Below are 57671 nucleotides of genomic sequence, written 5' to 3'. Positions count from 1 at the left end.
CACATACTGGAACGAGGCAAAGAAGCCACGTTGGCCGCGCAGGGCTACTTCACTCATGTAAGTTGCGGTGGTGCCATATTCGCCGCCCACTGACAGACCCTGAAATAAGCGCGCGAGCAACAACAACGCTGGGGCCCAGGCGCCAATCGAGGCGTACGTCGGCAAACAGGCAATAACCAGGGACCCGGCGCACATCATCAGCACCGAGATCATCATCGAATTCTTGCGACCATGACGATCAGCGACCCGGCCAAACAGCCAGCCACCAATGGGTCGCATCAGAAAGCCGGCAGCAAACACCCCGGCGGTATTGAGCAGTTGCACCGTCGGATCGTCAGAAGGGAAAAAGGCCGGGGCAAAGTAGATGGCACAGAAGGCGTAGACGTAGAAGTCGAACCACTCCACCAGGTTGCCCGAGGAAGCACCGACGATGGCGAAGATGCGCTTACTGCGTTCCTCACCGGTGTAATAAGCTGAAGTCATGACTGTTCACTCTTGGAGGGTTACTGGAGTCTAGACACAACCAGTAACACTCTCGTTCCACAAACAATCACCCTGATCACACGGCCCTGCGTGGGGGCCGCCTGACCAGGGTCATTGATTTACACTCGCTCGATAGCCAGGGCCAGGCCCTGCCCTACCCCAACGCACATGGTCGCCAGGCCCTTGCGACCGCCGGACTTTTCCAGCTGATGCAAGGCCGTAAGGATCAGGCGCGCACCACTCATGCCCAGTGGATGACCGAGGGCAATGGCGCCACCATTGGGATTGACCTGCGGCGCATCATCGGCCAGACCCAGTTCTCGCAGCACGGCCAGGCCTTGGCTGGCGAACGCTTCGTTGAGTTCGATGACATCAAAATCGCTGACCGCCACACCCAGGCGCTCGGTCAATTTGCGCACCGCCGGTACCGGACCAATGCCCATCACCCGTGGCGCCACACCGGCGCTGGCCATGCCGAGAACGCGGGCGCGTGGGGTCAGGCCGTGTTTTTTCACCGCCTCAGCTGAGGCCAGGATCAACGCCGCAGCACCATCGTTGACGCCCGAGGCATTACCGGCGGTGACCGTCTTGTCCGGGCCGTTGACCGGTTTCAGACGAGTCAGGGCTTCGAGGGTGGTGTCGGCCCGTGGGTGCTCATCCTGCTCGACGATGGTTTCGCCTTTTTTGTGGACGATACGCACTGGCACGATCTCTTCGGCGAAGAAGCCTGCCGCCTGAGCCGCGGCGGTGCGTTGCTGACTGCGCAGCGCGAAGGCGTCTTGATCAGCGCGTGAGACCTGATAGTCGTCGGCGACATTGTCGGCCGTTTGCGGCATTGCATCGACACCGTACTGGGCCTTCATCAACGGGTTGATGAAGCGCCAGCCGATGGTGGTGTCTTCGAGCTTCATGTTGCGCGAATAGGCGTTGTCAGCTTTGCCCATAACAAAGGGAGCACGCGACATCGACTCGACGCCGCCGGCAACCGCCAACTCCATCTCGCCGCTGGCAATGGCGCGGAACGCCGTACCGACCGCGTCCATGCCCGAGGCGCAGAGACGGTTGAGAGTGACACCCGGCACGCTGTCCGGCAGGCCTGCCAGCAGCAGTGCCATGCGCGCAACGTTACGGTTGTCTTCGCCGGCCTGGTTGGCGCAACCAAGAAATACTTCGTCCAGCAGGTCCCATTGCACCTGTGGGTTGCGCTCGATCAACGCCTTGATCGGCACTGCGGCCAGATCATCGGCGCGCACGCCGGCCAAGGCGCCGCCGAAGCGGCCGATGGGGGTGCGAATGGCATCGCAGATAAAGACGTCACGCATCACGCTTCTCCTGGCGCTTGGCCGTGGGCAGCAGCCGTACGTGCTTCCAGATCACGCAAGGCGGTCAGTTCGACGTCGCTTGGCTCGACGGTGGTTTGCACGTCATCGGCAAAACGAATTGCCCAACCGGTGGCGGCAATGATCTGCTCGCGGGTCACACCTGGGTGGATCGAAGTAACGACGAACTCATGGGTGCCAGCTTCAGGCTCCATGATGCACAGGTCGGTGATGATACCGACCGGCCCTTCGCCAGGCAGGCCCAGGCGTTTACGCGAGTCACCGCCTTCGCCGTGGCCGACCGAGGTGATGAAGTCGAGTTTATCGACAAAGGCACGGTTGGATTGCTTGAGGATAATCAGCACCTGCTTGGCAGAACCGGCAATTTCCGGTGCGCCACCGGCGCCTGGCAGGCGCACTTTCGGTTGATGATAGTCGCCAACCACGGTGGTGTTGATGTTGCCGAAACGGTCAACCTGGGCGGCACCGAGGAAGCCCACATCAATACGACCACCCTGCAGCCAGTAGCGGAAAATCTCGCCGGTGGGGACCACGGTGTCAGCGGTTTCAGCCAGCTCGCCGTCACCGATCGACAATGGCAGCACGCTCGGCTTGGCGCCGATCGGGCCGGACTCATAGATCAACACCACGTCTGGCGAGGAGGTCAGGCGCGCCAGGTTGGCGGCCTTGGAAGGCAGGCCGATACCGACGAAGCACACGGCACCATTACGCAGACGACGGGCGGCGGCGACGGTCATCATTTCATTGGTGGAGTAGCTCATTGTGCAGCCTCCGAAGCGCTGGCCAGTTTTGCCTTGAATTCAGTGAAGTCGGCGGTGCCGCGAATGTATTCGTCGATCCACGCGCTGAACGCTTCGCGACTGCGGGAAATCGGGTCCCAGGCCTGGTAGAAGCGGTTGTCACGCTCGTAGTAACCATGGGCGTAGGACGGGTGTGCGCCGCCCGGTACCAGGCACACTGCCGACAAAGCCCAGGTCGGCAGCACGCAGGCGTTCATCGGTGCGTTGAGGTCGTCGACAATTTCCTCGACAGTGACAATGCAGCGCTTGGCCGCCAAAGCTGCTTCTTTCTGCACGCCGAGAATGCCCCAAAGCAGTACGTTGCCCTTGCGGTCAGCCTTTTGCGCGTGGATCACGGTCACATCCGGACGCACCGAAGGCACGGCGGCGAGGACTTCACCGGTGAACGGACAGGTAACGCTCTTGATCAGTGGATTGACCTTGGGCAGGTCCGAACCGGCGTAAGCGCGAAGCACCGCGAACGGCAGGCCCGAGGCACCAGCGACATAAGCGTTGGCCAAGTCAGCGTGGCTGTGTTCTTCGATGTCCATCGGCTGCGGCCACTGCTTTTCCACGGCATCGCGCAAACGGTGCAGCGAACCTACACCAGGGTTTCCGCCCCAGGAAAAAATCAGTTTGCGGGCACACCCGGCACCGATCAGCTGATCGTAGATCAAGTCTGGCGTCATACGGACCAGGGTCAGCTCTTTCTTGCCCTGACGAATGATTTCATGCCCGGCGGCAGTTGGAATCAGGTGCGTGAAACCTTCGAGGGCGACGCTGTCACCGTCGTGGACGAACTGCTTCACGGCGTCGTGGAGCGAGAGTATTTCAGCCATTGCAGACTCCTGGATATGCTGAGTCGAGGTCGGTGTGCAAGGCGCCTGGGGTGGCGCCGGTATGGGTTCAGATTAAGACGGGGTTTGGAGCGGTACAATCCGATAATCGACTAACCGTTCGATTATCGAACCGATTGTTGTCCTGCTATGTATTAGCTGTAGGAGCGGGCATGCTGCTTTATTGGGGGAGCCAGCCTTGCTAGCGATGAGGTCGGCGCGATGTCAGCTATTGCGCGGTGTCTGCATCGCTGGCAAGGCCAGCACCCACAAATAATCAGGCAAGGAAATGCCCCGTCAGGTCGCATCGGCGTGGCTGACCATGCCCTTGATGACCACTGCTACCGTGGCCAGGCCGGCCGGGATCACCAGCGCGGTCAGCACCTGCTCGAAGTTCCAACCCAGCCCCAGCAAAGTAGCGCCCATCCAGGCCCCGAGGATGGCGCCGAAACGGCCGATACCGAGCATCCACGAGACGCCGGTGGCCCGCCCCTGAGTCGGGTAGAAGCGTGCAGCCAGTGACGGCATGGCCGATTGCGCGCCGTTCACGCACATGCCAGCAATCAGCACCAGGGTTGCCAGTAAGGTGATATTGCCCAGGCTCTGTCCTACTGCGTAGGCAAACACCCCGGCCAGCAGATAGAACGTGCCAATCACCTTGTGCGGGTTGTAACGGTCCATCGCCCACCCCACGGCCACGGCACTGAGCACGCCACCGAACTGGAACAAGGCACCGATGAACGCCGCCTGCTCCATGCTCGCACCGCTGTCACGCATCAGGGTCGGCAACCAACTGGTCAGCAGGTAGACAATGACCAGGCCCATAAAATAGGTCAGCCACAACAGCAATGTACCGACGCTGTAGGTGCCGGAGAAGATCACCGCAAACACATTGCGGGCCTTGACGGTTTTCTGCTCCGGCACACTGAAGCTTGCCGCCTGCCCGACTAACGCCGGGTCGATGGGGGCCAGCGTCTTGCGGATCTTGTCGGTACCGCGATTGCGTACCACCAGGTAACGGGCCGATTCCGGCAACCACACCAGCAGCACCACAGCCAGAATCAGCGGCAATACACCGCCGATCAGCAGCAGGCTGTGCCAGCCGAACGCCGGGATCAGCTTGGCGGAGATAAAACCGCCTCCGGCCATGCCCAGGTTGAAACCGCAGAACATGCTGGTGACCAGCAGTGACTTGTGCCGCTCAGGGGTGTACTCAGAGAGCAGCGTGGTGGCATTGGGCATACCGGCGCCCAGGCCCAGACCGGTCAGAAAGCGCAGTACCAGCAACTGGTCGACGTTGTTGCTGTAGGCCGAGGCCAGGCTGAATGCACCAAACACCACCACCGCGCCCACCAACACCACCTTGCGGCCAAAGCGGTCAGCCAACGGCCCTGAGCCCAGCGCGCCGAAAACCATACCTATCAGCGCCGCACTCATCACCGGGCCCAGACTAGCGCGGTCGATCCCCCAGTCCTGAGACAGCGCCGGGGCAATAAAGCCCATGGCTGCGGTGTCCAGGCCATCAAGGAAAACAATCAGAAAACACAGGATCACCACTCGCCATTGGTAGCGCGATAGCGGTTGAGTATTGATGAAGGACTGCACATCAAGGCAGTTTCCAACAGCAGCAGCTTGGGGACTGTTCATTATTTTTATCCAGTAGGAGCGCGCGGCTGTGCGGGTGCGCGCGTGACGGCACAGACGATCAGAATCGGTAGGACAGGCTGACCGGTGCGCTGGACATTAATGAGACGTCAGAAACGGCGCAATTCGATAAACGCATCTGTGTGCGTTTATCGAACGGGAAAGTGCGGATCAGGCAAAAAGCTGGGTGCTCAGGTCACGACTGGCTGCCAGCATAATGGGCAAAAAACGTTGTTCAAGTTCGGTACGGCTTACTCGCCCGGCATGGGTACTGACATTCAGCGCCGCCAGTACCTGACCGGAGGCATCGTAGACCGGTACGGCAATCGAACGCAGGCCCTGCTCCAGTTCCTGGTCAACCACACACCACCCCTGTTGGCGAACCTGTTGCAGGCACTCAAGCAGTGCTACCGGATCATGAATAGTACGGCTGGTCTTGGCCTGCAGGTCAGCATGCTCCAGGTACTCGTGCAGGGTTGCATCGTCCAGCGCCGCCAGCAGGATTCGCCCCATTGACGTGCAATAGGCGGGCAGCCGACCTCCGACAGAAAGGTCCACCGAAATCAGCCGCTGTACCGTGGCTGAGCGCGCGATATAAAGAATGTCGTCGCCTTCCAGGGTGGCCATGTTGCAGGCCTCATGCAACTGATCGCTCATACGGTCCAGGTACGGCTGCGCCGACACTGCCAGTGGCGTCGAAGACAAATAGGCATGGCCCAGCGTCAGTACCTTGGGTAATAACGAATAGGTCCGCCCGTCGGTAGTGGCATATCCGAGCTTGATCAAGGTATGCAGGCAGCGACGCACCGCCGCCCGAGGAATTTCCGTGCGGTGGCTGATTTGCGCAATGGTCAGGTGCCGCTTGCGCTCCTGAAATGCCTGTACCACTGCCAGGCCACGGGCCAGCGAGGTCATGAAGTCAGGATCACCGGTGAAGGCCTGGATACGCCTGGCCGGTGAAGCAACGATGGGCGGCGCCAGCGACGCAAACGAGCTGCGCACCTGATCGTTCAGTCCGGGCCCTTTGGGCGATGTTTCTTCTGTCATGGTCCACCTCGACTTCACGGTCACTGGGGCGATTATCGAACCAACGACCGATAATCGCAATTGACCGCTACCCTCAATTGCTTATACCTTTCTACTGCCGCTATGTGGCTTCTTGGAGAGACTGGTCAGGTACCCACCGTAGAAGTCCCAGGCACGGCCTTGCCCATGAAGCGAGGCCGTTTTTTCCTTCCTCGTGTATTGCTAACTCCCGCAGTCAATCTGACGCACTTTTCCATGTGTACATTTCAACGCCGTAACAAAATCGTGCCTTTGTTGTCACTACTGAAACAACAGAGTGGATACGCTGTTGCAACTTGCTTGCTATAATCAAGTTCCGTCCCCGCACTCTTGGCAGGCCTTCGTCGGATCCAATCGACACTTGCCTAGCGTCGTCAGGAACGGGTAACTGAAGCAAGTACCAGGCGCGTAACCCGCTGTTATTGGTATCGACTTGCCTATTTACAACCTACTGTTGCTGCGACAGTAACTGCGCTCTGGCAGCGTAGCCACGTGAACGTTGCGCTCACTGCGCCACGCTCACGCGTTAACGCCAGAGTTTATTCACAACCAACAGGTAGCACTGTGACGAAAGATGAACTGCGCGCGGAACTTGAGCGCCAGGAACAACGTTACAAGGAAGTTTACGGCGGTGAAGTCACCACCTACGCCGCCCAACCCGACCCGGAGCGCAAGCCTTGGCGCAAACGCGCAAGCGTGCTTGACCAGGCCTTTGCCCAGGAACTGCAAAAGATCGAGAAAGAACTCAAGAGCGACGAGCCCTAGCCTGGTGATCGCTGGCGGATGACCGGTACTTGAGAAAATACTGCGGGGCTGATCGTTACAGCCCCCAGAGCAGATCGTAATGGAATCTCACAAATTTCATACAGTTGTTTGAATCTTTAATGTATGCCGCGATTTGCTGTAAACCTTTATATTTTCTCGATTTTTACCGATTTTAGCCGACATTTCCTCGGCCATTCCCGACACGTCCTGTCTCAGGAAAGCGCGTGAATAACCAGAACCGGTCAGCAGTGGGTGCATCGATTAACAGGGATTTCTGGCATAATCGCGCCCCCTTATGACCGGGTCAGAAAACCTTCATGATCGATTTATTCAGCGGACTTGATGCCTGGGTACTGGTGAGCTTGCTGCTCGCTTTGACCTTCGTACTCGCCTTCGAGTTCATCAATGGCTTTCATGACACCGCTAACGCGGTAGCTACAGTCATTTATACCAAAGCCATGCCCCCACACCTGGCGGTGTTCTTTTCCGGGGTGTTCAATTTCCTTGGCGTTCTGCTCGGCGGTGTCGGGGTGGCCTATGCCATCGTTCACCTGTTGCCGGTAGAGATGCTGATCAATGTGAACACCGGTCATGGATTGGCCATGGTCTTCTCCTTGCTCGCCGCCGCCATTGCCTGGAACCTTGGCACCTGGTACTTCGGTATCCCGGCTTCCAGCTCCCACACCTTGATCGGCTCGATCCTTGGTGTCGGCCTGGCCAACGCACTGATCAGCGATATTCCACTGGGCGACGGGGTCAACTGGCAGAAAGCTATCGACATCGGCATGTCCCTGGTGCTCTCGCCCATGGCCGGCTTTGCCGTAGCTGCGCTGGTGCTGTTGGGGCTGAAATGGTGGCGCCCGCTGTCGAAAATGCACAAGACGCCCGAACAGCGTCGCAAGCTCGACGACAAGAAGCACCCACCGTTCTGGAATCGCCTGGTGCTGGTAATGTCGGCGATGGGTGTGAGCTTCGTACACGGCTCCAACGATGGTCAGAAAGGTATTGGCCTGATCATGCTGGTGCTGATCGGTATCGTTCCGGCACAGTTCGTTCTTGACCTGAACAGCACCACTTATCAGATCGAGCGAACCCGTGACGCTACCCTGCACCTGAACCAGTTCTACCAGCGTAACGAAGCGACCCTGGGTGAGTTCCTGGCCCTGGGCAAAGCCAAAGATGGCGACCTGCCAGAGCAGTTCAGTTGCAACCCGCAGCAAACCGAGCCCACCATCAATGCCTTGCTCGACTCGCTCAAGGGCGTGACCGAGTACCGCTCACTGACGCCGGAAAAACGCGTTGAAGTGCGTCGTTACCTGCTGTGTCTGGACGACACCGCCAAGAAGGTAGGCAAGCTGCCAGGCCTGCAACCCCGCGAGAAGGCTGACCTGGACAAACTGCGCAAAGACCTGACCGCTACGACCGAGTACGCCCCATTCTGGGTGATCCTCGCTGTTGCCCTGGCCTTGGGCCTGGGTACCATGGTTGGCTGGAAGCGTGTGGTACTGACCATCGGTGAGAAAATCGGCAAGCAGGGCATGACCTACGCCCAAGGCATGTCGGCTCAGATCACTGCGGCGTGCGCCATCGGCATGGCCAATATCTTTAGCCTGCCGGTATCGACCACCCACGTACTGTCGTCGGGTGTTGCCGGTACCATGGTGGCGAACAAGAGCGGCCTGCAAGGCGGTACCGTCAAGACAATCTTGCTGGCCTGGGTCCTGACCCTGCCTGCAACCGTGGCCCTGTCGGCCGGGTTGTTCTGGTTGGCGACCAAGTTCATCGTTTGAACTGATTTGCATTAAAAAGGCGCCTTCGGGCGCCTTTTTTGTCCCTGGCTACAGTGCCTGACGAGGCACAAGGCTGCGATCGACTGCTCGGCAGTCGCACCTCAGGCACCTCGCTGGGCCCGAAAAATCGCGACGGCCACGGCTTGTGGGCGTTTCACGCCTGATCGCAGCCTCCTGGCAGCGGTTACCGACGTTTGCTGCCACCCAGTAGCGAACCCATCAAACCACGCACCAACTGGCGCCCGAACTGATTGGCTGCCTGACGCATCGCCGACTTGATCGCCTGCCCCGCCGCACTCTGGAGAAACGCCCCGGCCTGGTCGGCAAAACTCTCTTCGGCTGCAGCAGGCGCCTGCTCGGGCGCCACTTCTGGAGCGCCACCTTTGCGCGCAGTCAGCATTTCATAGGCCGACTCGCGATCCACCGGCTTGTCGTAGCGCCCGGCCAACGGTGAGCCCGCAATCAACGCCGTGCGCTCAGCCTCGCTCAATGGCCCGATGCGCGACTGCGGTGGGGCGATCAACACCCGTTGAACCATGCCCGGTGTGCCTTTCTCTTGCAGGGTCCCGACCAACGCCTCACCAATACCCAGCTCAGTGAGCACACTCAAGGTGTCAAAGTCAGGGTTGGGGCGAAATCCATCAGCCACCGCCTTCAACGACTTCTGTTCCTTGGCCGTGAACGCCCGCAGGCCATGCTGAATACGCAAACCCAGTTGCGCCAGGACATCATCAGGCAGATCGCTCGGCGACTGGGTCACGAAATACACCCCGACGCCCTTGGAGCGAATCAGCCTTACCACTTGTTCCAGGCGATCCTGCAAGGCCTTGGGCGTGCCATTGAACAACAGATGCGCCTCATCAAAGAACAAGGCCAGCAATGGTTTATCAGCATCGCCGCGCTCGGGTAATTGCTCGAACAGTTCGGCCAGCAACCACAGCAGGAAGGTCGCATAGACCTTGGGCGCCTCATGCACCAGGCGGCTGGCGTCGAGCAGATGAATGCGTCCGCGCCCATCAGAATCAGGGCGCAGTAAATCCTCCAATTGCAGCGCCGGCTCACCGAACAACGCTTCGGCCCCCTGCTGCTCCAGGGTTGCCAGACGCCGCAACAGGGCCTGACTGGAACCTGTGGTCATCAGCGCACTGTCTTCACCCAGCAGTTGTGGGTTGTCCTTGAGGTGGGCAAGCAGCGCCTTGAGGTCCTTGATATCAAGCAGCAACAGGCCCTCGCGATCAGCCACCTTGAAGGCGGCATACAGCGCTGCCTGCTGGCTGTCGGTCAGCTCCAGCAGGTTACCCAGCAACAACGGCCCCATTTCACTCAGGGTGGTGCGCAACGGATGGCCGGATTGCCCGTGAATATCCCACAGGTTGACCGGGTATGCCTGCGGCCGATGTGCAAGCCAAGGCATGCTGGCGATGCGCTCGGCGACTTTGCCCTGAGGGTTACCCACCGCGCCCAGGCCACACAGATCGCCTTTGACGTCGGCGGCAAATACGGCCACTCCCGCATCACTGAAGGCTTCGGCCATGTGCTGCAAGGTCACGGTCTTGCCGGTACCCGTGGCACCAGCCACCAGGCCGTGACGGTTGGCCAGGCGCAGGGCCTGAGCAACCGGTTGAGCGGCCAGATCAGCGCCGAGAATGAACTGCAAAGAGTCAGGCATGTTTTTGCACCCTCTATTTAAGCTTTGGCTCGAATCGGCCGATATCTCATTAGCGATAGACCACCAGAAAGACAGGATATGCCCGACAAGGAAGGGGACCTGCACTGCTTTCAAACTGTTCTTTGTGCGAACGACCCGGATAATAAAACCTTAGCGGACCGACACGTTATGAACAAAAGCCTCCGATTCAGCCACAAGATCCTTCTGGCCGCTTCTCTGATCGTCATGATCGCTTTCACACTCTTTACTTTGTACAACGATTTCTTGCAGCGCAATGCGATTCGTGAAGATCTGGAAAGTTATCTGGCGGAAATGGGCGATACCACATCGACCAATATCAAAAACCTGTTTGATGGGCGCATTCTGCTGGTACAGAACGTGGCGCAGAACATTGCCGCGTTTCCCCAGGCCGAAAACATCGGCACCCTGTTGGGCCAACAAGCGCTGGTATCGAGTTTTCTGACTATCTATCTGGGTGACGTAAACGGTGGGTTTACCATTCGTCCGCAGACCAAGATGCCGGACGGCTACGATCCACGCGTTCGACCTTGGTACAAAGACGGCATGGCCGCCAATGGCCCGATCCTGACCGAACCCTATATTGACGTCAGCACCGGCAAAATGGTGATTTCAGTCGTTGCCACTGCCGCGCGCAACATCGGTGTAGTGGGCGGCGACCTGGCCCTGGACGGCCTGACCGAGATCATCAACTCGCTGAATTTCGGCGGCATGGGCTATGCCTTCCTGGTCAACGACCAAGGCAAGATCCTCGTGCATCCAGACAAAAACCTGGTGATGAAGTCGCTGTCGGACCTGTTCCCGCAGAACACACCACGTTTGACAAAAGACCTGAGCGAAGTACAACTCAACGGCGAAACCCGCCTGCTGACCTTCGCCCCGGTCAAGGGCCTGCCTTCGGCCAACTGGTACATCGGCCTGTCCGTCGACAAAGACAAAGCCTACGCCATGCTGAGCAAGTTCCGTACCTCAGCAGTGATTGCCACCCTGGTTGCCGTGGTGATCATCATTGCCCTGCTCGGCTTATTGATCCGTGTGCTGCTGCAACCATTGCACACCATGACCCGGGCTATGGAAGACATTGCCGAAGGTGAAGGCGACCTGACCAAACGCCTGACCATTCACAGCCAGGACGAGTTTGGCATCCTGGGCACTGCCTTCAACCGTTTCGTCGAACGTATCCACACCTCGATCCGCGAAGTGTCCTCGGCCACCGAGCAGGTCAACGAAGTGGCCCTGCGCGTGGTCAGTGCCTCCAACTCCTCGATGGTCAACTCCGACGAGCAATCCAACCGTACCAACAGCGTTGCTGCGGCCATCAACCAGCTCGGCGCTGCCGCTCAGGAGATTGCCCATAACGCCGCCCAGGCCTCGCAACAGGCAAGCTCGGCACGTCACCTGGCCGAAGAAGGCCAGCAGGTGGTTGATCGCAACATTGCCGCAATGAACCGCTTATCGGACCTTATCTGCACCTCCAGCTCGCACATTGAGACGCTCAACAGCAAGACCGTGAACATCGGTCAGATCCTCGAAGTGATCACCAGCATCTCGCAGCAGACCAACCTGCTGGCCCTCAATGCTGCGATCGAAGCTGCGCGGGCCGGTGAAGCCGGGCGTGGTTTCGCCGTGGTTGCCGATGAAGTGCGCAACCTCGCGCACCGTACCCAAGAGTCAGCGCAGCAGGTGCAAAAAATGATCGAGGAGCTACAGGTCGGTGCCCGCGAGTCGGTCGACACCATGGGCCAAAGCCAGCGCCACAGCCAGGACAGTGTCGAAATCGCTAACCAGGCGGGTGAGCGCCTGGGCAGTGTGACCTTGCGTATCGGCGAGATCGACGGCATGAACCAGTCGGTGGCCACCGCCACCGAAGAACAGACTGCCGTGGTCGACTCGATCAACATGGACATCAACGAAATCAACATGCTCAACCAGGAAGGGGTCGAGAACCTGCAATCGACCTTGCGCGCCTGCGCCGACCTTGAGCAACAGGCCAGCCGCCTGAAACAGCTGGTCGGCAGCTTCCGTATCTGAGTGGGAATCACGAGCTGTAAGTTTGAAGCTGCAAGAAGAAGCGAAACCGTGCACGAACTGCTTTCTCTTGCAGCTTGCAACGCTGTGCATCCCAATCGAACAAACTATCCTTCATAGAGGTCAACCTTAGGGCGCGTCTCCTGCGGCAAAATGCCGTCCGGTGACACACTCTGAAGACGATCTCGGAGGGATGCTGATCGTGCACATCGCTGACATCACCATGTTCTACGCACCTGCCAGCGGCGGCGTGCGTACCTATCTTGATGCCAAACACCGCCGCTTGGGGCTCACCCCCGGTGTCCGCCACAGTCTGTTGATCCCTGGGGCCAGCCCCCACCACGCCAATGGCATCTATCAGGTGCCAGCACCGGCCCTGCCGTTTGGTAATGGCTACCGCTTTCCCCTGCGCCTTGCCCCCTGGCGCAACGTGTTACAAGACCTGCAACCGGATCTGATCGAAGTCGGCGACCCGTACCTGACCGCCTGGGCGGCCCTGGATGCCCGACGTCAACTCGATGTGCCGGTCATCGGCTTCTATCACTCTGATCTGCCGCTGCTGGTCAGCAACCGCATGGGCAATTGGTTCACCCCCAATGTCGAGGCCTATGTCAGCAAGCTGTATGGCAACTTCGACCGGGTCCTGGCTCCGAGCCTGGTGATGGCCCACAAACTGCGTGGCCTGGGGATCGGCAATGTGCATGTTCAGCGCCTTGGCGTTGACCTTGAGACCTTTCACCCGCAACACCGCGACGCAGACCTGCGTCGGCAGTTGCACATCGCTGACAGCACGCACCTGTTGGTGTTTGCTGGCCGGGGCTCGCGTGAGAAAAACCTACCCGTGCTGCTCGATTGCATGCAACGCCTGGGTAAGCACTACCACCTGTTACTGGTGGGCTCGCACATGCCTTCCAACGTGCCAGCCAACGTCAGCGTCATCGATCATTTCTGCCCAGCCCACGAAGTCGCCCGCCTGCTGGCCAGTGCCGATGCCTTGGTGCATGCCGGCGATCAAGAGACCTTTGGACTGGTCATCCTGGAAGCCATGGCCAGCGCCATCCCGGTGATTGCCGTAGCGGCCGGCGCATTCGAGGAAATCGTCAACAACCGCTTCGGCCGTCTGTGCCAACCCAATGACGGGCAGGCCATGGCCCGCGCCGTGCGCGAAGTCTTCGAACAAGGGGCGACACAACTGGGTCAGGAGGCACGCCGGCAGGCGGAGCAGCACTATGCCTGGGACAGCGTGGTCAACGGGTTGCTGGCCCACTACCGAGCAGTGCTCGGTCATGAACTGCCGGTGCGCGTCCATGCCTGATTCAACCCCTGAAACATCAGCCGAGCGCAGTCTGTTGCTGGTGCTGCATGACGTGGCCCCGCACACCTGGTCGGACTACCAACCCTTCGTCGAAGCGGTCGATGCCCTTGGCAACATCCCCATCACCTGGCTAGTGGTGCCGGACTTTCACAAACGTGATTCACTGGCATTCGCCCCCGGCCTGCGAAGCATGCTCGACCGACGTTTACAGCGCGGTGATGAACTGGTCCTGCACGGTTACTACCATGCTGATGACAGCCCACCGCCGCGCTCAGTGCGTGATTACTTCATGCGTCGCATCTACACCCATGAAGGCGAGTTCTACAGCCTCGACCAAGGCGTTGCCCTGGAGCGCCTGCACGCCGGGATAACATTGTTCCAGCGCTTCGACTGGCCGTTGGCCGGTTTCGTCGCCCCTGCCTGGTTGATGAGCGAAGGCACCCGCCAGGCATTGCGCAGCCTGCCGCTGAAGTACACCAGTGATCCGCAGTACCTCTACCAACTACCGCAGTTCACTCCCATCAGCGCTCCCGGGCTGGTCTGTAGCGCTCGCAGTGCGTGGCGCCGGGGTTTGTCTCGGCTGGCCTGCGAGCTACAGGCCGCGCGCCTGTCCCAGGCCCCGGTCATTCGCCTGGGATTACACCCGGTGGACATGCGCCATGGCTTTACCCGGCGCTATTGGATGCGCACCTTGCAGCAGCTATTGGCTCAAGGTCGCACGCCGATGACCAAGTCCGCCTGGCTGAGCACCAGGCAAGCCGGGTGAACCGTCTGCTCTGGCTGCCCTTGGCGCTGATCCTGGCGTTGTTGGTCCCTGTCCTGCTCGGCGGCAGCGATTTGCTGGCACGACTACGCGCCTTTGACCCCGGCTTAATGCTTGGATTGCTCGGTATGATTGTGCTGTGCTGGGTCATCAACACCATCCGTCTGCGCTTGCTGCTGGGCAACCATAGAACCCGACTGGGACGGTTGCGCAGCCTTGGGGTGATCATGGCAACCGAGTTCGCCATCTGTACCACCCCAGGTGGCAGTGGGGGCCCGCTGACCTTGATGGCCTTGCTGGCCCGCGACCGCATCGGCCCGGCACACAGCGGGGCAGTATTCGCCGCCGACCAGATCAACGACCTGCTGTTCTTTCTCTGCGCCCTGCTGGGGATCGCCGGCTACACCCTGTTCCACACCCTTAACCGCAGCTTGGAAGGCCTACTACTGAGCAGTGCCCTGCTGATGTTCGGGGTGTTGATCGGCGGGGTAGCCCTGGTCACTTATCGACAGGTACTGCTGCGTCTGACCGGGAGCTTGTTGCGTAGGTTGAAAGTGTCTACCGCCAAGCGTCGGCGCTGGACGCGTAAAGTGCTGCATTTCTTTCGCGCGCTGGCCGAAACCTGGCGCCTGCCCAAGCGCACCCTGGCCCTGGTGTTTGCCTTGACCTGCCTGCATTGGAGTTTGCGTTACAGCGTGTTGTACCTGGCTTTGCTCGGGCTGGGCGTGAACCTGCAATGGATTCTCAGCTTTCTGGTACAGATGCTGTCGTTGAGCGCCGGCCAATTCAGCCTGTTGCCAGGTGGTGCCGGTGCCGCCGAACTGACCTCAGCTACCCTGCTGACGCCCATGGTGGGGAAATCCACAGCGGCGGCGGCCATCGTTATCTGGCGAGCGGTGACTTATTACTTCTACCTGATAGTCGGTGGCCCGGTGTTTCTCTGCCTGCTCGGCCGACCGCTTTTGGAACGCTTGCGCCTCAGGTTGGCGCGGGCTCGTCGCTAGTCGGGCGCACCTGCTCCCAGAGTTCGGCTGCACCGGGAAAATCGGTGCCATCTTCGCTGTCCAAAGCATCCGGATCATAACGGCTCAAGCAGCCCTCGCCCAGGGTTGGCGGGGCTTTGGAGGTTGCCTTGTCGAGGGGATCGGCCATGCTGCAACCTCCGTACTTGCGGGGTTAGTTGAACACCACCGTCTTGTTGCCATGTACCAGCACCCGGTCTTCCAGGTGATAGCGCAGACCACGCGCCAGAACCATCTTCTCGACATCACGGCCAAAGCGGACCATGTCTTCGATACTGTCGCTATGGCTGACGCGCACCACATCCTGCTCGATGATCGGGCCGGCATCCAGCTCTTCAGTTACATAATGGCAGGTCGCACCGATCAACTTCACCCCACGCAACGAGGCCTGGTGGTACGGCTTGGCACCGACGAACGAGGGCAGGAAACTGTGGTGAATGTTGATCACTTGCTGGGCATATTCCTGGCACAGTTGCGGTGGCAGGATCTGCATGTAGCGCGCCAGAACCACGACATCGGCCCCGTGTTCCTTGACCAGACGCGAGACTTCAGCAAACGCCGGTTGTTTGTCCTGCGGGTCGACGGGTACGTGGAAGAACGGAATGCCGTGCCACTCGACCATACTGCGCAGGTCGTTGTGGTTGGAGATCACGCAAGGGATATCACAATCGAGTTCTTTGGCGTGCCAGCGGTGCAACAAGTCAGCCAGGCAGTGGGATTCACGGCTGGCCATCAATACCACGCGTTTTTTCTGGTCGGTGTCGGTAATCCGCCAGACCATGGAAAACTCTTCGGCAATCGGTGCAAATGCTTCGCGGAATGCCTCGATGCCAAATGGCAGAGTTTGCGCGCGAATTTCGTGACGCATGAAGAACCAACCGCTTTGCTCATCGGAATGATGGCTCGCTTCATTGATCCAGCCGTTATAGGACGCCAGGAAATTACTGACTTTGGCGACGATGCCAACGCGGTCGGGGCAAGCAATCACCAGCCGGTAGGTGCGCATGAATAGGACTCCAGATACTTCGCAAAGGCGCACATTCTAACCAGTGCTCGGAAAAACTGCAGTAGCCAATACGTACGTCCTGTCGCCTGCACCGGCTGCGCCTGAATACAGGCTGGGGCCACGGAAGCTGCGGCGTAGCGACAAGTTAGCTGTTAATGACGCGCCTTAGTTTGTAAATTTTTTTTAATAAAATTTATCGATACGATTTAAGCATTGATCCAATTATTACCAAGTTTAATGTTTACTTGGCAGTACGCTCTGACTATTATTGCCCCACTGTCTACCTGATTTCCCCATTTCCAAGGATTATCCAATGTCGCTGATCAACGAATACCGCGCCACAGAAGAAGCCATCAAAGAACTGCAGGCCCGTCTGGCCAACCTGTCGAATGACGACAAGCTGAAGAAAGAGCTGGAGTTCGAAGGCAAACTGCGCAACCTGATGGGCGAATATCAGAAGTCGCTGCGCGATATCATTGCACTGCTCGACCCAGAAGCAAAATCGAGCAAAGCACCGCGTGGCGCAGTTAAAACCACTGGTACCAAGCGCGCGCGCAAGGTCAAGCAATACAAAAACCCACACAACGGTGAAGTCATCGAAACCAAAGGTGGCAACCACAAAACGCTGAAAGAGTGGAAAGCCAAGTGGGGTGGTGACGTGGTGGAAGGCTGGGCAACCCTGCTGGGTTAATTACCGGTCATTGCAACCTCGTTTGCACTGATAAAAAAACGCCAGCTTGCTGGCGTTTTTTTTTGACGCCTGTTTAGAGCCCCAATTGCAACTTCAAGGCGTGCACATGCGTCTGCCACTGCCCGAGCAATTCCCGCTGCGCGGTATCAGCCTGATCCCAGCGTTCCAGCACGGCCTGCTCGAAATCACCAATGGTATTTGGCGCGCCCATGCTCGGATCACTCAAACGCTGCCGACAAAACAGCTGCCAGCGCTGGTGCTCCTGATCATTCAGTGTTTCGATAAAATTACGCGCACGATAGCGAAACAGTAACTCGGGTAAACGTTCATCATCGAACATCCAATGCCCCTGACCCAATTGCTGCGGATCGACACTGCGCACCTGCTCACACAAGCGTCTATCGCGATCACCGATAAAACCGTCATAGAGTTGCTGCTCGGGATCTTCACTTGGAGCAAAGGCTTCCTCGGCATAGAGGCGCTGTACTTTATCCTGCCAGACCGATTGAGCCGCTATCAGGCTCGCTGCCCGCGCTTGCAACAACGTCATATCCAGGTTCAGTCGTTGCTGGTCTTGCTCACGTAGTACATTGAGCGGCGCTACAACCGGACAGCGATTGATGTGCACCAACTTCAACGGCACGGGTAATTGTCCGTCAGCCATTTCCTCGCGGCGCGTGTATAAGCGTTGACGTAAAGACTCGCCGTCCTCCTGCAACAAAGGTTGAGGATCCATACCTAAGTCACAAACAATCAAGGCATTACGGTTGCGCGGATGCCACGCCAACGGCAGGACCACCCCCAGATAATTGCGCGCAGCAGAGAAACGTCCGGAAATATGTACCAACGGTTGCAGCAATCGGATCTGGTCCAGCACTTTCTGTTTACTTCGTAATTGAAACAACCAGTCATATAGCTTCGGTTGTTTTCCCCGGATCAGCCGTGCGAGCGCAATCGTGGCTCGCACATCGCTGAGGGCTTCATGGGCCTGGCCATGGTCAATACCGTTGGCTGCGGTCAGTAACTCCAGGCGCAAGCTGACGCGCCCTTCCTGTTCGGGCCAGACGATACCCTCCGGGCGCAGCGCATACGCCGTACGCACCACATCAATCAAGTCCCAGCGGCTGTTGCCACCTTGCCATTCGCGGGCATAAGGGTCGAAAAAGTTGCGGTACAGGCTATAGCGGGTGACTTCATCATCAAAGCGCAGGCTGTTGTATCCAGCGCCACAGGTCCCTGGGCGAGCCAGTTCGGCATGCACCCGGGTCATGAACTCGGCTTCGCGCAAACCCTGGCTGGCCAACTGGGCCGGGGTGATACCGGTGACCAAGCAAGCAGCCGGGTGTGGCAGGATGTCGTCACTGGGTTGGCAGTAGAAATTGATCGGGGCTTCGATCTCGTTGAGATCAAGATCGGTGCGCACACCGGCGACCTGCAAGGGCCGGTCATTTCGCGGATTGATACCGGTGGTTTCGTAGTCGTGCCAGAAAATGCTGGTGCTCACGGGGTCGTCCTGAACATAAGGTCGACCAGAGTCTAGGGCTACTGGCCCGCTACGGCCAGCCTCAGGCCGAGGCGCCCAGTGGATAAAAACTGAAATAGCGACGCAACGCCCGCACCAGTTGCGCGTATTCGTACGGTGCCTGCAGCAGCATGAAGCCGGAGTCGTAGTGCCCCGGCGTCTCATCTTCATGGCACCACAGGCAACTGGCGGTCAGGTTGATCTGATGCAGACCGCCACTGCGGCCAAGCACTTTCAGTTGCAACTCAAAATCCGGGCCGACCAGCATCGGTAGCTGGCTGATCAGCATCAGGCCGTCTTCAGACACGTTACCCAGGTAGCCAATTGGCTGATCAGTAAAACGGTTGAAGACTTTGAGGAAGTAAGGGAGCTGATGACGCTCGATGCGGCGTTCGTCAAGCATGATCGGAATCGCTGTCGAAGCCCCTTTAGCAGGGACGCGCTAGTGCAACTCAATGACGGGTGTTTCAACCATAAGATTAGCCCACCCCTACCCCTTTCGTTGCAGGCGATCCCGAATACTTTGGCATTAACGCCAAGGCGTGGTGGTGCTCGGCCGGGCAATGGCTGGCTCGCCGCTACGGTAATGCCCCAGCTGCTCCAGGGTCTGCAGGCGAGCGCGAGCGCGGTAGGCGTATTCGTTCTGCGGGTAGCGTGCGATCAGGTACTGGTAGGTCTGGGCAGCGTCGACATAAAGCTTCTGGCGCTCCAGGCACTGCCCCCGCAGCATCGCCACCTCGGGATGGATGAACGGCCGGGCGCGGCTGGTGCGGTCAACCTGCGACAGCTCGAGCATGACCTTGTCGCATTGGCCGCGATCATAGGCACGATAAGCATTGTTCAGATGATGGTCCATCGACCAGCGGGTACAGCCGACGACACTGGTCGCCAGGGCTAGAACGATCAAGGCTCGCATGGTGAATCTCCTCTATTGAGCGGTTTATCGGCGTACTGCGCAAAATCTGTAGACCGCTATCGGCTCACACAGAATCTGCGCAATACAACAACCCCCACCGTTCATATGCCCGCCTGCTCACCACCAAGGTAGTGCAAAGGAACAATGACTACAGCCAAATTCCAGAGTAGCCTTTCGCTGCGCTTCACTATAGGAGTCTGTGCATGACCATCCGCCGTACCAAAATCGTCGCCACCCTTGGCCCCGCCAGCAACTCGCCGGAAGTTATCGAACAACTGATTCTTGCCGGCCTGGATGTTGCTCGCCTGAACTTCTCCCACGGCACGCCCGACGAGCACAAAGCTCGCGCCCGTCTGATCCGTGAGATTGCAGCACGCCTGGGTCGCCATGTAGCACTGCTCGGCGACCTGCAGGGTCCAAAGATTCGTATCGCCAAATTCACCAACAAGCGTATTGAGCTCAAAGTCGGTGATCGCTTCACGTTCTCTACTGCCCACCCGCTGACCGATGGCACCCAGGATATTGTCGGCATCGACTATCCGGACCTGGTCAAAGACTGCGGTGTTGGTGACGAGCTGCTGCTCGATGACGGCCGCGTGGTAATGCGCGTCGAAACCGCCACCAGCGATGCCCTGCACTGCTCGGTACTGATCGGCGGCCCGCTGTCCGACCACAAAGGCATCAACCGCAAAGGCGGCGGCCTGACCGCTCCGGCCCTGACCGAAAAAGACAAGGCCGACATCAAGCTGGCCGCCGAGATGGACCTGGACTACCTGGCCGTGTCCTTCCCGCGCGACGCCAGTGACATGGAATACGCCCGTCGCCTGCGCGACGAAGCGGGCGGCAGCGCCTGGCTGGTGGCCAAGATCGAACGCGCGGAAGCCGTCGCCGACGACGAAACCCTCGATGGCCTGATCGCCGCCAGTGACGCAGTGATGGTTGCCCGGGGTGACCTGGGTGTGGAAATCGGCGATGCCGAGCTGATCGCCATCCAGAAGAAAATCATCCAGCACGCCCGCCGCAACAACAAAGCGGTGATCGTGGCGACCCAGATGATGGAGTCGATGATCCAGAACCCGATGCCGACCCGTGCCGAAGTGTCCGACGTGGCGAACGCTGTGCTCGACAACACTGACGCGGTGATGCTGTCGGCTGAGAGCGCCGCCGGCGCCTATCCGATCGAAGCCGTACAGGCCATGGCGCGCATCTGCCAGGGTGCGGAAAAGCATCCGACCAACCAGAAGTCCAGCCACCGTCTGCACACCCGCTTCGAACGCTGCGACGAAAGCATCGCCTTGGCGGCGATGTACACCGCCAACCACTTCCCTGGCGTCAAGGCGATCATCGCCCTCACCGAAAGTGGCTACACCCCGCTAATCATGTCGCGCCTGCGCTCGCACGTGCCGATCTTCGCCCTGTCGCCGCACCGCGCTACTCAGGCCCGTGCCTCGATGTTCCGCGGCGTCTACCCGATTGCATTCGACCCGGCTGCCCTGGCACCGGAAAAAGTCAGTCAGGCGGCGGTCGACGAGCTGCTCAAGCGTGGCTTGGTAGAACCGGGTGACTGGGTGATCCTGACCAAAGGCGACAGCTACCACACCACCGGTGGCACCAACGGCATGAAGATCCTGCATGTCGGTGATTCGCTGGTCTGATCTCAATCGGAACAGATAAAGCCCCGTGAGATTGCTCACGGGGTTTTTTTATGCAAAAAAATGGATCGTCCCTGACCTATCATTTTTGCCAGTATCGGTCGACTGCTTGCTTCACAAATACTGTTGACTCTGTTTATTGAACGGGGTGACCAACATGAATACGAAAAACGCGCTACTCGATCCATCGTTCGCAGAGGGGGGAAAAGTCCTTCTGCCTAACACCATCACTAGTGTCCAATCATCGCTGAAAACTGCAAAAGGAAGGGTATGCATTGGCACCGCTCATGTCGACGGCACCTCGGCCTACGTAGTCTTTCGATTAGACGACGAGGCAAGACTGGACCCAGCATTTGGCCGCGAAGGACTAACGACCGGAACATTCAGACCGGAAAACAGCTCTCGAGGGCATAGCGTTCTGGTCTTGGATGATGGCCGTTACCTGATAATCGGCACTACTACCGATGGTAGTTACTTTGGCTCTCGGCCGGCCTTGGCACGCTTTCACGACAATGGTTCGCTGGATACCAGCTTCGCCAACGGAGGACATTTGGTCATCGAACAACCAGCCGTTCCCATCGATCTAAAAGGAGCACAGAGCTCAAAAGTATGTCCGCTGACACCTACTGCAAAAGGCATCCCACAGTCACCGCAAGCAGAGCATGAGTTGCAGAATTGGCAGGTACAGCACGCTGTTGACGGTATTTACGTGCTTTACACCCCGAATGGCTGGGATTCAATGCTGCTGAAGTACGATAGCAACGGAGAGCTTGACCAGTCTTTCAACAACACTGGGTACAAATACTTATCTCTTAATTTCACAACATGGACGGCTGCCACCACCCTGCAAGTCAGTGAGAAGTACATCGTGGTAGGAGGAACTATTTCTGGACCGGAGGGGTACCACCGATGCTGCGCAATTCGCCTGCATCATTCAGGAGAATATGATCAGTTCTTTGGCGAGGGCGGCTTTGGCTATTTCACACCCTCGTTGAGGATATTCAAGGGCCTTACGCTGTTACCTGACGGACGTATTGTCAGCTGCGGTTTAGAGCAAGACCTCGGCAGCCTACTCGCTGCTCTGGATGCAGATGGCAACATCGATACCAGCTTTGACTCTACCCCCATTCATCTCGAGGACGGCGCTTCTGTAACGTGGGAGCACGTTGATGTGATTGAATCAGCGCCGAGCAAGATCATAGCCACGGGCGTTGCGTCAACACAGTCCAATGAATGGCCGATGCTGATTGGTCGCTTCAACAGTAATGGCAAACTTGATACTACGTTCGCCGACAACGGCACGGGACGGATCGCGTTGGGACAGTTAACCCTTCCACACAGCGGTGAAGTTGATACCGAGGGCAGAACGCTGGTACATGGAGCGACAACGCTTCCCGGTCCCTCGAAAGGTTTTATTCTGCGGTGCCTTACCAACTCGGGAGGATGAACTTAGCCCGAACGGCTGCAATCCTGCAATCCGAATGAGCATCCGGCGCTTTAGGTGCCGGCTTCCCCTCGATTGAGTCTGCACTCACAACGCAGATACCTCAGGCATGCCCGGTGAATACATCGGCAAACAATTGATTGCGCGGCAACCCTGCAATGAACAAGCGCCGCGCGAACTGCTCGACACTCTCAGGGGCGCCACATACCAACGCCACTGTCTGCCTTGATGGCAGTCGCAACGCGGCCAATGCCTGCGCCGACTGATCGAAGAGCACCAACTCAACGCTCAAACCATAGTGTTTATTGACCATGTCCTTCAACGGATTTGCCAGATAATGCCCTTCGCTGTCACGGGCTACATGCATCACCTTGATTTCCCTTTGATGCCCCTGGCGCAATGCCTCGCGCAGAATGCCCCATAACGGCGCCAGCCCAGTTCCTGCCGCCAACAGCCACAACGGTCGATCCTGCCAATCCAGGTCGTAGTGCAAGGCACCACCACGCAACTCACCCAAGCGCAGTTCATCTCCCAACTGCAAGGTTCGGGCGCTATCGCAGAACGCACCCGAATGTCGGCAATCCAGGTGGAATTCGAGAAAGCCATCCTCCTCCGGGAGGCTCGCCAAAGAGTACGGGCGCGCCACCCCACCCAGCCACAACACAAGATGTTGCCCGGCCTGGTAACGCAAGGGACGTTCCGGTTGCAGGCGCAGGCGCAACACCTCAGCACCCAGCCAATCCAGGCCACATACGTGAGCTGGCAATCCGTCGCGTCGTGGGTCGAAAACTGCCACCTGCAAGTCATCCACCACCTGGCATTGGCAAGCCAGGCGCCAGCCCTGCTCGCGCTTGTCCGCACTCAACGCGTCAGGTAACGCATCTGCTGGTTGCCCGTCCAGGCAACGCACCAGACAGGCATGGCAACTGCCAGCGCGACAACTGTAGGGCACCGAACAGCCACCCGCATTGAGCGCATCAAGCAGGTTGCTGCCCGTTGGCACCGCCCAACAGCGCTCGCCCACACAGAGTTCAGGCATTCATCATCTCCAGCTCATAAACACTATGGCCAGCCGCCACTTTAGGGCTAAAGGCCGACGCAGGCACGCAAAAAGGGTGCCCGTCGGCAGGCGACCTTGGTCCAGACCACTCGCAGGTGTGCCGGGCACCGATGCGCGCTATACTGCCGCGCCTTTTTTGCGTCGGCCCGAGCAGGTCGGCGCGCCGTGAAAGGTCGTTTCGACACCTCGGCCTGTCCGCGTCGGAATACCTTATTGAATGTTCCCGTCTTTAAGAGGAGCGCGCTGCATGACCGTGATCAAGCAAGACGACCTGATTCAGAGCGTTGCCGACGCCCTGCAATTCATTTCGTACTACCACCCCGTTGACTTCATCCAGGCCATGCATGAGGCCTATCTGCGTGAAGAGTCGCCTGCTGCGCGTGACTCCATCGCCCAGATTTTGATCAACTCGCGCATGTGCGCCACTGGCCACCGCCCGATCTGCCAGGACACCGGTATCGTTACCGTGTTCGTGCGCGTCGGTATGGACGTGCGCTGGGACGGCGCGACCATGAGCTTGGACGACATGATCAACGAAGGCGTGCGCCGCGCCTACAATCTGCCGGAAAACGTCCTGCGTGCCTCGATCCTGGCCGACCCGGCAGGTGCGCGTAAAAACACCAAGGACAACACCCCAGCAGTCATCCACTACTCCATCGTCCCGGGCAACACCGTGGAAGTGGACGTGGCGGCCAAAGGCGGCGGCTCCGAGAACAAGTCGAAAATGGCCATGCTCAACCCGTCCGACTCGATCGTTGACTGGGTGCTCAAGACCGTTCCGACCATGGGCGCAGGCTGGTGCCCGCCAGGCATGCTCGGCATCGGCATCGGCGGTACTGCCGAGAAGGCTGCGGTAATGGCCAAGGAAGTGTTGATGGAATCCATCGACATCCATGAGCTCAAGGCCCGTGGCCCGCAGAACCGCATCGAAGAGATCCGTCTGGAACTGTTCGAGAAGGTCAACCAGCTGGGCATCGGTGCTCAGGGTTTGGGCGGCTTGACCACCGTGCTCGACGTCAAGATCATGGACTATCCGACCCACGCCGCATCCCTGCCGGTGTGCATGATTCCGAACTGCGCCGCTACCCGTCACGCGCACTTCGTGCTCGACGGTTCCGGCCCTGCCGATCTGGAAGCGCCATCGCTGGATGCCTACCCGGAAATCGTCTGGGAAGCAGGCCCATCGGCCCGCCGTGTCAACCTCGACACCCTGACCCCGGAAGACGTGCAGAGCTGGAAGCCGGGCGAGACCATCCTGCTCAACGGCAAGATGCTCACCGGCCGCGACGCTGCGCACAAGCGCATGGTCGAAATGCTCAACCGTGGCGAAGAGCTGCCGGTGGACCTCAAAGGCCGCTTCATCTACTACGTCGGCCCGGTTGATCCGGTACGCGAAGAAGTGGTTGGCCCTGCCGGCCCGACCACCGCTACGCGGATGGACAAGTTCACGCGTCAGATTCTTGAGCAAACCGGCCTGCTGGGCATGATCGGCAAGTCTGAACGTGGCCCGACCGCGATCGAAGCGATCAAGGACAACAAGGCGGTATACTTGATGGCCGTCGGCGGCGCTGCCTACCTGGTGGCCCAGGCGATCAAGAAGTCCAAGGTCCTGGCATTTGCTGAACTGGGCATGGAAGCGATCTACGAGTTCGAAGTCAAAGACATGCCGGTCACCGTAGCGGTCGACAGCAATGGCGAATCGGTGCACATCACCGGCCCGGCGTTGTGGCAGAGCAAGATCGCTGAAAGCTTGGCGGTAGAAGTGAAGTAAGCCACTAAAGCTTGCTGAAACAAAAAGCGGCAGGGGTCAGCCCCTGCCGCTTTTTTATTGTCCCGCGAACATCACAAAGTAATGCGGGTACCCAACAGCTGCAGAAAACTCGCCAACCATGCCGGATGCGCCGGCCAGGCTGGGGCCGAAGCAAGGTTACCTTGCACATGGGCCTGATCGACGCCGATCTCGACAAACTTTCCACCGGCTAGCCGTACTTCCGGCGCACACGCCGGGTAAGCGCTGCACTCACGCCCTTCCAACACCCCGGCGGCCGCAAGCAATTGCGCCCCATGGCACACGGCCGCAATCGGCTTGCCGGCCTTATCAATGGCCTTGACCAATGCCAGTACCCGCTCATCGAGACGCAGGTATTCCGGCGCACGGCCACCCGGGATGACCAGTGCGTCGTAACCTTCGGCCCGGACCTGCTCAAAATCGAAGTTGAGGGCAAAGTTGTGCCCAGGCTTTTCGCTGTAGGTCTGGTCACCTTCAAAGTCATGAATCGCCGTACGCACCGTTTGCCCGGCCGCTTTGCCCGGGCACACCGCGTGAACGGTATGCCCCACCATCTGCAGGGCCTGGAAGGGCACCATCACTTCGTAGTCTTCGACGTAATCGCCCACCAGCATCAAAATCTTCTTCGCGGCCATGTCAGCAACTCCTCAGAGGCAATGAAAGACACCAGACACAATAGACCGTCCTGCCCGCCATGCAGCTCAGTCGCGCCGATCCAGCATGTTGACCACCAACCGGTCCAGCCAGCCCCACAGCCGCTGCTGCACACGCTTCCACAACGGCCGGGCATGCCAATGGTCAAGATCGATACACAGGCTCTGGGCGAAATCGCGCTCAAAGCTCGCCGCTACGGCAGCGGTCAACGGAGGATCAAGTGCCTCAACGTTAGCCTCAAGGTTGAACCGCAAGTTCCAGTGGTCAAAGTTGCACGAGCCGATGCTCACCCAGTCGTCCACCAGCACCATCTTCAGATGCAGGAAGCACGGCTGGTACTCATAGATCTTCACCCCGGCACGCATCAGGCGCGGGTAATAACGATGGCCGGCATAACGCACCGAAGGATGATCGGTGCGTGGCCCCGTCAGCAGCAGGCGCACATCGATACCATTGGCTGCCGCCCGGCGCAGAGAGCGGCGAACTTTCCAGGTGGGTAAAAAGTACGGGGTGGCCAGCCAGATGCGGCGTTGACCGCTGTTCAATGCACGCACCAGCGATTGCAGGATGTCCCGATGCTGACGGGCATCGGCATAGGCTACCCGGCCCATGCCCTGGCCGCTATCGGGTACATGAGGCAAGCGTGGCAGGCCAAAATGCGTCGGTGGTCGCCAGGCAGTACGGCGCAAGTTGGCGCGCCACTGGCGATCGAAGAGCATCTGCCAGTCGGCGACCAGCGGCCCCTGCATTTCGACCATTACTTCATGCCATTCACTGACGTCTTCGTTCGGCACCCAAAATTCATCGGTAACACCTGTGCCGCCGACCACCGCCCATGATTGGTCGACCAGCAACAGCTTGCGGTGATCCCGATACAGGTTGCGCAGGCCACGGCGCCAGCGCAGGCGGTTGTACCAGCGCAATTCGACCCCGGCGGCAAGCAGACGCTGGCGCAGGCTCAAGGTGAAGGCCAGCGCGCCATAATCGTCGAACAGACAGCGTACCTGCACGCCCCGTTCGGCAGCCTGCACCAGGGCCTGGACCATGGCCTCGGCGCAGGCGCCCGCCTCCACCAAGTACAGTTCCAGATCCACCTGATGCTCGGCACGCCCGATCGCGGTGAGCATACGCGGGAAAAATCTGGGGCCGTCGATCAATAACTCGAACCGGTTGCCATCTCGCCAGGGGAAGACCGGTCCGGCCATATCAGCGCGCCGTGAAGATCAGCACCGCACTTACCGGCACCGACGGGCTGATGGACTTGAGTCCGGCCAGTTTGCGCAGGGCCTCCAGGCCCGGCACCAGCTCGAAATCTTCGGCACGCAGCATCAACGGCTCCAGGGTTACTACCTGGAAGCGGCGCTCATCCAGGCGCGTAGCCAACAGCAAAGCACTGTAGCTGTGCTCCTTGCCGCGTAGTTTGACCGTCACCGGCAAACGCAGCTCAACCTGGGCGCCATTGGCCAGGTCGTTGATCGGGCCCAGGTCGATCTGGGCCGTAACATGAGCTTCCGGGAAGCGAGCAAAGTCGAACAACTCCTTGCGCATGCGCTCGTCACGCAACGGCACACCGCTGTTGTTGGAGTCCATCTCGATCATCAGCTCGGCCGCACCCTTGCGGTCGACCTTGCCGTGCAGCACGAGAAATCGATGCACTTCGGCGGTGTCGCCATTTTTGCTGGAGATAAAGGACAGGCGTGAAGACTCGCCATCCAGGTGCCAATTGGCCTGGGCCGAGAAGCTCACCAGGGCGAGCACGACGAGCAGAAGACGGGGCAAAGAGAACATGAGAAATCCTGTAACACTGAGGCCGTCAACCTTACCCGGCTGCCCTCACGGCAGCAAGCCACAGCCCTCATGTGCACCCTGCCAACGCGCACGGCGTTCAATGCCAAACCCCACAGCGGTAACCTGCCGGTTCTGTGTAGTTTCCTCAAGGCGGCTCAGGGGTAGGTACTGACCTACATAGGCCTGGCAATACGGCACATCGAATTCCATGACGAAACGGCAAGAGCAGTACTCCTTGGCTGAGTATGCGCTAAGAATGCCCGGAAAATCCGCCAAGGCCTGACGTTCATGCCAGCTCCAGACGCCCACCAGCAGCAACAGCAACAGCAGCAAACGCTTCATGGACGCCCTCCGGACTGCGCCGCCAGCACGCGTTTTAGCAGCTCATTGTGCTGAAACTGGCCATCGCGGTCATCGGCGTAACGCACCACAATCAACTGCTCATCAGGCACTACATACAATGCCTGGCCCCAATGCCCCAAAGCAGCAAAGGTGCCGGCCGGTGCATCGGGCCAGGGCCGCTCGCCGCCGGGTAATGGCTGGTTGAGCCACCAGTGCCCACCGGGGTTGGCCTCCCCAGGCTCCGCGACAGCCTTGGTAAACAACGTGCGATTGAACACCACCCAGTCCTTGGCGAGTAACTGCTGCGACTGCCAGCGACCGTCACGCAGCATCAGCAGGCCAATACGTGCCAGGTCGCGGGCGCTCATGTATAGATAGGAGGAGCCCACCAAGGTGCCGCTGGCATCACGCTCCCAGACCGCAGAAGTGATACCCAAAGGGGTGAACAGAGCATCCCAGGGATACTGCCGATAGCGCTCGGGCCCGACCATTGTGCGCAACGCCGCCGCCAGCACGTTGCTGTCGCCGCTGGAGTAGAGGAAGCGCTGTCCCGGCTCAGCCGCTGGCGGCCGGGCGGCGGTATAGGCGGCCATGTCCTCACGTCCTCGGGTGTAGAGCATGGCCACCACCGAGGAATGCAGCGGTGCGTATTCGTATGCTTCTTGCCAGTCCAGACCACTGGCCCAGTGCAGCAGGTCTTGCAGTCGTACCGCTGGATGCGCCTGCATGGGGGGATAGAAGCGCGCGACCGGATCCTCGAGCGCAAAGCGAACTTCCTGGCGCGCCACCCCCAGCAGTGTGGCCAACACACTCTTGCTGATCGACCAGGTCAGGTGTGGAGTCTGGGCGCTGGTCGGCGCCGCGTAATGCTCGTAGACAACCTGTCCCTGCTTGATGACCAACAGTGCGTCGGTGCGCACGCCTTCACGGTTGCGGTCATCGCGGGGTGCAAACGCATAGGCCTGTACCTGGCACCAGGCTAAGCGGTTGATCTCTGCGGCCTGCGGCCAGTCCGGCTGCGGCCAGGTCTCCTGGCTCAACGCCCAGGTGCTGAGCAAAGTCAGGCTGAGCAACACTGCCAACAACGCTTTGTTCATGCCAGTCGCTCAAGGCCAGGATTGCCCCAGCCTGACAGCGTTTCATGACAATCCAGCGTTCGCCCAGGCCTTGGCCAGACGCTTGGCCCGCGCCGCGCTGGCGATCTCCAGCAGGCCCTGATCGCGCTGCCAAAGCGTTGCCCAGTCACCCGGCGTGGTGCTCAACACCTGATTGATCTCGTCTTTGAGCGCAGCAAATTGGGCAAACAAGCCGCCCAGCAACAAATGACAGGCGATGGCGTCGGCACATTGCCGACTGCCCTCGGCGCAACCACCGAGCAAAGCAATCAGGCGTAACTGCAAGGCCTGCGGCCAAGCGTTGTCCTGACCAACACCGTACAGCCAGGCGCACAGGGCGCTGAGCACATACAGGTCTTCCAGAGAGCGGAAAGGTTTGACATAGGCATCCCAGCCATCGCCAGCCAAGCGTTCGCACAGTGCCTGGTCCAGGTGCAGGCGAGCGTGCCCGACTTCCGGCATCAATGGCAGTGCGGGCAGCGGCTCAAGTCGCACCCCCGGCTCGCCGGGATAGACCACTGCCAGGCTCAATTGAACAGCCTCGCCCGCGGCTTCGCTGCGCGCCGCCACCAACAGCCAGTCGGCATCCAGCCCGGCGGTGACGAAGTCCTTGCTACCACTGAGGCGCAAATCTGTCAGGCGCACCTGCATGTCGGCCGGACGCACGCTACGTCGCTCACTGGCGCACAAGGCGCCAAGGCTTGCCGGGGCACTGGGCCAGAGCACGCGCAAGGCGGCCTGATACCCCACCAGAAAGGCCAGCCCAGGGGTCGGCATGGCTCGCGCGCCGAGCACGGCCAACTCGAACGGGCTGACGGGGTCCAAACGCGCCAATAGACGGCTGTAAGTCTCGGCCAGATTGTCTGCCAGCGGATGCCGTTGGGGGTCGTTGAGTCGTTGTAACCAGGCCATCGGAGTGCTCCTTGAGGGCTGTCACACAAGCATCACCAAAGGGTCATGGGGGTGACACCGCATCTACCTAGGCTGAGCTTGCACAACAAAGCCGACCGGCCGCAACCCCATGGCTGGCTTATGGAGACTCGCAATGACTCGGATCGCTCGCTCTGGCGACAACAGCACTGAACGCCGTCTGCAAGCCGAACGCCTGGTCGGGCCAACGGCCTTGCAGGAAGCCCAGGCCCTTCGGTTCAGCGTGTTCAGCGGTGAGTTCAAGGCCAAGCTCAAGGGCGCCGAACTGGGCCTGGACATGGATGACTACGACATTCATTGCCGCCACATCGGTGTGCGCGACCTCCGCAGCGGGCGCCTGGTGGCCACCACACGCCTGCTCGACCACCAGGCCGCCAACAGCTTGGGGCGTTTTTACAGCGAAGAAGAGTTCAGCCTGCATGGCCTGGGCGGTCTCCAGGGGCCGATCCTGGAACTGGGCCGCACCTGCGTCGACCCGGCCTACCGCAATGGCGGCACCATCGCCGTGCTCTGGGCAGAACTGGCCGAAGTACTCAACGAAGGGCGCTACAGCTACCTCATGGGTTGTGCCAGCATTCCCATGCAGGATGGCGGCGTTCAGGCCCACGCGATCATGCAGCGCCTGCGCGAACGCTACCTGTGCACCGAACACCTGCGCGCCGAGCCGAAGAAGCCGCTGCCTAACCTGGCCCTGCCAGGCAACGTCATCGCCGAAATGCCTCCCTTGCTCAAGGCCTACATGCGACTGGGCGCGAAAATCTGCGGCGAACCTTGCTGGGATGAAGACTTCCAGGTCGCCGATGTGTTCATTCTGCTCAAACGCGATGAACTCTGCCCGCGCTATGCCCGCCACTTCAAGGCGGCAGTCTGATGCAGCGCCTGCGCGTCTTCGCACGCGTCCTGCGGGTGGTACTGGTGGTGCTGTTTGGCTTGGGAATGGCGGCGCTGTTCACCCTCTATGAGGCGCTGCGCATCCCGGCCTCGGCTGAGCGCCGTCAGCGCTGGTCGCAGCTGTTCATGCGCACGTTGAGCAATGCCCTGCCGTTCAAGGTCCGCGTCATTGGGCAGTTGCCGCAGCAGCCAATGCTGTGGGTCAGCAATCATGTGTCCTGGACCGACATCCCCCTGCTGGGCATGCTCGCGCCCTTGTCGTTCCTGTCCAAGGCCGAAGTGCGAACGTGGCCGGTGGCCGGCTGGCTGGCACTAAAGGCCGGCACATTGTTTATCCGTCGGGGTGGTAGCGACAGCCAACTACTGCGCAAACAAATCAGCCAGCACCTGCAACAGGCTTGCCCCTTGTTGATCTTCCCTGAGGGTACTACCACCGATGGCCGTAGCTTGCGCACCTTTCACGGCCGCTTGCTGGCTGGCGCCATCGACACGCACGTCGCGCTGCAGCCGGTCGCCTTACGTTACCTACGCGACGGTCAGATCGACACGATTGCGCCCTTTGTCGGTGACGACGACCTGCTCTCGCACCTGATGCGGCTGTTTGCCCACGATTGTGGCGAAGTGCAGATCCAGTTGCTGGCACCGATCTCCAGCACCGGAGAAGAACGTGCAGCCTTGGCATTCAAGGCACAGCAAGCCGTGCAAGACGCATTATTCGGCGTCGACGCAAGCGCAGTGCAACCACTGCGCCGGGTGAAAGCGGCCTAGGCAGAACTCAGGGATCTGTTGGCGAAAGCCTGCAACTCGGGATAAAAGGCGCGAAAGTCTTCCAGCAATGGCGCGTACAGTGCATCGACAAGTTCCAGGGCGCCGTCCATCCCTTCCGGGCGTGACAAGCGCCGGGCGATGCCACGAAACACTTGATCCAGCACGGCAAATTCACGGTATGCCCCCAACCAGTCATCGGCCGCCATGTACGGTGCGATCTGTGCCAGCCGCCCGGGCAGCGCCTCCTGCGCTGCCAGCACCTGATAGACCCTACCGGTAAACTGTGCAAGCGGCTGATCAGCGTAGTCCTGCCAATGCAACGCCAGGCAATGATCGAAGAACACATCGAGAATAATCCCGGCATAGCGCCGCCGCGCTTTGGGAAAGCGCCCGAGCGACTGCAGCACCAACGGGTGGCTGTCAGTGAACACATCGATCTGGCGGTGCAAGCGGATTGCAGCTTCGAGCGCGAGTGGATAACGCCCGCCAAGTGGCCCTTTGACGAAGTCGCCATAGAGGCTGCCGAGCAGTTGTTCGGGTTGTTGGCCGCCCAAGTGAAGGTGTGCGAGATAGTTCATGAACGCAGTCTAGCACCAGCGCCACTCATATCGTTATAACCCGATATAGCGATTTACGCTGAGCTAAGAACCTCTTCATATTTGTATATCGCGAAATACCGATTTATATTTCGCCCCATCGCGATATACCGCTACATAACCATGAGCCCAACCATGCCTCTCGATCTCGACGAAATAATAAAAGCCCTGGCCCACCCAGTACGGCGAGAAATCCTCAACTGGCTGAAAGACCCCGACGTGCAATTCCCCGACCAGCACCACAGCACCGAACACGGTGTCTGCGCCGGGCAAATCGACCAACGCTGTGGCCTGTCGCAGTCAACGGTCTCGGCCCACCTGGCCACCTTGCAACGCGCGGGTCTGATCAGCAGCCAGAAGATCGGCCAATGGCATTTTTTCAAGCGCAATGAGGAAACCATCCAGGCCTTCCTCAAGCAGATGAGCCAAGAGCTCTGACAAGGACCTTGCAATGCCCCTTTCATTATTGATCCTGGCGCTCAGCGCCTTCGCCATCGGCACCACCGAGTTCGTCATCATGGGCCTGTTGCCCGATGTTGCGGCGGACCTCGGCGTGTCCATCCCCGGCGCCGGCTGGCTGGTGACCGGTTACGCCCTGGGCGTGGCCATTGGCGCACCGTTCATGGCCCTGGCCACCTCGAAGCTGCCACGCAAGGCTGCCCTGATCGCGCTGATGGGCGTGTTCATCATCGGTAACCTGCTATGTGCGGTAGCCAGCGACTACAACCTGTTGATGCTGGCACGGGTGGTCACTGCGCTGTGTCACGGCGCCTTCTTTGGTATCGGCTCGGTGGTTGCCGCCAGCCTGGTGCCGGCCAATCGCCGCGCCTCAGCGGTGGCCCTGATGTTCACGGGCTTGACCCTGGCCAACGTCCTGGGTGTCCCCTTGGGCACCGCTCTGGGCCAGGAATACGGCTGGCGCTCGACCTTCTGGGCCGTCACCGTGATCGGCGTAATAGCCTTGATCGGCCTGATCCGTTTTCTACCGTTTCGCCATGACGAGGAAAAACTCGACATGCGCGCCGAGCTGGCGGCGCTCAAGGGCGCAGGCATCTGGTTGTCGCTGTCGATGACCGTGCTGTTCTCCGCGTCGATGTTCGCCCTGTTCACCTACGTTGCACCGCTGCTGGGCGATGTCACTGGGGTTTCGCCACAGGGTGTGACCTGGACGCTGCTGTTGATCGGAGTTGGCCTGACCCTGGGCAACATCGTCGGCGGCAAGCTCGCAGACAAACGCCTGGGCGCCACCCTGGTCGGTGTGTTCGCCAGCATGGCAGTGATCTCCACCGTGCTGAGCTGGACCAGCGTTGCCGTGATCCCGGCTGAAATCACCCTGTTCCTGTGGGCCACCGCCGCCTTCGCCGCGGTACCGGCCTTGCAAGTCAACGTGGTGACCTTCGGCAGTGCTGCACCGAACCTGGTGTCGACGCTCAATATCGGCGCCTTCAACCTCGGCAATGCCCTGGGTGCCTGGGTCGGCGGCACCGTTATCGCACAAGGACTGGGCTTGACCCGTGTGCCCCTGGCCGCCGCCGCACTGGCCGTGCTGGCCCTGATCGTCACCCTGATTACCTTCAGCCAGCGCGGCGCCAAGCCCGAGCTGGCCCCTGCGACTCACTGATAAGCCTTGAGGTACCTATGACAACTATTTTCGATCCGATCACCCTCGGCGACCTCGAATTGCCGAACCGCATCATCATGGCCCCACTGACCCGCTGCCGCGCCGACGAAGGCCGGGTGCCCAACGCACTGATGGCCGAGTACTACGTCCAACGAGCCAGCGCCGGCCTGATTCTCAGCGAAGCGACCTCGGTGACACCGATGGGCGTCGGCTACCCGGACACCCCCGGGATCTGGTCCAGCGAACAGGTGCGCGGCTGGACCAACGTTACCAAGGCCATCCATGGTGCTGGGGGGCGAATCTTTCTGCAGCTGTGGCATGTCGGGCGTATCTCCCACCCGACCTACCTCAACGGTGAAACGCCAGTAGCGCCGAGCGCTATCCAACCCAAAGGCCATGTCAGCCTGGTGCGTCCGCTGGCCGACTACCCGACCCCACGGGCCCTTGAAACCGAGGAAATCGCCGATATTGTCGAGGCCTACCGCAGCGGTGCCGAGAATGCCAAGGCCGCCGGTTTTGATGGCGTAGAAGTGCACGCTGCCAATGGTTACCTGCTCGACCAGTTCTTGCAGAGCAGCACCAACCAGCGCGACGACCAATACGGTGGTTCCCTGGAAAACCGTGCGCGGCTGCTGCTTGAAGTGACTGATGCGGTGATCGAGGTGTGGGGGGCGCAACGCGTCGGTGTCCACCTGTCTCCACGGGCCGATTCTCATGACATGGGCGATGCCAATCTCACCGAAACCTTTACTTATGTTGCCCGTGAACTGGGCAAGCGTGGGATTGCCTTCCTTTGCTCACGGGAGAAAGAAGCTGACGACAGCATTGGCCCATTGATCAAGGAAGCCTTCGGCGGCCCGTATATCGTTAACGAGCGCTTTACCAAAGCCAGTGCCAATGCGTCCCTGGCCAGTGGCCGGGCGGATGCGGTGGCCTTTGGTGTGCCGTTCATCGCTAACCCTGACCTGCCGGCCCGCTTGGCAGCGGATGCGCCGTTGAACGAAGCGCGTCCTGAAACCTTCTATGCCAAAGGGCCGGTGGGTTACATCGACTATCCGCGCCTGTAAGTCTTGTACTGACGTTGTGGGAGCTGGCCTTGCCAGCGATGCCAACACCGCGCACTGACTGACGCGGCGTCGATCCCATCGCCAGCAAGGCTAGCTCCCACAAGATGGTCGACCCAAATGCCCTTCAAGGCCGGGCGTTGATCTGACGCTGCAGGTTCTGCACCTGGCTTTGCAAGGTGTTGATCGTGCGGGTCATCTGGCCACGGAAGGCATCAAACTCGGCAACCGATGCCCCTGACGCTACCGGCGCCGTCGGGCGATTCTCCTGTTCGCTCTTGAGCACGATCAGGTCCTGCTCCAAGCGCTGGATGGCCGCACTGGGATTACCCTGCTTCTTCAATGCCGCAACGTCAGCTGCCAAGCTGCTGATCTGGCTGTCGAGCTTGCCAGCGTCGACCTGCGCCGCTTTCAATGCTGCCATCTCGCTGTTCACTGCTTTGAGTTGGGTCTGCAGTTCTGCCTGCAGTTGGGCCGTGGCGGCCTGCTGTTCACTGGCCTGGGCCAGCACCTGCTCCAGGCGCTTACCCAAATCACCCGCCTGCCCGGCGACGCCCTGCTGCTGTTTACTCTGTTCGACCAGGTTGGCCTGCAACTGCTTGATCTGCAGTTTCAAGGCTTCGCTGCCGCTGTTGACGCTGGACTCGCTGGCATCGACCTTGCCACTGATGGCCTGCAGGCGCCCTGCTGCTTCTTCACTGATACGGGCGAAGCTTTCCTGGGTCGCAACCAATTGCTGCTCCATCAATGACACCTGCTGGAAGCTCCACCAGCCAAGACCCGCCAGGGCGATGAAGGACGCCCCCAAGAGTGCCCACAATGGTCCGGTGCTGGCCGCCCGAGGGGCCTTGCGTGCGCCTGCCACAAGCGAGCCACGGCCGGGGGGCAATGGCTCAAAGTCATCGTCATCGCGTGTACGGGCACGCAGGGTCGGGACATTGTCGAAATCGTCTTGAGCATCGTTACGCATGGGAGCCTTCAACCGCCGTAATAGCAAATGGGCACTAGTATAAACCGCTTATACAGCGCACTGATCGACCGCAAACCGGCTTGCGGGTTCACTGCGGCTGGTCTTGGGCCTTCCACCAGCCGCAAAATTCGTCCAATGCCGACCACAGGCTGACCGTGGGTCGGTAGTCCAACAGTTGCCGGGCACGGCTGATATCCAGAGTGAAATCCTTGCTCATCACCTGCATGCCCAAGCGCGACAAGGTCGGCTGCGGGCGCCCCGGCCAGAGCATGCACGCTCCCTCGTTGAGCGCGGCCAAGCTGTAGGCAAGGCCAAAGGAACGGTAACGGGTGACTTGCGGCAAATGCATCTGGCGCATCACATAATTGACCACGTCCCACACCGGCAGTGGATGACCATTACTGATGTTGTAAGCCTGACCCAAGGCCTGCTGATCAGCGAACAAAGCACTGAGCAGGGCCTCATTAAGGTTCTGCACGCTGGTGAAATCAACCTTGTTCAAGCCATTGCCAATGATTGCCAGGCGGCGTTTGCGCTGCATCTGCAACAAGCGTGGGAAAATGCTGACATCCCCTGCCCCAGTGACAAAGCGTGGGCGTAAGGCCAGAACCTCAAGACCGAATTCCTGAGCGCCGAAGACCTTTTGCTCGGCGAGGTATTTGGTTGCTCCGTAGTGATCATAAAAGCGCCGCGGCACCTGATCTTCATGGATATTCTGTTGCGAACGTCCATTAAAGTAGATCGACGGTGATGACAGGTGCACCAGGCGCCGAACGTGCTCTTTAAGGCACGCCTCGACCACGTTTTCGGTGACTACCACGTTGCCCTGATAGAAATCCTGGTAGCGCCCCCAGTTGCCGACCGCCCCAGCGCAATGCACCACGCTGTCGATGCCTTGGCACAGACGGCGGGCCAATTCCGGGTCGCCCAGGTCGCCCGGAATAAACTGCGCCCCGCGCCGCACCAGGTGCTCGACGCCTTCGGCGCGGCGGCCGTTGACCCGAACTTCAAGACCCTGCTCCAGGGCAAAGCGCGCAAAGCGCCCGCCAATGAAGCCGCTTGCGCCGGTGACCAGAATTCGCATGTAGCACTCCGCCTAACCAATTTTCAGATGCTGCTGACGCTGCCAGACCTTACAAGGGCACCAGCCACTGCCGAGCAGTCTGGCGCAGATGTTCCGTCAATTGCCCGAGCAGTTGTCCGCCATTACGCCAATGATGCCAGTACAAGGGCACATCGATGGGTTTATCCGGCGAAATTTCTACCAGATGGCCGCTGGCCAGTTGTTCACGCACCTGCAGCTCGGGCACCAGCCCCCAGCCCAAACCGGCTTCGGTCATGCGCAAAAAACCTTCGGAGGACGGGCACAGGTGATGCAGAAAACCATCAGCGATGCCCAGCGAAGCCAGGTAACGATGCTGAAGGAAATCATCTGGCCCGAACACCAGTGCCGGGGTGCGCGGCAAGCGCTGAGCATCAAACCCTTCAGCAAAGTAGCGCGCCATGAAGGCTGGGCTGGCCAGGGCACGGTAGCGCATCGCCCCCAACAAGATACTGCGCGCACCGGCCACCGGCCGTTCACTCCCGCACAGGCAGGCAGCCACTTCCCCGGCACGCATGCGTTTAAGGCCAACTTCCTGGTCCTCGACCACCAGGTCGAGCAACACCTGTTGCTCAGCGCAAAAGGCTCCGACCGCTACGGCCCACCACGTGGCCAGGCTGTCGGCATTGAGCGCGATGCGCAGGCGTTCCGGCATGCCCTCCTCGTCCAGCGCCGGCACCTGACTTTGCAGATCACGCTCCAGCAGCCGCACCTGCTGAACATGGTTGAGTAAGCGTCGACCGACATCGGTCGGGCTGGGCGGCGTGGCGCGTATCAATACCGGTTGCCCGACGCGTGCCTCAAGCAACTTGATGCGCTGTGAAATCGCCGACTGTGACAAGCCCAGCACCTGTGCCGCACGCTCAAAACCGGCCTGCTCGATGACCGCGGCGAGGGCCGAAAGCAATTTGTAATCGAACATTAATTTTCCTAATGCCAGATCAGCTTTATTTGTTTTTCTTATACAGCCGAGGCCCCCAGAATGGCCAGCATCTTCTTTGGTTTTATGCGCCAGCGTCCTGCTGGTGTCTGTGGAGCATCCCCTATGTGGCAAAGTTACCTGAACGGCCTGCTGGTCGCCTTCGGCCTGATCATGGCGATCGGCACCCAGAACGCCTTCGTCCTGGCCCAGAGCCTGCGCCGTGAACACCATTTGCCCGTGGCTGCACTCTGCGTATTCTGCGACGCCCTTCTGGTCGCGGCCGGGGTGTTCGGCCTGGCTACCGTGCTGGCGCAGAACCCAACGTTGCTGGCGGTAGCGCGCTGGGGCGGCGCAGTGTTCCTGATCTGGTACGGCAGCAAAGCCTTGCTGCGCGCCTGCTCAAAGCAGAGTTTGCAGCAGACCGAAGGTCAGGGCCTGCGCTCGCGCCGGGCAGTGCTGCTCAGCGCCCTGGCAGTGACCCTGCTCAACCCCCATGTGTACCTGGACACCGTATTGTTGATCGGCTCTCTGGGCGCCCAACAGACCGTACCCGGTGCCTACGTGGCAGGCGCAGCCAGCGCCTCATTGCTGTGGTTCTTCACCCTGGCCTTGGGCGCGGCCTGGTTGGCGCCGTGGCTGGCACGTCCCGGGACCTGGCGACTGCTCGACTTGATGGTGGCGGTGATGATGTTTGCCGTGGCGGCGCAGTTGATCTTCACTTGAGCACCACTCGTCTGCCGCTTGCCAAGGCTCTGGGAACCTCTTTCCCGTACACTTGTTGCGTGGTTATGCACCGGGCCCGGTGCTATGATCCAGCCCTTGCGTCGCAAAGAGTACAAACTCCCCGACGCACACCGGCCGCCCGTGATCGGCCTTGCGCTCACCGCAACAGACCTGATTAGGAGAATCACCATGGCTTTTGAATTGCCGCCGCTGCCTTATGCACACGACGCCCTGCAGCCGCACATTTCCAAGGAAACCTTGGAGTTCCACCACGACAAGCACCACAACACCTATGTCGTGAACCTGAACAACCTGGTGCCAGGCACCGAGTTTGAAGGCAAAACCCTGGAAGAGATCATCAAATCTTCTTCGGGCGGTATCTTCAACAACGCCGCTCAGGTCTGGAACCACACCTTCTACTGGAACTGCCTGGCGCCAAACGCTGGTGGCCAACCTACCGGCGCGCTGGCTGAGGCCATCAACGCTGCGTTCGGTTCCTTCGACAAGTTCAAGGAAGAGTTCACCAAGACTTCGGTCGGCACCTTCGGCTCCGGCTGGGGCTGGCTGGTGAAAAAGGCTGACGGTTCCCTGGCACTGGCCAGCACCATCGGCGCTGGCTGCCCGCTGACCAACGGCGACACTCCGCTGCTGACCTGCGACGTCTGGGAGCACGCTTACTACATCGACTACCGCAACCTGCGTCCTAAGTACGTTGAAGCGTTCTGGAACCTGGTCAACTGGTCGTTCGTTGCCGAGCAGTTCGAAGGCAAGACCTTCACCGCTTAAGCAAACAGCGTCAGGAAAAACCCGGCTTGTCCGGGTTTTTTTTCGCCTGTCCGACACGCTCTGACTCTTGCCCCAAGCTGATACCGCGCTAACATCAAACCTTGGGAAGTATGCTTGCACAATTAAAGTCGCATGGCCGAGCAACCGATACAGTGGCAGCAACTATTTCATTACGGTCTGTTGTGCCAACGGCCGATAGTGGATTGCCATAAATGATGGCAAAATGATGTTATGCGCATGGATTAAGGAAACCCCTTTGAAGCTGGAACTCAAGAACAGCTTATCGGTCAAGTTGCTCAGGGTCGTACTGCTCTCGGCACTGGTGGTCGGTGTCGTTCTCAGTTGTGCGCAGATCGTCTTCGATGCCTACAAGACTCGTCAGGCAGTGGCCAGTGACGCCCAGCGAATCCTCGACATGTTCCGCGATCCTTCCACCCAGGCGGTGTACAGCCTGGACAAGGAAATGGGCATGCAGGTCATGGAGGGCTTGTTTCAGGACGAGTCGGTGCGCATGGCCTCAATCGGCCATCCCAACGAAACCATGCTCGCCGAAAAAAACCGCCCCTTGCAGGAGTCGTCGACCCGTTGGCTGACTGACCTGATCCTTGGGCAGGAGCGCACCTTCACCACGCAACTGGTCGGCCGTGGCCCATACAGTGAATATTATGGCGACTTGAGCATCACCCTCGACACCGCCTCCTACGGTGCCGATTTCTTAGTCAATTCGGTGATCATCTTTATCTCCGGGGTGCTGCGTGCCTTGGCCATGGGTCTGGTGTTGTATCTGGTCTATCACTGGATGCTGACCAAACCGCTGTCCAAAATCATCGAGCACCTCACCCAGATCAATCCCGATCGCCCCAGCCAGCACCAACTGCCCTTGATCAAGGGCCACGAACGCAATGAGCTGGGGCTGTGGGTCAATACCGCCAACCAGTTGCTGGCGTCGATCGAGCGTAATACCCATTTACGTCATGAGGCAGAGAACAGCCTGCTGCGCATGGCCCAGTACGACTTCCTGACCGGCTTGCCCAACCGCCAGCAATTGCAACAGCAGCTGGACAAGATCCTGGTCGACGCCGGCCGCCTGCAACGCCGGGTCGCGGTACTGTGTGTCGGCCTGGACGACTTCAAGGGGATCAACGAGCAGTTCAGCTACCAGGCCGGCGATCAACTGCTGCTGGCCCTGGCCGATCGCCTGCGCGCCCACAGCGGCCGGCTTGGCGCCCTGGCACGCCTGGGTGGCGATCAGTTCGCCCTGGTTCAGGCCGATATCGAGCAGCCCTACGAAGCGGCGGAATTGGCCCAGAGCATTCTCGATGACCTGGAGGCGCCCTTCGCCCTCGACCATCAGGAAATCCGCCTGCGCGCCACCATCGGCATCACCCTGTTTCCGGAAGACGGTGACAGCACCGAGAAGCTGCTGCAAAAGGCCGAGCAGACCATGACCCTGGCCAAGACCCGTTCGCGCAATCGCTACCAGTTCTATATCGCCAGCGTCGACAGCGAAATGCGCCGCCGTCGCGAGCTGGAAAAAGACCTGCGCGAAGCCTTGCCGCGCAACCAACTGTACCTGGTCTACCAACCACAGATCAGCTACCGCGATCATCGCGTGGTCGGTGTCGAGGCACTGTTGCGCTGGCAGCATCCGGAACTGGGCATGGTCCCACCGGATCAGTTCATTCCACTGGCCGAGCAGAATGGCAACATCATCACCATCGGCGAATGGGTGCTCGACCAGGCCTGTCGGCAACTGCGCGAATGGCACGACCAAGGGTTCAGCGAACTGCGCATGGCGGTTAACCTGTCGACCGTACAACTGCACCACAACGAACTGCCGCGAGTGGTCAACAACCTGTTGCAGATCTACCGCCTGCCACCGCGCAGCCTGGAGCTGGAAGTCACCGAAACTGGCCTGATGGAAGACATCAGCACCGCCGCCCAGCACTTACTGAGCCTACGCCGCTCCGGTGCGTTGATCGCCATTGATGACTTTGGTACGGGCTACTCCTCGCTCAGCTACCTGAAATCCTTGCCACTGGACAAGATCAAGATCGACAAGAGCTTCGTGCAAGACCTACTCGACGACGACGACGATGCCACCATCGTTCGCGCCATCATCCAACTGGGCAAGAGCCTGGGCATGCAGGTCATCGCCGAGGGTGTGGAGACTGCCGAACAGGAGGCCTACATCATTGCCCAGGGTTGTCATGAAGGTCAGGGCTACCACTACAGCAAACCGCTGCCGGCCCGCGAGCTGACGGTGTTTCTCAAACAGGCGCAGCGCAACCAGGTTTCAATTCTCTAGACCCTTGCCCGCATTGAGCAAACGGGCGCAAGCACGCGTTTGAATATTTCCGTGACTGCCCCTTTACACAAAATGCAAATCTTTCGCATTATGTTGCAGTTTTCGCGTACCCGGTACGCCTGTCCAACCTCTCGACGCAGGAATTCGACATGATTCGTATGCCTCTGGCCACCGCCAGTCTGTTGGCCATTGCCATCTCTCTCGCCGGTTGCGGTGAAGACAAGGACAAGGCCGCCGCCCCGCAAGCCCAAGCCCCGGCCGCTAGCGCAGCAGCACCGGCCGCAGCCAGCGCCGTCGACGAGGCCGCCGCCAAGGCCGTGGTCAAGCACTATGCTGACATGGTTCATGCCGTTTACAGCGACTCGTTGAGCACCGCCAAGACCCTGCAAACGGCGATCGACGCGTTCCTTGCCAAGCCTAATGATGAAACCCTCAAGGCCGCCAAGGCTGCCTGGGTTGCTTCGCGCGTGCCTTACCTGCAGAGCGAAGTGTTCCGTTTCGGCAACACCATCGTTGACGATTGGGAAGGCCAAGTGAACGCCTGGCCGCTGGACGAAGGCCTGATCGACTATGTCGACGCCAGCTACGAGCACGCCCTGGGCAACCCAGGTGCCTCCGCCAACATCATTGCCAACACTGAAATCCAGGTCGGCGAAGACAAGGTCGACGTTAAAGAGATCACCCCGGAAAAACTCGCCAGCCTCAACGAGCTGGGCGGTTCCGAAGCCAACGTTGCCACCGGCTACCACGCCATCGAATTCCTGCTCTGGGGCCAAGACCTCAACGGCACCGGCCCCGGTGCTGGCGCACGTCCAGCCTCCGATTACCTGGAAGGCAAAGGCGCCACTGGCGGCCACAACGAGCGTCGTCGCGCCTACCTCAAAGCCGTGACCCAACTGCTGGTCAGCGACCTGGAAGAAATGGTCGGCAACTGGGCGCCTAACGTCGCGACCAACTACCGCGCCACCCTGGAAGCAGAGCCTGTGACTGACGGCCTGCGCAAGATGCTGTTCGGCATGGGCAGCCTGTCGCTGGGCGAATTGGCGGGCGAGCGCATGAAGGTTTCCCTGGAAGCCAACTCCCCTGAAGACGAGCACGATTGCTTCAGCGACAATACCCACTACTCGCACTTCTACGACGCCAAAGGCATCCGCAACGTCTACCTGGGCGAGTACACCCGCCCCGATGGCACCAAGCTGACCGGCCCAAGCCTGTCATCGCTGGTGGCCAAGATCGACCCGGCCACCGATACCACCCTCAAGGCTGACCTTGAAGCCACCGAAGCGAAGATCCAGGTTATCGTCGATCACGCCAATAAGGGTGAGCACTACGACCAGCTGATCGCTGCCGACAACACCGCTGGCAACCAGATCGTCCGTGACGCCATCGCCTCGCTGGTCAAGCAGACCGGTGCCATTGAGCAAGCCGCTGGCAAACTGGGTATCGCCAACCTCAACCCGGACACTGCCGATCACGAATTCTGATCCGTTGTCCTGAGTGATAGAACGCCCGGTCTTGGTACCGGGCGTTCTGCTTTCTGGTCTGGGAAAACCTGCCTGCTGCACCGGCTATCAAGGATTGGCCATCCTCTGAACCTAGCCCAGGCGCAAGCAGGAGGATCAATGCACCAGATACTGGATGTATGGGGTGAAGGTCGAATTGTCGATCATTCGATACGCCCACCGGTCATCACCGGCTTCATCGACACTTACAACATCAACAAAATCGGCCAGCGGATTTCCAACGGTCCACAAACGGGCCAGATCATTCCCAATCTGCTTCCCGTTTCCGAGTATGAAAACCCACTATTTCCCGTGGATGACCGGTCTGTTGGCCATGTCACCTTGATGGGTGCGCCTATCACCGCCGGCACGGCCCGAGAAATGTGCCGAGTACTGGCACTGCCCGGTACGATCTATCTCTACGATCCCAACGATTTCGATCGCAGGACTTTTGAAGCCGTTGCCCAAGAGTTCGGCGTTCACCTGCTCGGTCGTTTCCGCCCGTCCGAGCTGGAACCTCCCTTCAGCGAAATCTCAATGCTGGCCGCTTACGTCTATGTCAGCACGCCCCCGACGCTCCCCAGACCTGAATCCCGCGTCTGAGCAAAACTCAAGGAAGAACATCATGGCCAATGTCACTTACATAAAATCCATTGCCAACAATACTCCGTACACCCTGACGCTGATTAACGGCGAAAACGCCAGCTACATGTTCGCTATCGGCGCTCAGAACGTCTGGAATGGCTCAATGGCCATTCCCTGGATCGGAAGAAGCGCAGAGAACTACAAAGCGTTACGGCTGATACTCGGGCCGCGCTCGGAAACTACCATCTGGATCTTCCAGGACTATTGGCAGCCCCCCCACGAAAACGCCGTCAAATACATCATTGCCCCCAGCATGGACTACGAAGGCGCCACCCAAGAACTGCCCGGCGATAATCGTGGTGGCGGCAACAAGAACCTGATCATTAACCTGGTCAATCGCAATTTCGAGGTGTCCATCGTCTGAAGCTGGCGTCGAGTTCACGACAATTTCATCAAGCAAACGCAAATCCCTCTTATTCCAGGATCCTGAGCCTGCTAAGCTTGCACGCCGGTTTTTTTGCTCAAGCTCAGGATTCTTGATGCTTTCCTTGCTGCTCCGTCTCAGCCCTTTGCTTCTGGCCACCTCGTTGGTCGCCTGTGATGACGCCCCGCGTTTCACCCAGGCTGAGCCCGGCGAAGCCCTTGGCGGTGGTAAAGCAACGGTGAGCAAACGCGACCAAAATGCCTACTCTATGCCGTCGGCGAACCTGGCCCCGAGCCGGCGCTTGGACTTCAGTGTCGGCAACAGTTTCTTTCGCAACCCGTGGGTGATCGCACCAGCGACGACCACCGCCCGTGATGGCCTGGGCCCGCTGTTCAACACCAACGCCTGCCAAAACTGCCATATCAAGGATGGTCGCGGTCATCCGCCTGGCCCTAGCGCCAGCAATGCGGTATCGATGTTGGTACACCTGTCGATCCCTGATCAGCCGTATTACGCCAAGGTCATTGAGCAACTGGGTATCGTTCCCGAACCGGTTTACGGTGGCCAGCTGCAGGATATGGCAGTGCCCGGTGTAGCCCCTGAAGGCAAGGTGCGGGTCGACTACACACCGGTCACGGTGACGTTCAATGACGGCACCCCTATTGAGTTACGCCAGCCGCAGTTGCAGATCAGTCAATTAGGGTATGGCCCGATGCACCCTGACACGCGGTTTTCCGCCCGGATTGCCCCGCCAATGATTGGCCTGGGCCTGCTTGAGGCCATCCCTGAGTCCGCGATTCTGGCCAACGCCGACCCGCACGACAGCAACGGTGATGGCATTCGCGGTCGCGCCAACCAGGTCTGGGACGACGCCCTGGGCAAGACGGTCATGGGCCGTTTCGGCTGGAAGGCCGGGCAACCCAACCTCAATCAGCAGAACGTCCATGCGTTTTCCGGCGACATGGGCCTGACCACAAGCCTGCGGCCCATGGACGACTGCACCGCGGCACAAGTCGATTGCCTGAAGGCGGCCAATGGCAATGGTGCCAATGGCGAGCAAGAAGTCAGCGACAACATTCTGCGCCTGGTGCTGTTCTATACCCGCAATCTGGCCGTGCCGATTCGCCAGGACATCGACTCGCCTCAGGTACTGGCCGGCAAGAACCTGTTTCATCAGGCGGGCTGCCAAAGCTGCCACACGCCAAGCTTCACCACTGCGGCCGATGCCGCTGAGCCGGAGCTGGCCAACCAGATCATCCGCCCCTACAGTGACCTGCTGTTGCACGACATGGGCCCTGGCCTGGCTGACAATCGCACAGAGTTTGCCGCCAGTGGCCAGGATTGGCGCACGCCGCCCTTATGGGGCATCGGCCTTACCCAAACCGTCAGTGGCCACACCCAGTTTCTCCATGATGGCCGCGCCCGCAACCTGCTCGAAGCTGTGCTCTGGCACGGTGGCGAAGCCGAAGCGGCCAAGCAGCACGTCTTGACCTTCAATGCTGAGCAACGCACTGCGTTGCTGGCGTTCCTGAATTCACTTTAAGACAAAGGAGCCGGGCATGTTCCGTCCGAAACTGTTGTTCACCAGCCTCGCCGCCCTTGCCTTGGGCGCCTGCTCGCCGCAGGATCCGCAAGCGGTGACCTCCGCGGCAATCGCCAAACAGGTGATCCTGCCGACCTACAGCCGCTGGGTCGAAGCCGACCGCCAACTGGCGGTGAGTGCCCTGGCGTTTTGCGAAGGCAAGGCTGACCTGGCCACCGCCCGCGCCGACTTTCTCCATGCTCAAAAAGCCTGGGCTGAACTGCAACCGCTGCTGATCGGCCCGCTGGCCGAGGGCAACCGTGCCTGGCAGGTACAGTTCTGGCCTGACAAGAAGAACCTGGTCGGTCGTCAGGTCGAGCAACTGGTCAACGGCGACAAACCAATAGATGCGCAGACCCTGGGCAAATCCAGCGTCGTAGTGCGCGGCCTGTCGGCCTACGAATACATTCTCTTCGACAGCAAGCCAGATGCTGCCAACGCCGAGCAGAAAGCCCGTTATTGCCCGCTTTTGGTTGCCATCGGCGAACACCAGAAGGCTCTGGCCGAAGAGATCCTCAAAGGCTGGAACAACACCGACGGCATGCTGGCGCAGATGACCAAGTTCCCCAACCAGCGCTATGCCGACTCCCACGAGGCCATCGCTGATCTGCTGCGGGCCCAGGTCACCGCCCTGGACACCCTGAAGAAAAAGCTCGGCGCACCGATGGGCCGCCAGAGCAAGGGTATCGCCCAACCGCTGCAGGCCGAAGCCTGGCGTAGCCATTCCTCGCTCAAGAGCCTGGAAGCGAGCCTGACTGCCGCCCAAACCGTTTGGGTAGGTGTTGATAACCAGGGCCTGCGCGGTCTGCTGGGCAAGGATCAGAAAGCCCTGGCTGACAAGATTGATGCCGCCTATGCCAATGCCCTGAAACTGCTGAGTGCCAACCAGAAGCCGCTGGGCGAACTGCTTGACGACGAAGCTGGCCGCGAGCAGCTCAATGCCATCTACGACAGCCTCAACGTCGTCCACCGCCTGCACGAAGGCGAGCTGGCCAAGGCGCTGGGCATTCAGCTGGGCTTCAACGCCAACGACGGTGACTGATCATGTTGCGACGCCAGGCTCTGAAACTCGGTAGTGTTCTGCTCAGCGCCCTGACCCTGGGCAGTTGGACCCTGTTCCGCGGCAAGGACAGCAGCCCGCTGCTGCTCTCTGCGCGGGATGATGGCGATGGCAAGCACTATGCCGTCGGCTACCGCCTGGACGGCACCCAGGTGTTCGCCACTGAAGTGGCCCAGCGTTGTCATGACATCATCAATCATCCTGACCAACCGATCGCCCTGTTCGTGGCTCGCCGTCCGGGCACCGAGAGCTACCTGATCGACCTGCGCGATGGTCGTCTACTGCAGACCGTCACCTCGCAGCCGAACCGGCATTTCTACGGACATGCGGTGATCCACAAGAGCGGCGAATGGCTGTATGCCACCGAGAACGACACCACCGACCCCGGCCGTGGCGTGCTCGGTGTCTACCGCTTCGAGGGTGAGCGGCTAAGCCATCGCGGTGAAATTTCCACCCATGGCATTGGCCCGCATCAAGTGTCATGGATGCCTGACGGTGAAACCCTGGTGGTGGCCAACGGTGGCATTCGCACCGAAGCTGAGAGCCGGGTAGAAATGAACCTCGATGCCATGCAGCCGAGCCTGGTGCTGATGCAGCGCGATGGCACCCTGCTGAGTAAAGAACAGTTGCCCCAACAGATGAACAGCGTACGCCACCTGGCAATCGCCAGCGACGGCACCATTGTTGCCGGTCAGCAATTCATGGGATCGGGTGACGATACCGCTGAGTTATTGGCGATCAAACGTCCAGGGCAGGCTTTCCAGGCCTTCCCGGTGCCTGAGCAGCAGTTGCAGTCGATGGCCAACTACACCGCCAGCGTCGCGATCCACAGTGAACTGCGCCTGGTCGCCCTTACGGCGCCTCGGGCCAATCGTCTGTTCATCTGGGACCTGGATACCGCGCAAGTGCGTCTGGATGCGCCGATGCCGGACTGTGCTGGTGTCGGCGCTGTGGCTGATGGCTTTGTCGTTACTTCAGGACAGGGCCGTTGCCGTCTCTACGACTGCCGCAAGGCTGACCTGATCGGTCAGCCTATGCAGCTGCCTTCTGGCTTGTGGGATAACCATCTGCACTTGATCTGAAAATACCGCAGCAACTGCCTTGACTGGCCCGTTGTAGCCTCGTGCCTCGGCAGCGGCTACAGCGTTACGGGCACGCCCACAAAAGCAGTGTTCTTGATCTTCATACGCGCAAGTTCAGGCGCCGCAGACTGCGACTTCAGGAGGCCGAGTGGAGGTACCTGTAGGGGCAGTGCGCAGCACCTTCGGCGATAGCCGAAGACGCGAGACGTAGACTTGGCGAAGCAAGTCGTAGGCCGCGTGGCCCCGGAAGGTGCCGGAGCGAGGGTACCCGAAGCGCAGCGTAGGGCCGTATGCAGGAGCAAGCGGTTTTGCCTACTTTTTCCAAGAAAAAAGTAGGCCGCCGTAAGGGCGGAAGGGGCCGGCAGCGTCGCCACATCGAATGGATAAGCCTCCAAGACCAAGACCAAGACCATCTTCCCCCGATAATCCGTGATGAACCGAAAATAACCCAGGAACACCGCTTCCCGTCCCCGGTCAAACGAGTAATATTCGGCTACATCGCACGTGGACAGGATCGCCCGCAGTCGTGCCAAACGAACAATAAATCGTATCCAAGGAACTGGACTATGCTGCGCCGCCGCATGCTCATCATGTTGGGTGTTGTTCTGTTGCTTGTGCTGATTCTGGGGGGCTACAAAGCGTTCTCCATTTACCAGCAGATCCAAATGTTCTCGGCCCCCAAGCCACCGATCAGCGTGGCGGCGACCGAGTCGAACAAACGCGCATGGCAAAGCCGTCTACCCGCCGTTGGCAGCCTCACCGCCCTACAAGGCGTCGATCTGAGCCTGGAAATCGCCGGCACGGTCAAGACCGTACAGTTCGAGTCGGGACAAAAAGTCAAAAAAGGCCAACCATTACTAGAGCTCGACAGCGATGTCGAAACCGCCCTACTCGGCACGGCTCAGGCTGACCTTGGCCTCGCCCAGGTGGACTTCAATCGCGGCAGCCAGCTGGTTGGCAGCCAGGCCATTTCCCGCGGCGAATACGACCGCCTCACTGCCCAATACAAGCGCAGCAGGGCGGTAGTTGATCAGCTCAAAGCCTCCCTGGCGAAAAAAAGCATCAGCGCACCGTTCAGCGGCACCATCGGCATTCGCCAGGTGGATGTCGGCGACTACCTGGCCAGCGGTACAGTAATCGCCACCCTGCAGGACCTGAGCAGCCTCTACGTCGACTTCTTCGTCGCCGAACAGTCGATCCCTAAGTTGAGCCTGGGCCAAAGGGTGCTGGTCAGTGTCGCCGCCTATCCACAGCAGACCTTCCCCGGCAGCATCAGCGCGATCAACCCCAAGGTCGAAGACAGCACACGCAATGTGCAGGTACGGGCCACCCTGGCCAACCCTGAGGGCAAGCTGTTGCCCGGGATGTTCAGCAACCTGCAAGTGTTGCTCCCCGACCCGCAGCCGCAGGTGGTGGTGCCGGAAAGCGCGGTGACCTACACCCTGTACGGTAACTCGGTCTACGTGGCGACGGTGAAAAAGAACGAAGACGGCCAGCCACAGAAAAACGCCGAGGGCCAGCCTGAGCTGGTGGCCGAACGGCGCTTCGTCGAAACAGGCGAGCGCCGCGATGGCCTGGTAGTCATCCGCAAAGGCCTAGAAGCCGGTGAACAGGTCGTCACCGCCGGCCAATTGAAGCTGACCCAAGGTGCGGCGATCACCATCAGCCCGGACAAGACCTTGCAAGGGTCGCCAAACCACCCGTCGCGCTAACTGATCGAGGCAACCGTCATGGCTTTTACCGATCCGTTTATCCGCCGTCCGGTACTGGCCAGTGTGATCAGCCTGTTGATCGTACTGCTCGGCTTTCAGGCCTGGAACAAACTCCCCATCCGCCAATACCCGCAGATGGAAAACGCCCTGATCACGGTCACCACCGCCTACCCCGGGGCTAACGCCGAAACCATCCAGGGCTACATCACCCAGCCCATGCAACAAAGCCTCGCCAGCGCCGAAGGCATTGACTACATGACCTCAGTGAGCCGGCAGAATTTTTCGGTGATTTCGATCTATGCGCGAATTGGCGCTGACAGCGACCGACTGTTCACCGAGCTGTTGGCCAAGGCTAACGAAGTTAAAAACAAACTGCCTCAGGACGCTGAAGACCCAGTGCTGAGCAAGGAAGCCGCCGACGCCTCGGCGCTGATGTACATCAGTTTTTACAGTAGCCAGCTCAGTAACCCACAGATCACCGACTACCTGTCGCGGGTGATTCAGCCCAAGCTGGCCACGCTACCGGGTATGGCTGAGGCAGAAATCCTCGGCAACCAGCTGTTTGCCATGCGCCTGTGGATCGATCCGGTGAAGCTCGCCGGCTACGGCCTGAGCGCCAATGATGTGACCGACGCCGTCCGCCGTTACAACTTTCTCTCCGCGGCCGGCGAAGTCAAAGGTGAATACATCGTCACCAGTATCAATGCCGCCACCGAGCTGAAAACTGCCGAGGCGTTTGCCAATATCCCTCTCAAGACCAGCGGCGACAGCCGAGTGCTGCTCGGAGACGTTGCACGGGTTGAGATGGGCGCAGAGAACTACGACACGGTGAGCTCCTTTGCTGGCATCCCCTCGGTGTACATCGGTATCAAGGCCACGCCCGGGGCCAACCCTCTGGATGTGATCAAAGAGGTGCGCAAGCTGATGCCCGAGCTGGAAAACCAGTTGCCAGCCAACCTCAAGGCTTCCATCGCCTACGACGCCACGCTGTTCATCCAAGCGTCTATCGACGAGGTGGTCAAGACCCTGGTCGAAGCGGTACTGATCGTCATCGTCGTGGTGTTCCTGTTCCTCGGCGCCCTGCGATCGGTGCTGATCCCGGTAATCACCATTCCCTTGTCGATGATCGGCGTGCTGTTTTTCATGCAACTGATGGGCTACTCGCTCAACCTGCTGACATTGCTGGCGATGGTACTGGCCATCGGTTTGGTGGTAGACGATGCTATCGTCGTGGTGGAGAACATCCATCGTCACATCGAAGAAGGCAAGACCCCCTTCGAGGCCGCACTGGAAGGCGCCAGGGAGATCGCGATGCCGGTCGTCTCGATGACCATCACTCTGGCGGCGGTGTATGCCCCTATCGGCTTTCTGGAGGGCCTGACGGGGGCCCTGTTCAAGGAGTTCGCGTTGACCCTGGCCGGTGCGGTGATCATTTCCGGGATCGTCGCCCTGACCCTGTCGCCGATGATGTGTGCCCTGCTCCTGCGCCACGAACAGAACCCCAGCGGCATGGCCCATCGTCTCGATCAACTGTTTGAACGCCTAAAGGTGCGTTACCAGAACCTTTTGCATGCCACCCTCAACACCCGCCCGGTGGTATTGGTGTTCGCGGTCATCGTGCTGTGCCTGATACCGGTGTTTTTGCTGTTCGCCAAGAACGAGTTGGCCCCGGATGAAGATCAAGGCGTGATTTTTATGATTGCCAACGCGCCGCAGCCGACCAACCTCGATTATTTGAGCACCTACACCGACGAGTTCATCGATATCTTCAAGGCGTTCCCCGAGTACTACTCGTCGTTTCAGATCAACGGCTTCAACGGTGTGCAGTCGGGTATCGGCGGTTTCCTGCTCAAACCGTGGAACGAGCGTGAACGCACGCAAATGGAGCTGCTGCCGCTGGTGCAAAGCAAGCTCGAGGGTATCGCCGGTCTGCAGATTTTCGGCTTCAACCTGCCCTCATTGCCAGGCACGGGTGAAGGCCTGCCGTTCCAGTTCGTGATTAATACCGCCAACGACTACGAATCCCTGCTGGAGGTGGCTGACCGAGTCAAGCAACGTGCGCTGGACTCAGGTAAGTTCGCCTTTCTCGACATTGACCTGGCCTTTGATAAGCCCGAGGTCGTCGTCGACATCGACCGGGCAAAGGCCGCGCAGATGGGCGTGTCTATGGACGCCTTGGGCGGCACCTTGGCGACCCTACTGGGTGAAGCTGAAATCAACCGTTTCACCATCGATGGCCGCAGCTACAAAGTGATCGCCCAGGTTGAACGACCGTATCGAGACAACCCCGACTGGTTGAGCAATTACTACGTGAAGAACCAGCAAGGGCAGATGCTGCCACTGTCGACGCTGATTACCCTCAGCGACCGCGCACGGCCACGCCAGCTCAATCAATTCCAGCAACTGAACTCGGTGATCTTCCAGGGCTTTCCTACTGTAAGTATGGGCGAGGCCTTGGAGACAGTGCGCAGTATTGCCCAAGAGGAGGCGCCTGAAGGTTATGCCTTTGACTATGCCGGTGCGGCACGGCAATTCGTTCAGGAAGGTAGTGCACTGTGGGTAACCTTCGGCCTGGCGCTGGCGATCATTTTTCTGGTGCTGGCGGCGCAGTTCGAAAGTTTCCGCGATCCGCTGGTCATCCTGGTAACCGTACCACTGTCCATTTGCGGGGCGCTGATCCCGTTGTTCCTGGGCATTTCAAGCATGAACATCTACACCCAGGTCGGCCTGGTAACGCTGATTGGCCTGATCAGCAAGCATGGCATTCTGGTGGTCGAATTCGCCAACCAGTTACGTCTGCAGAAGGGGCTGAGCGCCCGCGAAGCCGTCGAGGAAGCCGCAGCGATCCGTTTGCGCCCTGTGCTGATGACCACAGCGGCGATGGTCTTTGGCATGGTGCCACTGATTCTGGCCGGTGGCGCTGGCGCAGTGAGTCGCTTTGACATCGGCATAGTCATCGCCACGGGTATGTCGGTGGGCACGCTGTTTACCCTGTTCGTCCTGCCGTGTGTTTATACCCTGCTAGCCCGCGCGGACGTGGCGCAGACACAGACGCAAGCTGCCTGAACGGCAAAAGGCCTCGTCACTGACGAGGCCTCTGATAGGGCTGACACTCAAGGCATTATTGCGAACGCAGACTCTGACTCATACCAAACAAAAACAACAACAGGTCCGGATCGGGCTGGGCGCTAACCTCACTTTTCATCAAACGTGGTGGCGGGCACTGGGCCGCAGGGTCGACCTTGCTGACCACTTGCGGACGTGGCTCTTCCCAGGCCGCTGCCGCCGCCGTAGCGACCGCCAAGGCCAGCAAGAGAAACAAACCTCGAGCTAATTCTAGTTTCATCACTCTAAACCTTTGACAGCGCTGCCAAACGCTCTCTGATAAAAATAGAGCAGCTTTCGCCATTCTGCGTCATTGAATGACGAATGGCGGCGCAGTTGCTTTAAGTCATTGGCTGCAGCGCGCTGGCAACTGATGCGCCGCCGACATTTTTCCAGATCCAGCAACGCCACTTCGGCGCGAGCCTCAGCACCTTCGCCAATGACCTTGATAAACACATGTTTGCCATAGAGGCAGCCGTGCTGCCAATGGCCTCGGTGCATACGCGCAAGGTTCTGCGCCAGGTCCTGGAGCATACGCTCATGCAAGGCCTCGCTGTAACGCTCACGCGCACCGTTGGCGTACCAGCTGTCGCAATCTTCGAAGCCGTCCAAGGCTTTACTGACCAACAAGGCACGCCACTGATGATCGGCGTCACGCTCGACTCCGCAGTAGACGATATGCGGCACCCGCACACCCAGTTGCTCGAAGCTGTTGATCGCATCGTATTCACGCAACACCGTCGGACGACCGAACGGGTGCATCAAACTGCGGTAGATATGACCGATCTGGCGCTTGGCATAGAGCATCTGGCCACTTTCATCGTTCAGCCGTTGCACACCACTTTCACCACCCCGGCGCTGGTTGGGCTCTTCCACCCACTCACCCTGCTGCTGCCAGAAATGGTCGAACTGGCCTGCTGCCGTTGTTGCTGAACGCTCTACCGCCATGCCTATTACCCCTTGCGTAATACGTATACTCGCCACATGGCATAGAACGGCAAAAAGTCTAATCGTTCCTGAATGCGGAAACCGGCGTCCTGAAATTCCTGCTCAACCGTGGCAACCGGTAACACGAAACGATTCTGATAGCTGGGTTTGCCGGTCTCGGCGTAACGACGTTTTTCCAGTTTTTGCCGACGCCAGGCTTTGAAGTTGCCATCGACCCACAACGACAAGATCACGCTGTCACGGGTAACGCGTTGAAACTCCGAGAGAATTGTTTTGCGGTGAGCGGCGTCGCCAATATGGTGCATCAGGCGCATGCAGAAGATGCTGTCGACCGCGTTGTCTGGCAGGTCGATTGCGAATGCTGAGGTTTGCAAGGTCCGTACCCGCTCGACGATATGCGCCGGCTGCGATTTGGTAGCGGTTTCCAGCATAGCCTCGGAGTTATCTGCACCAATGATCACACGGTTGGGTTTTTCCGCCAGCATTGGCCAGAAGCGACCGGCGCCACACGGCAGATCGAGGACCAGACCCGGTTCTCCGGCCAAGGCCAGCGCACGGCGGGCCATTTGCTCATCACGTTGGTGCGACAGGCGCCGAGCCAGGCCGTCCTGATGCTTGAGAAAGTACTCCTGAGCATGTTGCTGATCGTACTTTTCGGAAAACTCGAGTTTGATGGGGCTACGCATGCTGCATCTCCTGACTCCAATGCCCCCACCTTAAGTAGATAAGCGTAGGCGTCAGGTTATGCGCATGTGAAAAATTCGTGAGCTGAACAAATAAAAGTTACAGAACATTTCGCTATTGCCCTTCAAGCGAACGCTCCGGCCCCCGGCTCAGGTCCACGTGAAAGCGGCAGCCATGGGGCTCCATCGCCGTCAGACTCACCGTCCAGTTCTGGTCATCACAAATTCGCTGCACCAGCGACAGGCCAAGGCCAAGGCCTTCTCCACGCCGCTCATCACCACGCACGAACGGGCGGAACATGGCTTCACGCTGCTCTTCGGGAATCCCCACGCCACTGTCTTCGACCAGGAACCCTGTAGGCTCCAGGGTCAGGCGGATAAAGCCATAGTCGGTGTAGTGCGCGGCATTGCGTAGCAGGTTTCCCATCACCGCTTGCAGGAAAGTAGCGTTGTAGAGCGTCGGCAGTCCTGCAGAGGCGTCGTACAACAGGGTCAGACCTTTCTGTTCGATGGTGTCGCGCCAGACGCCAATCAGGTCATCCGCCACCTCCTTCAGACTCGCCTGCGAAGCCACCGCCCCTTCATCGCGCTGAGCCCGGGCGAGCATGAGGAAGGTTTTCACCAATTCCTGCATTTCTTCAGTAGCGCGGGCGATGCGTTCAACCTGAGAGCGTGCGCGAGTGTCGATATTGGGGTTGACCAACAGCAACTCGCACGAACTGGCCAACACCATCAACGGCGTGCGCAATTCATGGCTGACATCGCTGGTGAACAGCCGTTCGCGGGTCAGGGCATCACGCAGGCGTCCCAGGGTGTCATCGAAGGCCACTGCCAGCTGCCCGACTTCATCGGCCGCGTAATCAGGTGCCAGAGGAGGCGCCAGGCCCAACAGCTGGTCGCGATGACGGACCTGGCGTGCCAGGCGGATCACTGGCGCCATCACCCGACGGGCCAATACCCAGCCAAGGAACACGGCCAGCGCCAGACTGAGCACAAAGCCCACCACCACGACCGCAAACAGTACACGCTCGCGCTCTTCGAAATCGCTCTGATCCTGGAGCAATACGTAACGCCGTCCATCCACCACTTCAACCATGGCGTGATAGGACAATTGCTCGCGAAACACTTCATGAAAGCCTGCACTCAGGTGACGCAGGTCCTTGGGCAATTCGAAATCGTCGCGCCCGCCACTGTAGTAGAACAGCTGATCGGGGCGTGGGCGGTGACTCCAGTCACTGACGCTGTCCATGCGCAGCAGGCGCTGCAAGTCACCGCCAAGGACCGCCGAGATCAAGCGTTCTTCAACCAGGTGCACCGTGGCAACAATACCGAAGGCGAATGCACCCGCCACCAATGCACTCATCAAGGCGAAAGCGATGATGATCCGCTGGGCAAGGCTTTGCTTAAACTCCATCACGGCCCTCGGCCAAGCGATAACCCACGCCGTGAACGGTATGCAACAACGATTTTTCGAACGGTTTGTCGATCACCTGACGCAATTGGTGAACATGGCTACGCAGGCTGTCGCTGTCTGGACAATCGTCACCCCACAGCGCCTCTTCCAGTACTTCGCGGCGCAGTACGTGAGGGCTTTTCTGCATCAGCACGGCCAGTAACTTCAAGCCAACCGGGTTGAGCTTGAGCAACTTGCCTTCACGGGTCACTTCCAACGTGTCCAGATCATAGATCAGGTCGCTGACCTGCAGCGTACGCCGGCCACCGCCTTGAGCCCGACGCAGCACCGCCTCGATACGCGCGGCCAGTTCCGACAACGCGAATGGTTTGAGCAGGTAGTCATCGGCGCCCGAGCGAAAGCCTTGCAAGCGGTCGTCAAGCTGATCGCGGGCGGTAAGCATGATTACCGGTGTGTCACGCCGGGCATCTTCGCGCAGGCGTTTGCACAGGGTATAGCCATCGATACCCGGGAGCATGATGTCGAGCACGATCAAGTCATAGTGCTCAGTGGCTGCCAGATGCAGACCCGACAGGCCATCCTGGGCGCAATCGACCGTATAGCCTTTAAGGCCTAGGTAATCGGCCAGATTGGCGAGGATATCGCGGTTGTCTTCAACCAATAAAATTCGCATGGGGGTTCTCCCGTCCGGGGCGTTTGCCTGCTTGGCAGGCGCAGCTTACGGCCATCGTTCTCGCTCGGCTAGGTCGGCGCGACTTTATTGCAGACTAACGCTTTTTTCACTCAGGCTTCACGGACAGGTTATAGCGACTATCCGAGAATTGCCGGTTGGAACTGTCCCTTCGACCTGCCTGGACCTACCATGCCGCGACCTGCCCCCTCTCGCCCGCTCAACCTGTGGATTGCCCTTGGCATCCCCGCACTCACGGCGCTCACGCTTGTGATGCTGGAATTGACTGCCATGGACATGGACCTGGCCAAGCTGGCCTTCGACCCGGTGACCGGCCAGTTCATTGGTCGGCATAGCTACTTTCTTGAAGACATCCTGCATGACCGTGCCAAACAGGCGGTGATTGTTCTGGGGCTGGGGGCCATTGCCGCCTTCATCACCAGTTTTTTCTGGCAACGCTTGAAAGGCTGGCGTCGAGAGCTGGGCTACCTGGTCTTGGCCATGGCGTTGTCGACCAGTTTCGTTACCCCAGTCAAAGCAGTGACTGCAGTGCAGTGCCCCTGGAGTCTGAAAGAGTTTGGCGGCAAGGAAACCTACAGCGAGCTGCTTAGCCCACGTCCGGCTACCGACAAGCCAGGTCGTTGCTGGCCGGGTGGTCATGCGGCCACGGGCTTTACCCTGTTTGCCCTGTTCTTCGCCCTGCGTGACCGCCGCCCGCGCCTGGCCC

55 protein-coding genes and 1 pseudogene (2 of these 56 cut by a window edge) are annotated in these 57671 nt (G+C 59.6%); 28 read left to right on the top strand and 28 right to left on the bottom strand.

Annotation, left to right across the window (positions count from 1 at the left end):
• The 6 genes from CX511_RS05710 to pcaR form a co-directional block, all read right to left on the bottom strand.
• A protein-coding gene (locus CX511_RS05710) for an MFS family transporter (protein WP_045185510.1) crosses the window boundary here: on the bottom strand, positions 1–483 show its 5' end (the start). It extends 807 nt beyond the left edge of the window; 483 of the gene's 1290 nt are visible here — the first part of the coding sequence; it begins with the start codon at positions 481–483; its stop codon lies beyond the left edge, outside the window.
• 119 nt (positions 484–602) lie between these two features.
• Entirely contained in the window at positions 603–1808 is a 1206-nt protein-coding gene (pcaF, locus tag CX511_RS05705; protein WP_177409705.1) for a 3-oxoadipyl-CoA thiolase, read from the bottom strand.
• A complete protein-coding gene (locus CX511_RS05700) occupies positions 1805–2584 on the bottom strand; it encodes a CoA-transferase subunit beta (RefSeq protein ID WP_045185504.1) in 780 nt (259 codons plus the stop codon). Before CX511_RS05700 ends, pcaF begins: the two co-directional genes overlap by 4 nt.
• Complete coding sequence (locus tag CX511_RS05695) at positions 2581–3441, bottom strand: CoA transferase subunit A (protein ID WP_045185501.1); 861 nt, start codon at positions 3439–3441, stop codon at positions 2581–2583. Before CX511_RS05695 ends, CX511_RS05700 begins: the two co-directional genes overlap by 4 nt.
• 294 nt (positions 3442–3735) lie before the next feature.
• Positions 3736–5085 (bottom strand): 4-hydroxybenzoate transporter PcaK, encoded by a 1350-nt coding sequence (pcaK, locus tag CX511_RS05690; protein ID WP_045185498.1) that lies wholly within the window; start codon positions 5083–5085, stop codon positions 3736–3738.
• A gap of 168 nt (positions 5086–5253) precedes the next feature.
• A complete protein-coding gene (gene pcaR, locus CX511_RS05685; RefSeq protein ID WP_177327792.1) occupies positions 5254–6129 on the bottom strand; it encodes a pca regulon transcriptional regulator PcaR in 876 nt (291 codons plus the stop codon).
• A 582-nt stretch (positions 6130–6711) separates the two neighbouring features.
• Between pcaR and CX511_RS05680 the strand changes: the two genes are divergently transcribed.
• Both CX511_RS05680 and CX511_RS05675 read left to right on the top strand, forming a co-directional pair.
• Positions 6712–6912 carry a hypothetical protein gene (locus tag CX511_RS05680; protein WP_045185495.1) on the top strand — a complete coding sequence of 67 codons (201 nt, stop codon included), beginning with the start codon at positions 6712–6714 and terminating at the stop codon, positions 6910–6912.
• A gap of 317 nt (positions 6913–7229) precedes the next feature.
• Positions 7230–8702: an inorganic phosphate transporter gene (locus CX511_RS05675; protein WP_045185492.1), complete on the top strand. Its 1473-nt coding sequence runs from the start codon at positions 7230–7232 to the stop codon at positions 8700–8702.
• Positions 8703–8886: 184 nt separating this feature from the next.
• Here the strand turns inward: CX511_RS05675 and CX511_RS05670 are convergent, their stop codons facing one another.
• Complete coding sequence (locus CX511_RS05670; protein WP_101293735.1) at positions 8887–10371, bottom strand: helicase HerA-like domain-containing protein; 1485 nt, start codon at positions 10369–10371, stop codon at positions 8887–8889.
• Between the two features lie 78 nt (positions 10372–10449).
• On the opposite strand from CX511_RS05670, the pseudogene CX511_RS25565 reads away from it, so the two are divergent.
• The 5 genes and pseudogenes from CX511_RS25565 to gpgF form a co-directional block, all read left to right on the top strand.
• Positions 10450–11562 (top strand): annotated as a pseudogene (locus CX511_RS25565) (HAMP domain-containing protein); the annotation flags it as partial.
• A 93-nt stretch (positions 11563–11655) separates the two neighbouring features.
• Positions 11656–12420: a methyl-accepting chemotaxis protein gene (locus CX511_RS25560; protein WP_409077876.1), complete on the top strand. Its 765-nt coding sequence runs from the start codon at positions 11656–11658 to the stop codon at positions 12418–12420.
• 190 nt (positions 12421–12610) lie between these two features.
• Positions 12611–13732 (top strand): N-acetylglucosaminyl phosphatidylglycerol synthase, encoded by a 1122-nt coding sequence (gene gpgS, locus CX511_RS05660; protein ID WP_045190000.1) that lies wholly within the window; start codon positions 12611–12613, stop codon positions 13730–13732.
• Positions 13725–14498 carry an N-acetylglucosaminyl phosphatidylglycerol deacetylase gene (gpgD, locus tag CX511_RS05655; RefSeq protein WP_101292046.1) on the top strand — a complete coding sequence of 258 codons (774 nt, stop codon included), beginning with the start codon at positions 13725–13727 and terminating at the stop codon, positions 14496–14498. The genes gpgS and gpgD overlap by 8 nt, the downstream gene beginning before the upstream one ends.
• Positions 14495–15499, top strand: coding sequence for a glucosaminyl phosphatidylglycerol flippase (gene gpgF, locus CX511_RS05650; RefSeq protein WP_101292047.1), 1005 nt, complete (start codon positions 14495–14497; stop codon positions 15497–15499). Before gpgD ends, gpgF begins: the two co-directional genes overlap by 4 nt.
• Here gpgF and CX511_RS05645 read toward each other — a convergent pair.
• Both CX511_RS05645 and purU read right to left on the bottom strand, forming a co-directional pair.
• Entirely contained in the window at positions 15474–15647 is a 174-nt protein-coding gene (locus CX511_RS05645) for a hypothetical protein (protein ID WP_177327834.1), read from the bottom strand. The two genes, gpgF and CX511_RS05645, sit on opposite strands and share 26 nt — an antisense overlap.
• Positions 15648–15671: 24 nt before the next feature.
• Entirely contained in the window at positions 15672–16523 is an 852-nt protein-coding gene (gene purU / locus CX511_RS05640) for a formyltetrahydrofolate deformylase (RefSeq protein ID WP_028943351.1), read from the bottom strand.
• A gap of 313 nt (positions 16524–16836) precedes the next feature.
• Between purU and mvaT the strand changes: the two genes are divergently transcribed.
• Positions 16837–17214 (top strand): histone-like nucleoid-structuring protein MvaT, encoded by a 378-nt coding sequence (gene mvaT / locus CX511_RS05635; protein WP_045189992.1) that lies wholly within the window; start codon positions 16837–16839, stop codon positions 17212–17214.
• A 73-nt stretch (positions 17215–17287) separates the two neighbouring features.
• On the opposite strand, the gene sbcB is transcribed toward mvaT, so the two are convergent.
• The 3 genes from sbcB to CX511_RS05620 form a co-directional block, all read right to left on the bottom strand.
• Positions 17288–18718 carry an exodeoxyribonuclease I gene (sbcB, locus tag CX511_RS05630; protein WP_101292048.1) on the bottom strand — a complete coding sequence of 477 codons (1431 nt, stop codon included), beginning with the start codon at positions 18716–18718 and terminating at the stop codon, positions 17288–17290.
• A gap of 61 nt (positions 18719–18779) precedes the next feature.
• Positions 18780–19139, bottom strand: coding sequence for a PilZ domain-containing protein (locus tag CX511_RS05625; protein WP_045189988.1), 360 nt, complete (start codon positions 19137–19139; stop codon positions 18780–18782).
• 126 nt (positions 19140–19265) lie between these two features.
• Positions 19266–19652 carry a tetratricopeptide repeat protein gene (locus CX511_RS05620; RefSeq protein ID WP_045189986.1) on the bottom strand — a complete coding sequence of 129 codons (387 nt, stop codon included), beginning with the start codon at positions 19650–19652 and terminating at the stop codon, positions 19266–19268.
• A gap of 203 nt (positions 19653–19855) precedes the next feature.
• Between CX511_RS05620 and pyk the strand changes: the two genes are divergently transcribed.
• Positions 19856–21307: a pyruvate kinase gene (pyk, locus tag CX511_RS05615; RefSeq protein ID WP_045189984.1), complete on the top strand. Its 1452-nt coding sequence runs from the start codon at positions 19856–19858 to the stop codon at positions 21305–21307.
• Between the two features lie 154 nt (positions 21308–21461).
• On the top strand, positions 21462–22751 hold the full coding sequence (locus CX511_RS05610) for an NHL repeat-containing protein (RefSeq protein WP_101292049.1): 1290 nt from the start codon (positions 21462–21464) through the stop codon (positions 22749–22751).
• A 100-nt stretch (positions 22752–22851) separates the two neighbouring features.
• Here the strand turns inward: CX511_RS05610 and CX511_RS05605 are convergent, their stop codons facing one another.
• Complete coding sequence (locus CX511_RS05605) at positions 22852–23787, bottom strand: iron-sulfur-binding ferredoxin reductase (RefSeq protein ID WP_101292050.1); 936 nt, start codon at positions 23785–23787, stop codon at positions 22852–22854.
• Between the two features lie 268 nt (positions 23788–24055).
• On the opposite strand from CX511_RS05605, the gene CX511_RS05600 reads away from it, so the two are divergent.
• The gene (locus tag CX511_RS05600) at positions 24056–25579 is read left to right on the top strand and encodes a fumarate hydratase (protein WP_045189980.1); all 1524 of its coding nucleotides are present in this window, start codon (positions 24056–24058) and stop codon (positions 25577–25579) included.
• Positions 25580–25650: 71 nt separating this feature from the next.
• On the opposite strand, the gene CX511_RS05595 is transcribed toward CX511_RS05600, so the two are convergent.
• The 6 genes from CX511_RS05595 to CX511_RS05570 form a co-directional block, all read right to left on the bottom strand.
• Positions 25651–26232: a DJ-1/PfpI family protein gene (locus tag CX511_RS05595; RefSeq protein WP_045189978.1), complete on the bottom strand. Its 582-nt coding sequence runs from the start codon at positions 26230–26232 to the stop codon at positions 25651–25653.
• 66 nt (positions 26233–26298) lie between these two features.
• Entirely contained in the window at positions 26299–27456 is a 1158-nt protein-coding gene (locus tag CX511_RS05590) for a phospholipase D-like domain-containing protein (protein ID WP_045189976.1), read from the bottom strand.
• Between the two features lies 1 nt (position 27457).
• Complete coding sequence (locus CX511_RS05585) at positions 27458–28039, bottom strand: YceI family protein (protein ID WP_045189974.1); 582 nt, start codon at positions 28037–28039, stop codon at positions 27458–27460.
• A 45-nt stretch (positions 28040–28084) separates the two neighbouring features.
• Positions 28085–28381, bottom strand: coding sequence for a hypothetical protein (locus CX511_RS05580; protein WP_045189972.1), 297 nt, complete (start codon positions 28379–28381; stop codon positions 28085–28087).
• Positions 28378–29463, bottom strand: coding sequence for a serine hydrolase domain-containing protein (locus CX511_RS05575; protein WP_409077875.1), 1086 nt, complete (start codon positions 29461–29463; stop codon positions 28378–28380). The genes CX511_RS05580 and CX511_RS05575 overlap by 4 nt, the downstream gene beginning before the upstream one ends.
• A gap of 57 nt (positions 29464–29520) precedes the next feature.
• Positions 29521–30408: an acyl-CoA dehydrogenase middle domain-containing protein gene (locus CX511_RS05570; protein ID WP_045189970.1), complete on the bottom strand. Its 888-nt coding sequence runs from the start codon at positions 30406–30408 to the stop codon at positions 29521–29523.
• Between the two features lie 133 nt (positions 30409–30541).
• On the opposite strand from CX511_RS05570, the gene olsB reads away from it, so the two are divergent.
• Together olsB and CX511_RS05560 are read left to right on the top strand one after the other, a co-directional pair.
• Positions 30542–31297: an L-ornithine N(alpha)-acyltransferase gene (gene olsB, locus CX511_RS05565; protein WP_045189968.1), complete on the top strand. Its 756-nt coding sequence runs from the start codon at positions 30542–30544 to the stop codon at positions 31295–31297.
• Positions 31297–32085, top strand: coding sequence for a lysophospholipid acyltransferase family protein (locus tag CX511_RS05560; RefSeq protein WP_045189966.1), 789 nt, complete (start codon positions 31297–31299; stop codon positions 32083–32085). Before olsB ends, CX511_RS05560 begins: the two co-directional genes overlap by 1 nt.
• On the opposite strand, the gene CX511_RS05555 is transcribed toward CX511_RS05560, so the two are convergent.
• Complete coding sequence (locus tag CX511_RS05555) at positions 32082–32663, bottom strand: acyl carrier protein phosphodiesterase (RefSeq protein ID WP_045189965.1); 582 nt, start codon at positions 32661–32663, stop codon at positions 32082–32084. The genes CX511_RS05560 and CX511_RS05555 overlap by 4 nt on opposite strands.
• A 153-nt stretch (positions 32664–32816) precedes the next feature.
• On the opposite strand from CX511_RS05555, the gene CX511_RS05550 reads away from it, so the two are divergent.
• The 3 genes from CX511_RS05550 to CX511_RS05540 are packed head-to-tail and all read left to right on the top strand — an operon-like array spanning position 32817 to position 35369.
• Complete coding sequence (locus CX511_RS05550; protein ID WP_038607345.1) at positions 32817–33119, top strand: ArsR/SmtB family transcription factor; 303 nt, start codon at positions 32817–32819, stop codon at positions 33117–33119.
• A gap of 13 nt (positions 33120–33132) precedes the next feature.
• A complete protein-coding gene (locus CX511_RS05545; RefSeq protein WP_045189963.1) occupies positions 33133–34302 on the top strand; it encodes an MFS transporter in 1170 nt (389 codons plus the stop codon).
• A 17-nt stretch (positions 34303–34319) separates the two neighbouring features.
• Entirely contained in the window at positions 34320–35369 is a 1050-nt protein-coding gene (locus CX511_RS05540; RefSeq protein WP_101292052.1) for an alkene reductase, read from the top strand.
• A gap of 124 nt (positions 35370–35493) precedes the next feature.
• Here the strand turns inward: CX511_RS05540 and CX511_RS05535 are convergent, their stop codons facing one another.
• The 3 genes from CX511_RS05535 to CX511_RS05525 form a co-directional block, all read right to left on the bottom strand.
• Positions 35494–36336, bottom strand: coding sequence for a coiled-coil domain-containing protein (locus tag CX511_RS05535; protein ID WP_101292053.1), 843 nt, complete (start codon positions 36334–36336; stop codon positions 35494–35496).
• 88 nt (positions 36337–36424) lie between these two features.
• Positions 36425–37420: an NAD-dependent epimerase/dehydratase family protein gene (locus tag CX511_RS05530; RefSeq protein WP_045189955.1), complete on the bottom strand. Its 996-nt coding sequence runs from the start codon at positions 37418–37420 to the stop codon at positions 36425–36427.
• A 49-nt stretch (positions 37421–37469) separates the two neighbouring features.
• On the bottom strand, positions 37470–38360 hold the full coding sequence (locus CX511_RS05525) for a LysR family transcriptional regulator ArgP (protein ID WP_045189953.1): 891 nt from the start codon (positions 38358–38360) through the stop codon (positions 37470–37472).
• 123 nt (positions 38361–38483) lie between these two features.
• Here CX511_RS05525 and CX511_RS05520 point away from each other — a divergent pair, with 123 nt between their 5' ends.
• The 11 genes from CX511_RS05520 to CX511_RS05470 all read left to right on the top strand — a co-directional run bounded on the left by CX511_RS05520 (position 38484) and on the right by CX511_RS05470 (position 53190).
• Positions 38484–39083, top strand: coding sequence for a LysE/ArgO family amino acid transporter (locus tag CX511_RS05520; RefSeq protein ID WP_045189952.1), 600 nt, complete (start codon positions 38484–38486; stop codon positions 39081–39083).
• A 189-nt stretch (positions 39084–39272) separates the two neighbouring features.
• On the top strand, positions 39273–39869 hold the full coding sequence (locus CX511_RS05515; protein WP_045189950.1) for a superoxide dismutase: 597 nt from the start codon (positions 39273–39275) through the stop codon (positions 39867–39869).
• Positions 39870–40125: 256 nt separating this feature from the next.
• Positions 40126–42177 (top strand): putative bifunctional diguanylate cyclase/phosphodiesterase, encoded by a 2052-nt coding sequence (locus tag CX511_RS05510; RefSeq protein WP_101292054.1) that lies wholly within the window; start codon positions 40126–40128, stop codon positions 42175–42177.
• Positions 42178–42326: 149 nt separating this feature from the next.
• Positions 42327–43661: an imelysin family protein gene (locus tag CX511_RS05505; RefSeq protein WP_045189947.1), complete on the top strand. Its 1335-nt coding sequence runs from the start codon at positions 42327–42329 to the stop codon at positions 43659–43661.
• Between the two features lie 138 nt (positions 43662–43799).
• A complete protein-coding gene (locus CX511_RS05500; RefSeq protein WP_101292055.1) occupies positions 43800–44282 on the top strand; it encodes a hypothetical protein in 483 nt (160 codons plus the stop codon).
• A gap of 22 nt (positions 44283–44304) precedes the next feature.
• Positions 44305–44688, top strand: coding sequence for a hypothetical protein (locus CX511_RS05495; RefSeq protein ID WP_101292056.1), 384 nt, complete (start codon positions 44305–44307; stop codon positions 44686–44688).
• Between the two features lie 115 nt (positions 44689–44803).
• Positions 44804–46231 (top strand): di-heme oxidoreductase family protein, encoded by a 1428-nt coding sequence (locus tag CX511_RS05490; RefSeq protein ID WP_101292057.1) that lies wholly within the window; start codon positions 44804–44806, stop codon positions 46229–46231.
• A 16-nt stretch (positions 46232–46247) separates the two neighbouring features.
• A complete protein-coding gene (locus CX511_RS05485) occupies positions 46248–47312 on the top strand; it encodes an imelysin family protein (RefSeq protein ID WP_045189939.1) in 1065 nt (354 codons plus the stop codon).
• Positions 47313–47314: 2 nt separating this feature from the next.
• Positions 47315–48412 (top strand): DUF1513 domain-containing protein, encoded by a 1098-nt coding sequence (locus CX511_RS05480; protein WP_045189937.1) that lies wholly within the window; start codon positions 47315–47317, stop codon positions 48410–48412.
• A 566-nt stretch (positions 48413–48978) separates the two neighbouring features.
• Entirely contained in the window at positions 48979–50124 is a 1146-nt protein-coding gene (locus CX511_RS05475; RefSeq protein ID WP_045189935.1) for an efflux RND transporter periplasmic adaptor subunit, read from the top strand.
• An 18-nt stretch (positions 50125–50142) separates the two neighbouring features.
• Positions 50143–53190: a multidrug efflux RND transporter permease subunit gene (locus tag CX511_RS05470; RefSeq protein ID WP_045189934.1), complete on the top strand. Its 3048-nt coding sequence runs from the start codon at positions 50143–50145 to the stop codon at positions 53188–53190.
• A 55-nt stretch (positions 53191–53245) separates the two neighbouring features.
• On the opposite strand, the gene CX511_RS05465 is transcribed toward CX511_RS05470, so the two are convergent.
• The 5 genes from CX511_RS05465 to colR all read right to left on the bottom strand — a co-directional run bounded on the left by CX511_RS05465 (position 53246) and on the right by colR (position 56947).
• On the bottom strand, positions 53246–53470 hold the full coding sequence (locus tag CX511_RS05465; RefSeq protein WP_045189932.1) for a hypothetical protein: 225 nt from the start codon (positions 53468–53470) through the stop codon (positions 53246–53248).
• Positions 53470–54177 carry a lipopolysaccharide kinase InaA family protein gene (locus CX511_RS05460; protein WP_045189931.1) on the bottom strand — a complete coding sequence of 236 codons (708 nt, stop codon included), beginning with the start codon at positions 54175–54177 and terminating at the stop codon, positions 53470–53472. Before CX511_RS05460 ends, CX511_RS05465 begins: the two co-directional genes overlap by 1 nt.
• 5 nt (positions 54178–54182) lie before the next feature.
• Positions 54183–54863 carry a class I SAM-dependent methyltransferase gene (locus CX511_RS05455; protein WP_045189929.1) on the bottom strand — a complete coding sequence of 227 codons (681 nt, stop codon included), beginning with the start codon at positions 54861–54863 and terminating at the stop codon, positions 54183–54185.
• Positions 54864–54975: 112 nt separating this feature from the next.
• Positions 54976–56274, bottom strand: a complete 1299-nt coding sequence (locus CX511_RS05450) for a sensor histidine kinase (RefSeq protein WP_045189927.1) — start codon at positions 56272–56274, stop codon at positions 54976–54978.
• Complete coding sequence (colR, locus tag CX511_RS05445; RefSeq protein WP_045189926.1) at positions 56264–56947, bottom strand: two-component system response regulator ColR; 684 nt, start codon at positions 56945–56947, stop codon at positions 56264–56266. The genes CX511_RS05450 and colR overlap by 11 nt, the downstream gene beginning before the upstream one ends.
• Before the next feature lie 189 nt (positions 56948–57136).
• Here colR and CX511_RS05440 point away from each other — a divergent pair, with 189 nt between their 5' ends.
• On the top strand, positions 57137–57671 hold the 5' portion of the coding sequence (locus CX511_RS05440; RefSeq protein WP_045189924.1) for a phosphatase PAP2 family protein. 209 nt of this gene lie beyond the right edge of the window; 535 of the gene's 744 nt are visible here — the first part of the coding sequence; it begins with the start codon at positions 57137–57139; its stop codon lies off the right edge, out of view.

Origin of the sequence: Pseudomonas sp. S06B 330 (genome assembly GCF_002845275.2) — a bacterium.
In the GTDB taxonomy this organism is placed as follows: Bacteria; Pseudomonadota; Gammaproteobacteria; order Pseudomonadales; family Pseudomonadaceae; genus Aquipseudomonas.
The sequence above is the reverse complement of the archived record's forward strand: the minus strand, read 5'-3'. Positions and strand labels throughout refer to the sequence as shown.

Coding starts and splice junctions, on each gene's coding strand:
- CX511_RS05700 (WP_045185504.1), bottom strand. CDS start 2,584: ATGAGCTACTCCACCAATGAAATGATGACCGTCGCCGCCGCCCGTCGT.
- CX511_RS05695 (WP_045185501.1), bottom strand. CDS start 3,441: ATGGCTGAAATACTCTCGCTCCACGACGCCGTGAAGCAGTTCGTCCAC.
- pcaK (WP_045185498.1), bottom strand. CDS start 5,085: ATGAACAGTCCCCAAGCTGCTGCTGTTGGAAACTGCCTTGATGTGCAG.
- pcaR (WP_177327792.1), bottom strand. CDS start 6,129: ATGACAGAAGAAACATCGCCCAAAGGGCCCGGACTGAACGATCAGGTG.
- CX511_RS05675 (WP_045185492.1), top strand. CDS start 7,230: ATGATCGATTTATTCAGCGGACTTGATGCCTGGGTACTGGTGAGCTTG.
- CX511_RS05670 (WP_101293735.1), bottom strand. CDS start 10,371: ATGCCTGACTCTTTGCAGTTCATTCTCGGCGCTGATCTGGCCGCTCAA.
- CX511_RS25560 (WP_409077876.1), top strand. CDS start 11,656: ATGGTCAACTCCGACGAGCAATCCAACCGTACCAACAGCGTTGCTGCG.
- gpgS (WP_045190000.1), top strand. CDS start 12,611: ATGCTGATCGTGCACATCGCTGACATCACCATGTTCTACGCACCTGCC.
- gpgD (WP_101292046.1), top strand. CDS start 13,725: ATGCCTGATTCAACCCCTGAAACATCAGCCGAGCGCAGTCTGTTGCTG.
- CX511_RS05645 (WP_177327834.1), bottom strand. CDS start 15,647: ATGGCCGATCCCCTCGACAAGGCAACCTCCAAAGCCCCGCCAACCCTG.
- purU (WP_028943351.1), bottom strand. CDS start 16,523: ATGCGCACCTACCGGCTGGTGATTGCTTGCCCCGACCGCGTTGGCATC.
- mvaT (WP_045189992.1), top strand. CDS start 16,837: ATGTCGCTGATCAACGAATACCGCGCCACAGAAGAAGCCATCAAAGAA.
- CX511_RS05625 (WP_045189988.1), bottom strand. CDS start 19,139: ATGCTTGACGAACGCCGCATCGAGCGTCATCAGCTCCCTTACTTCCTC.
- CX511_RS05620 (WP_045189986.1), bottom strand. CDS start 19,652: ATGCGAGCCTTGATCGTTCTAGCCCTGGCGACCAGTGTCGTCGGCTGT.
- pyk (WP_045189984.1), top strand. CDS start 19,856: ATGACCATCCGCCGTACCAAAATCGTCGCCACCCTTGGCCCCGCCAGC.
- CX511_RS05610 (WP_101292049.1), top strand. CDS start 21,462: ATGAATACGAAAAACGCGCTACTCGATCCATCGTTCGCAGAGGGGGGA.
- CX511_RS05605 (WP_101292050.1), bottom strand. CDS start 23,787: ATGCCTGAACTCTGTGTGGGCGAGCGCTGTTGGGCGGTGCCAACGGGC.
- CX511_RS05600 (WP_045189980.1), top strand. CDS start 24,056: ATGACCGTGATCAAGCAAGACGACCTGATTCAGAGCGTTGCCGACGCC.
- CX511_RS05595 (WP_045189978.1), bottom strand. CDS start 26,232: ATGGCCGCGAAGAAGATTTTGATGCTGGTGGGCGATTACGTCGAAGAC.
- CX511_RS05590 (WP_045189976.1), bottom strand. CDS start 27,456: ATGGCCGGACCGGTCTTCCCCTGGCGAGATGGCAACCGGTTCGAGTTA.
- CX511_RS05585 (WP_045189974.1), bottom strand. CDS start 28,039: ATGTTCTCTTTGCCCCGTCTTCTGCTCGTCGTGCTCGCCCTGGTGAGC.
- CX511_RS05580 (WP_045189972.1), bottom strand. CDS start 28,381: ATGAAGCGTTTGCTGCTGTTGCTGTTGCTGCTGGTGGGCGTCTGGAGC.
- CX511_RS05570 (WP_045189970.1), bottom strand. CDS start 30,408: ATGGCCTGGTTACAACGACTCAACGACCCCCAACGGCATCCGCTGGCA.
- olsB (WP_045189968.1), top strand. CDS start 30,542: ATGACTCGGATCGCTCGCTCTGGCGACAACAGCACTGAACGCCGTCTG.
- CX511_RS05560 (WP_045189966.1), top strand. CDS start 31,297: ATGCAGCGCCTGCGCGTCTTCGCACGCGTCCTGCGGGTGGTACTGGTG.
- CX511_RS05555 (WP_045189965.1), bottom strand. CDS start 32,663: ATGAACTATCTCGCACACCTTCACTTGGGCGGCCAACAACCCGAACAA.
- CX511_RS05550 (WP_038607345.1), top strand. CDS start 32,817: ATGCCTCTCGATCTCGACGAAATAATAAAAGCCCTGGCCCACCCAGTA.
- CX511_RS05545 (WP_045189963.1), top strand. CDS start 33,133: ATGCCCCTTTCATTATTGATCCTGGCGCTCAGCGCCTTCGCCATCGGC.
- CX511_RS05540 (WP_101292052.1), top strand. CDS start 34,320: ATGACAACTATTTTCGATCCGATCACCCTCGGCGACCTCGAATTGCCG.
- CX511_RS05535 (WP_101292053.1), bottom strand. CDS start 36,336: ATGCGTAACGATGCTCAAGACGATTTCGACAATGTCCCGACCCTGCGT.
- CX511_RS05530 (WP_045189955.1), bottom strand. CDS start 37,420: ATGCGAATTCTGGTCACCGGCGCAAGCGGCTTCATTGGCGGGCGCTTT.
- CX511_RS05525 (WP_045189953.1), bottom strand. CDS start 38,360: ATGTTCGATTACAAATTGCTTTCGGCCCTCGCCGCGGTCATCGAGCAG.
- CX511_RS05520 (WP_045189952.1), top strand. CDS start 38,484: ATGTGGCAAAGTTACCTGAACGGCCTGCTGGTCGCCTTCGGCCTGATC.
- CX511_RS05515 (WP_045189950.1), top strand. CDS start 39,273: ATGGCTTTTGAATTGCCGCCGCTGCCTTATGCACACGACGCCCTGCAG.
- CX511_RS05505 (WP_045189947.1), top strand. CDS start 42,327: ATGATTCGTATGCCTCTGGCCACCGCCAGTCTGTTGGCCATTGCCATC.
- CX511_RS05500 (WP_101292055.1), top strand. CDS start 43,800: ATGCACCAGATACTGGATGTATGGGGTGAAGGTCGAATTGTCGATCAT.
- CX511_RS05495 (WP_101292056.1), top strand. CDS start 44,305: ATGGCCAATGTCACTTACATAAAATCCATTGCCAACAATACTCCGTAC.
- CX511_RS05490 (WP_101292057.1), top strand. CDS start 44,804: ATGCTTTCCTTGCTGCTCCGTCTCAGCCCTTTGCTTCTGGCCACCTCG.
- CX511_RS05485 (WP_045189939.1), top strand. CDS start 46,248: ATGTTCCGTCCGAAACTGTTGTTCACCAGCCTCGCCGCCCTTGCCTTG.
- CX511_RS05480 (WP_045189937.1), top strand. CDS start 47,315: ATGTTGCGACGCCAGGCTCTGAAACTCGGTAGTGTTCTGCTCAGCGCC.
- CX511_RS05475 (WP_045189935.1), top strand. CDS start 48,979: ATGCTGCGCCGCCGCATGCTCATCATGTTGGGTGTTGTTCTGTTGCTT.
- CX511_RS05470 (WP_045189934.1), top strand. CDS start 50,143: ATGGCTTTTACCGATCCGTTTATCCGCCGTCCGGTACTGGCCAGTGTG.
- CX511_RS05465 (WP_045189932.1), bottom strand. CDS start 53,470: ATGAAACTAGAATTAGCTCGAGGTTTGTTTCTCTTGCTGGCCTTGGCG.
- CX511_RS05460 (WP_045189931.1), bottom strand. CDS start 54,177: ATGGCGGTAGAGCGTTCAGCAACAACGGCAGCAGGCCAGTTCGACCAT.
- CX511_RS05455 (WP_045189929.1), bottom strand. CDS start 54,863: ATGCGTAGCCCCATCAAACTCGAGTTTTCCGAAAAGTACGATCAGCAA.
- CX511_RS05450 (WP_045189927.1), bottom strand. CDS start 56,274: ATGGAGTTTAAGCAAAGCCTTGCCCAGCGGATCATCATCGCTTTCGCC.
- colR (WP_045189926.1), bottom strand. CDS start 56,947: ATGCGAATTTTATTGGTTGAAGACAACCGCGATATCCTCGCCAATCTG.